Consider the following 57,671-nt stretch of genomic DNA (forward strand, 5'->3'; position numbering starts at 1 on the left):
TGGTCTAAGGCTAGGGCAACCTGTGGTAGCAAAATTCGGCAAGTGGGTTGGCCTTACTCCCAAGCGTTTTGCCAGTATGAAAAGATGGTTTTTGCGGTTCGGAAACTGGGCGATTTTCATTGCTTATTTTATTCCAGGTCTGAGGCATGTATCGAGCTATATCTCTGGAATCAGTGCTATGTCTTTCAAAAAATATATACTCATAACGACTGCAGGAGCGCTAACCTGGTCACTTCTTTTTGTTTCCATCGGCTTTTTTATGGGGGCTAAGCTTTCCTTTTTATAGCCATTGAAGTTTAACATTATTAATCGCAATTGAATGGAGCAAGATCAATGAATGTATTCAAGCGATTCTACGCAAATAGTACTACCAGACGCTTTTTTATTCTCGCACTTATCGGGTTGCTGCTGTACATGGTTCGAGGGATGCTTAATCTGGTGTTGCTGACGTTTCTGATTGCTTTTGTCATGAACAGCTTTCAGATTGTGCTCAGTAAACGAATTGGTAAATTCATGAAGGTTAACAGTAAGGTGATTATTGTCATTTTATACCTTGCTTTAATCGCATTGATTGTACTGGCCCTTGCAAGATATCTTCCTAAAGTATTGGAGCAGATTAAGCAATTAGCTATCTTCCTCACCAATCTCAAATCAGAGGATCTTCCGCAGAACAAGATTACATTATATTTGTATGATATTCTCAGGGACCTTAACTATCAGTCCTATATCAAAAGAGGCATCGATTATGTGCTGCAGGTTAGCAACTGGGGTGCAACTTTCGTTCTATCAACCATTTTAAGCTTTGTGTTTATTCTGGAGAAGAACCGGGTCGTCAGTTTCACTTCTAGGATGAGAGAGAGCAGGATTGCCTGGTTTTATATAGATCTGGAGTATTTCAGCCGAAAATTCATCGTTTCCTTTGGAAAAGTAATTGAAGCGCAAATTCTCATTGCCATGTTCAATACCTGTCTTACTGTTATTGGCTTGTGGCTGCTTAACTTCCCGTATTTATTTGCCCTAGCGATTTTGATTTTTCTGCTCAGTCTCATTCCGGTGGTTGGTTTTTTGATTTCGCTCATTCCGCTTTTAATAATTGGTTACAACATCGGCGGTCTGATAACAGTTACATATGTGCTGGCGATTATTGCGGTGTTGCATTTTATCGAAGGCTATTTCTTGAATCCTAAGTTGATGTCCACAAAAATGAATTTGCCGATGTTTTTCACCTTTAGCGTGTTGTTGTTCTCTGAGCATTATATGGGTGTCTGGGGACTTATTCTTGGTATTCCTATCTTTGTATTTATGTTGGATATCCTTGAGATTACCCACGAAGATTCGTTCAAAAGAGCGAAGCCCTAAGCTGAATACTAAAAAACCCAAGTTATAAGCTGTTTTCGGTACTTTTCCGGAGACAGCTTATTTGTCATGCACATTGCACAAAAAAAATTGCTAATGGGCTTTTTTTGTGAATAACGTTTTATATTGTGTCCTGCTGTCATAAGTTAGCTAAGGGAGTAATGTTCAGAGTCTTTAAAGAAGGAACAGGAACAAAGGAGGTACAAAAAAGATGGAATCACAGCTGCGGAGGTATACCCCCTTTAGGGGCCCGTTTGATCCTTGCCCACCGGTGCCGTTCAAGACGTATGTAGTTCCACCCAATCAATTTATCACCTTTCAGCCGCCCGATTTGCCACAGTTTAGTTTGCAGGAGGCTCTGAAGTATGGAACGCTCTGGCCAGCACTATTTAGTCCGTATGAATCCAAGTGCAAAGGAGGAGGAAAATAGACTATGGAGGCAAATCCTTGCGACCAACGTTATTATGAATTGCTTGAACAGTTGCAGACCCTTGATTTTGCCTTAGTGGAGTTGAACTTATATCTAAATACGCATCCTGACGATCTGAGAAGTATTGAACAATTTAATCAGCTTACGCTGGAACGAACTAAGCTAGCGAATCATTTTCAGGAGTTATATGGTCCGCTGCAGAATTTTGGCCGCGCTTATTCTAAATGTCCATGGGAATGGAATCAACCCCCTTGGCCTTGGCAGGTGTAAGAGGAGTATAACCGTAAGGAACTATTTTTCTAGAGGAGGGAAGTTCCCGAATGTGGATATACGAAAAAAAACTGCAATATCCGGTACGGGTGGGTAAATGTGATGTCCGGATGGCGCGTTATTTGAGTGAGCAATACGGAGGCGCAGATGGCGAGCTCGCCGCTGCACTACGCTATATGAATCAAAGATACACGATTCCAGATAAAGTTATTGGCGTGTTGAACGATATTTCTACTGAGGAATTCGCTCACCTTGAGATGATTGCCACGATGATCTACAAGCTGACGAAGGATGCTTCGGTATGTGAATTAGAGGAAGCGGGATTAGGGCCACATTTTGTAGCGCATGATCATGCCCTGTTCTACACGGATGCTAGTGGAGTTCCATTCACCGCAGCCTATATTCAAGCTAAGGGAGATCCGCTGGCAGACCTTTATGAAGACATTGCGGCTGAGGAAAAAGCCCGGGCTACATATCAGTGGCTGATTGACATGACGGATGACGTGGATCTGCAGGATAGCCTTAAGTTCCTGCGGGAGCGGGAGATTGTGCATGCATTACGGTTTAAGGAAGCGGTGCAGATTATTATTGATGATCGGAATCAGAAGCGGGTGTTCTAAGGATTTCTGTGAAAAAGACATTTAAAGCCGTTCTCTTTTAAAAGAGAACGGCTTTTTTACGTTAAAAAATATGGAGGCTCCGCAGGAATTGATAGAAGAAATACCCGCCAAAGCCGATTAATACAACACCTGCGCTGATAGTCACCCATTTAATAGCCGTCCGGTTCATTGCTTTTCGTGTGGTGGATACAATCGTCATCAGGCCAATATCATGGAGCAGGATACCAATCAGGATACCTAATCCCACTAGCAAAAAGCTGCCCGTATTAGTACGGTCAAAGGAGTCGGACAATACGGTACCAAAGACACTAACCCAAAATACCAGGTTTCCTGGTGAGATCGCCACTAGCAAACCATTTTTGTAAGAAGAGAACAGCGATTTGGACGTCTTCTCTCCTCCAAGGGAAATATCATGATCTGCATTCTTGATGCTGTCATATCCAACGTAGCATAGGAAGAAAGCTCCAACTAACCACATGATTACTTGTATGATAGGCATGGAAAGAATAGAGGCTAGACCCAGGTATAAGCCTAGAATTAGGAAGAGGTCGATAGTCATTCCCCCGAGGCCAACAATCCAACCATGCATAAAGCCATTTTTTAAGCCTTGTTTGGTCATTTCAATGGTAATGGTACCTACAGGTAGAGCGATGGAAAAGCCGAGCAAAACGTATGTAAGAAATAAAGTCATTAAAATTTAAAGCCCCCTTTATCAAATTAAACGAAAGTATATTTTACACCATGAAGTAATAGGGGGCAATTCTTTTGAGTGAATTTATCTATTACAAATTTGCTCTAAAATTTTCGACCGCTCTAATAGAGACGGTCTTTTTTATTTATTTGAGGATCGCCAGAGATGAATATTAATGGTCTCGATTTTCTTTACTGATGAATTATTGCTCGAAAATTAAAGGGTGACATGAGATGAAAAATGTGATTTAGTTAGGTGAAAGTTAGTATATAAGCGATTATTTGAAAAAAAGAGCCTCATTAGCTTCGGCTAACAAGGCTCTTGATACTGTCACGAGTTTGGATTCCATTATTTAATTGTTATCTTTATCGGTTTGTTTGATCAGTTCATAAGCGATATACCCGATCATTCCCAAGAACAACCCTGTGCCTGCAATAATGTAAACGATCGTAAATATTTTTCCGAGTGCTGTCTGGGGAACAAATGTTGGATGACCTAATGTACTAAGCGTTGCAACGCAGAAATAAATAGCATCCAGGACTGACAAACCTTCCTGTTTGACATAAAAAATGGTTCCGGACAACAGCGTCATCAAAACTAATAAGAATAATGCTTGGAAATTTTTACGTTTGAGCGCTTTCCATAAGCCCGAGAATAAACGTTTTAAAGTTAGTAAAAATGATAACATGCAGCTCCACCCTTCATTTATATTAGAGCATACATAACAAATTAACGTCAAATTTAAAATAGATTTGCAGGAAGAAACTGAGGAGGCTGTGGGGAACTTAAATTTCTAACATTCAGAGATGGAACTGGTCACACTCCATTCAAAACTAGTCTAAGCTATGTTATTATTACCTTATACTTTCCTATAAATAACAAATTATAGAGTTTGGAGGTTTATGAATGAGAAGTAAGCGTAACTTGATAATGCTGTTATTGTTTGCTTTGACGATTATACTTTCAGGATGTAATGATAAAAAAGCTGCGATATTATCCCTGGATGAAATACGAGATCTAGCTCAGCAAGGCGAGGCGTTGTCGTGGAAGGATTTTGAAGGTCATCCCTTTGAAGACGTTGGTTCAGGTTTGTACATCCGTAAATATGAAATTAATGAAAACTACCATGTGCTGGTGGGTGGCGGAAGTGTTGATGCAGCTCCTCTGTATATAAATCTTGTCAAAAGAAACGGAGAAAAGATCGATATCCGTTATGATGACATCGATCATTTTATCCTCAATTAAATGAGGGGTTTTTAGGCTATTCAAATCTTATTCCGTTAGATAATTCATCCAGACTCTCCCAGTCGAGTACAACAATTTCTTGCTTAACTTTATATAAAATTTCCATGTCGGTGAGCCGCTGAATGACACGGTTTAAATGGCGGGGAGTAGTCCCAATCAAAGAGGCTATATCTGGGATATAGGGTGTCTGAATTTCTTTTCCAAACTCACGTTGGAGTTGAATGGTCAATAAATAACTTGCAAACCTTTCTTCTACAGAGCCCAGCAAGTTCGTTCGGGATGCGGATGTGCAGGTTAGAAGCTTGTAGGAGAGATGTTTCAGCAACAAGTCTTTAAACCTGTGGTTATCCATTAGGTCAGACTCAACCTTTTGTTTCGGGATAAATAAGAGGCTGGTTTGTTGTACCGCTTCAACTTGGGATTGGATCACAACTTCCTGCACGTATTCAATATCCCCGAATAATGACAAGGGTGAGCAGAAACGTAATAACAAGGATTTTCCCGTCCCCACACTAGAAGAAACCTTGGTACGCCCCTCCACTTGAAAATAAATTCCGTCCAGCTCATCCCCCTCACGCAAAATGATTTCATCCTGCTCATAGACAATTAACTGGATTAAAGCATGTGTTGACGTTGTGAATACTTGGTCTAGATTAAATTGTGTAATGTAATGTGATATCAGATTTGGATCGTGAATAGATTTCATCGTTTACTCCTTTTTGGACATCGGTCCTTTCCATTATATCTGAACTCGTTAATATAGAGAAAAAGGGGAGGTTATTAACTGTGAAATTTATTTTTGATTTAGATGGGACGATTTGTTTTAGCGGCAAACCTTTGAGTGGATTTATTGTACAAGCCTTGGATTCTCTAATTGAAAAAGGACATGAGGTTATTTTTGCGTCAGCCCGGCCTATTCGTGATTTATTGCCTGTGTTGCCTGCTCATATGCATCATTTTTCTATGGTTGGCGGGAATGGCGCGTTTATTGCAAAGGGTGGGGAGGTTATTTCGACGATACATTTTGACCCACAGACTGCGGATAACATCCTGAATTTGATTGAAGAATTTGATGCAACTTATTTGATTGATAGTCATTGGGACTATGCATATTCGGGTTCTGCGAACCATCCCATCCGGAGAAATGTAGATCCAGAACAACGCGCCAAAAATGTAACTCCATCAGAGCTGGATGAGATTGTGAAGGTAGTTATTTTGAGCAGTCTGAACGGGGAACAACTTATACATAAGCTGCAAAATCTGCCGATTGTGATCTACCAGCATGGACAAGAAGATATTATGGACATAAGTCCACAAGGTGTGAACAAATGGACAGGACTAAAGAGATTAGGCATAGAACCGCAGCAATTTATTGCTTTTGGTAACGATGCTAATGATATAGAAATGTTTAGACATTCCGCACATTCGGTTTGTGTTGGCGATCATATAACCTTGGGAGAAGTTGCAACGGAAAAGGTTAGTAGCGGTGAAGAGCAGATTGTTAGAAAAATAATGGAGCTGGTGGTAGGTCTGCGATAATTGTTGGGATGGTGATCACCAGCTCAGAGGTCATTGTTGTGGACTGTATAGTCGCTATTTCGGGATTTAGCTTCATTAGGCGGAGTGTTCGGACTCAGGAGGCGTTATCTAGTCAGAAGACAGCGGTTTTTGCACAAAAACAACTCAATAACGACTCTGGGGTCCGAATAACCTCATTTCTGTCTATTTCGAAGCCAATAAGGTCATTTGAGTCCGATGGTAGGAGATTGGTCGCTATTTGCAACAAAAAACCTGCCATAAAATCAGCAGGTTTTTTGCATGGATGAGCAGAAATAAGTGCGATAACTATTCTAGATAAGTTCTTGGCGGCGATTTAAATAACGATATAAAACACAACCGGATATCGCGCATATAGCTGCACATAAGCCGATAAAACCATACCCAGCTTGAAGTCCACGTAGCAAGCCAGTTTGTGTTTCTGCTCCGTAAAGCCGCTTCACACCTTCGATCACTGCACCTATGGCATAGTTGCCAATCACGCTACCGACTCCCATTAGTGTAACTGTAAAGGTGATGGCAGTGTCACTGCCATGCGGATACCTTTTTGCGATAAATGCCATAACGGTCGGATAAATCATAGCGATACCTATGCCTGCTGCTGCGAATAGAAACGCGAGCTGTTCCCCACCTAAAATAGCAGCAAACGTACATAAGGCAGAGAAGGCTGAAAAGATAATAAGCGATAGATTGAAACCAATCTTATCTGTAACCGGCCCCAGCAGGAGCCTTGCTAGCGAGAAGCAGAGAAAAAAGGTGGACAACATACCAGAAGCTGTAACTGTATCCCACAAGTATGCTTTTTCCAAAAAATTCACTAGCCATCCACCTACTGCAAGCTCTGACACTACACCGAAAGAAAGAATAAGCACCATCAGCCATAAAGCGGGATCGCGGACCAGTGTTTTTAATGGAATCCGGTCCTCTTGCGGAAGATCGTCACCCGGAAATGTACTGCGCAAGGCAGATAGAATAGGCAGTAAAGATAAGCTTAGCATAATCAGATACATTCCGCGCCAGTCGAGTGGATGGCCAAATATACTTACCGACATGAGTCCTGTTGCCAGCAGTGGAGCTAAGGTTGAACTAAATCCGTAGAAAAAATGGGATAAGTTCATCATCGTCCCGGTATTTTTTACGAAGATGCGTGCTCCCAAAATGGCAAGACCAATCTCCAGCATTCCGTTTCCGATGTACATCAGGAAATAAGAAGCTGAGAAGAAGGGATAGCTGTGGGAGATATAGATTAACACTCCTGAGAATATCATGGATGCAAAAGCAATGATACTGACAGCCTTGATCCCCCACTTCCGAACCAATACAGCTGTAAAGGAGCAGGCGATCAAATAACCTAATGCATTTAGGGATAAAAGGGTGCCGAGCTGTTTCTCGTCCAGATTAAAGTCGAATTGGATTCGCGGAATGGCAGGTCCTTTAATATTTTCCGATATGCCAAACACTATAAATCCTAAAAAGATGGTTGCCAATTGCATGGCGTAAATCTTGTTAAATCCCCCGAAGCGCTTTTTCAAATTGAGATCCTCCCAGAACGGGTTACTTTATTGCTCAATGTCTCTGTAATACTCTTCTTTAAGTTTTTCCCAGTGTTGCTTATCGTCGTCGGTGATTGCTCTTAATACCTTGCATGGGTTCCCCACCGCAATTACATTGTCAGGGATATCCTTAGTCACGACTGAACCTGCACCGATGATTACATTGTTGCCGATTTTTACCCCAGGATTGATAACCGCGTTTCCACCAACCCACACGTTGTTTCCAATGGTAATCGGTGTACCGAATTCAAGCATACTAATACGCACATCCGCATCTATGGGGTGACCAGCAGTATATACACCTACCCTAGGTCCAAAGAGAACATTGTTACCAATCGTTACTTTAGCTACATCAAGGATAATGCAGTCAAAATTAGCGTAGAAGTTATTGCCAACGGTAATATTACTGCCGTAATCACAACGGAAAGGAGGTTCAACATATAATGATTCTCCTGTAGACTCAAATAATTGCTTGAGTAGTTCTACTCTATATTCACCTTGTTCTTCCGTCGTATTGTTAAATAAACGAGTGAGCATTCTGGATCTTTTGTTATCCTTTGCTAATTCTTCACCGCCTGCCATATATAGCTTTCCTGCAATCATGTTTTCTTTGTTTGTTGCCATTCGTAGTTCCTCCTGAAGTGTATGTTAGTTTTATGTTTTACCGGCGCTTCTCAACCAGCTGCAACGAGTAGGTTAAGCTTTCCAGTGTGATCGCAATTAATCCGTTCATGTAATGATCATCAGGTTGATCCAGCACAATTAAGTGAGGCATATGCTCCTCTGGAATCACTTCCAGACAACGTTGATAAATCGGCCGCACATTTTCTTGTTTGACTTGCTCTCCTGTGAGAGCTATGGTCTCTGGATTAATAATTGCAATCAGGGACGATATAGTGTGAGCCGCCAAAGGGATGAAGGTATCCGTGTGGTCCAAGCTACTCAATTGCTGTTCACGCGAGATTCCAAACGGTAAAAAAGAGACTTCACCAGCAAATCTGGTATTACCTTTGTGGATATGCCCGTCGATCATCATCCCGGCGCCTGGAAAAGCTCCTTTGATAAAGGTCACCACGACAATGGTTTTATCCTCTTCATAATCCTGCTGTTTATAGAACCCGTAAACGGTCAGATTCATATCATTTTCAATCGTGACTTCAAGCTCGTATTTTTCTCTGAGTAGTGATTCTAAGGGAGCATTAATTAACTCTTTAATGTCACAGATATTAATGACACCTTGGTGAGCAAGGCCGGGAATCCCAATCCCTACTGCCTTGATGTTGTTATATTGTTGGATAAGCGTATCCAGCAGATGGTCGATGGCTTCAGTATCTATGTACTCTAATTCCATCCATCCATGATCCACACGATCACCAACTGAATTGGTCACCGCATAGGTTATGGATTTCTGGCCATCCTCAATTTTGGCATAGATACATGCAATATAGGAGAAATCAGCGTTATAGATAAATCGTCTGGCCGGTCGGCCTCCATTTGAAGCCTCCAATTCAGTCTCAATGACTTCACCAGTCTCCAGAAGTTCATTCAGGATATTTCCGCAGGTAGCAATACTTAATCCGGTGGCACTTGCAATCGTGGATTTGGTTCCTTCCTTCATCGATTTCAAGGCCTGCTTGATAAGCTCCTGATTTATCTTTTTAACACGAATAGAATTGTTTGCGATTTGGTTTATTTTATTCACCTCTAGACTTTTGAAAATGGTTATTAAAAGTATTATCAATACTATAACTTGGCTCTATATAATTGTCTAGCAATCGACAGTTTTTTATTATGGATTTTTTTGAACGGACATGTGGCTTTCAATCAACCTGCGGTGTCTAATTAAATGTAAGGTCAAGAGGAGGTCCACCATTTACGAAGATTTTCACAAAAAGACCACTTGTAATGAGTGTACACTATGGAAATTAATAGAATCAATGTTATATAATTCACTAAGATACAAGCTAAAAATGTTCACTCACAATTTGAACCGGGGACATAATCTAGGGAAAATTTATATTCGGCCAGCCAGAACCTTCTGGTTGGTCTTTTTAATGTGATGCGTCTACTTCGTAGGCGATTTCGTTATATTTAGTAGATTGGTAGATTGGTAGATTGGTAGATTGGTAGATTGGAGGGGAATTAAATCGGGGAGGACAAATGGGTCACAGAAGCGCAGCAGGGCAATGAGGCAGCGGTGGAATTATTAATTCGGCATACCTATAGTGATATTTATCGATTCATCAGATGGAAAATACATAATGACGAATTGGCCTGGGATCTTGCACAGACAGTGTATGAAAAAGCATGGGCCAAGCTTGACAGCTATCAAAATAAACAGGGGAGTTTCCGAGCTTGGTTGATGGCGATCGCGCAAAATGTCTGCATTGACTATTTTCGCAGCAAAGGTGCTCGGCAAGCAGAGTTGAATCAAAGCTTATCTGATGAAATCACAGTCGAAGGAGATTTTCTTGAAGGAATATTACTTCGTGAAGAGGTTAAGCAGGTATATGCCGCGATTTACTCACTGCCAGAGGAACAGAGGGATGCGCTCTTGTTAAGGTATAAATATGAATTTACGTTTGCAGAAATAGCTGCCGTAACTGATGAACCTGAATCTACTGTGAAGTCAAGGGTAAGCCGATCGCTGATTAAATTACGTGATTTACTAAGGTATTCCAAGCAAGAGGACATATCCCAACCCCTAAAGAAAGGAGCAGGAAAATGAGGGTTAAACGTAACCATCAAGATTACCTCAATCTGAATTTACAGGATGAGATGACAGCAGAGTCTGTAGAGGAGATCGTGAATTATATCAGGTGCATTCCTGAACCGCCACGCCTTGACGGTTTTGCAGAAGAAGCCATGAGCAGGTGGAGAAAATCCAAGCGGGCTTTACCTGCGCCAGTACCACCCGTTCCTTTATTTGCACGGCAACAGCTGAGGATTCTTTTTTCACAGGGATGGTGGAAAGAGGTTGTGCTTGGTGTGATCTTGTTTGTAGTAGGATATTTGGTGCTGAGTGTTATGCAGATTGTTAGCCCTATGTTCATTCTGTCCATCGTGGGTTGTATTCCTTTACTGGTGGTCGTCTCTCATACGGCTCGGAATACGCTCTGTGGAATGGGAGAACTCGCACGTAGTTTTAGAATCCCATTGCATCGGTATGTGCAAGCTCGGTTCCTTATGGCAGGGGTGATCTCACTACTGATTAACGTTAGTGTAACTGCTATGGTAACCCCGGTAGGGGGAACGGAGTTTATGCTGCGTATGACCCTGCTATGGTGCATCCCGATCCTAAACAATGCGGCGGTAGCGTTAGTATTATCCACGCTGATACGTAATTTTAGACAATTAACGACCGTACTCTTTATGTTGCCTCTCTTTTGGATGATTTTATTTTCCGGAGAATTTGCAGTGAGATGGACGATGTCGGTCGAGTTATTTTGGTTAATGGGACTGGGCGTTCTGTCGGCAGTGGTATTTAGCCTAGCCATGAGGTTTCAATCCAGAATATTGAGCAGGGGAGGGTTTCTGATTGGAGCTTAAACTATGTAATATTGTACATGATTTCGGCAAAAAGCGAATTTTAAATACGATCAACCTTTCTATGTCACCTGGTGTGTATGGTCTTCTAGGACCTAACGGAACAGGAAAAACGACACTGATGCGTATTGTTGCAGATATTCTGTATCCGACTCGTGGAAATGTACTTTTAGATGGACAAAACAAGGATGATATGGGGGATCAGTACCGGGCTCAGATAGGTTATTTACCGCAGGAACTGGGGATGTACAATCATTTTTCAGCTCGCGATTTCTTGTATTATGTTGCTGCCCTAAAGGGGTTGACCAAGAAGGAGGCGAGTGATCGTATAGAGGTTCTTGCTCAAATGGTTAATCTATCCGGAGAAATGGATAAAAAATGTGGTAAGTATTCCGGCGGGATGAAACGTAGACTCGGTATCGCTCAAGCATTGCTTAATAATCCGGGCATCCTCATTCTGGATGAGCCCACAGCAGGACTTGACCCCTCGGAACGCGTAAGATTTCGAAATTTAATTTCTGAAATATCAAATGAGCGCATCGTTATTTTGTCTACTCATATCGTTTCTGATGTTGATCATATAGCTAAACAGGTGCTACTGATGGGGCGAGGAGAGTTACTTCGTCAAGGAACAATTAAGGAGTTGACCAATGAATTGCAAGGAGAGGTTTGGGAGGCACATGTCCCCGGGCGGTTGCTGGCTCAAATCGAAGAGAATGGAACTGTAGTGAATGTGCAGCAGACAGATACTGGACTAGTGGTTCGGGTAGTCAGCAAGACTTTGCCAGTTGAGAATGCACTGATGGTGAATCCTTCATTAGAAGATGTATATATGCATTATTTTCGGAGGGGATGACACACATGAAACGTCTGGTGATGTTTGAATTACGTAAAATTATGATTCCCAGAGTCTGGATTTCTATAGCTGGAAGTATTGCATTAGCCACTTTTTGTTTTGTTAGTTTCTACCCATCCGGTACGGATAGTCTATTGGTTGTAAACAAGGAAAAGCCTGAAGCTATCGCCGCTCATCTAGGACCGATTCAACCAGATTTAGCTTTGAAATACGCACCTAGACTCAAAGAAGAATATGCTGAAGACAGCGCTTGGCCCAAAGAGGAGAAGATGAAACGAATTCTGGAGCAACACTATGCTGGTACAGCTTATATGGTAGATCAATTCAACAGAAATTTAACAGAGCTGAGAGAGCAGAAGGTTTTAATGGAGAGGCAAGAACCAGGATCTTATGCGCTAAGAGATGTTACTAAAAAGCTCTCCATGCTGGAGGAGGGAAAACCACGGGGGTTTTATGTAACTGAGGACTGGGACTTATTACATATATTTTTTTCGAGCTCGCCTGGCGTCGGGGATCTTTTGATCGGTCTTATTCTAGTATTTGCACTGGCCTCCCTGTTCTCCGGCGAGGAAAACTATAGAATGGATGCACTTATTCTATCTAGTAAATACGGAAGGTTGAAGATTGTTGCGGCAAAACTATTAGCTGGATTTATAGTTACGTTTAGCTGGGTTACTCTTTTTTACGGGATTTGCACATTGCTGGCCTGTTTACCGTTCGGCTTCGTGGGCTGGAATGCCCCGCTGAATAGTTACTTTTATTTTGATGAGACTCCATATGCCTTAACCCAGCTGCAGGGATTTGCCCTGAAATATGCTGTAACCTTGCTGGCTGCATGTGGTCTATTGTTATTGACGGCGCTGATATCCGCTTTGTGTCGGAGTAGCTTAAGCAGTCTTGGACTGGCAGCATTCGTAGTTATTCTTCCCCTTTTCTCTTTGCCTGGAATGTTGGGCAAAATAATCTCTTTTTTGCCGTCAGGTGTAATGGTTAGCAGATCCTTAATCGAAAAATATGTATCCTATAACATTTTTGGCATCCCTATATTACATCTACCCTTGTCAATCCTTTCGGTGATAATTATAGGTATAATTGCTATAATGCTTATCCCCAAAGCTTTCGAACGTCGATTAAAGGTCTAAGTAGTAGATACGTCCAGATCGTTCCCGCTATGAAGTGGGGCGATCTTTTTTTGTTCTTCTTGTGAAAAAGGAGAGCAGTATATTTACGAATTAGACATTTCACCCGATAGTTAAGACAAAGGGGAATCACGATAAACCTGGCAAAGAGAGCAGGAACCCCTTACCGATAAGAACGAAAGGGATTATTAAAATGAAGATAATGAAGCTATTGGTACTAGGTCTTATCTCAGGGACAATTGTGACATGCGGCAACGTGAGTTATAGAGTTCATGCTGACACGACAACGTACGAGAATACAGGGACATATGAAGAAGTGGACGAGGACGGTGAGGAGGATCCGGCATCTTCACTGTTCACTGACATTCAAGGTCACTGGTCAGAGCCTTGGGTGCGCTGGGCGTTGGGCAACCAATTGATGGTTGGTTATGATGATGGGAGCTTTCGACCGGATCAGCCGATTACGGAAGCGGAATTTTTGAAATTATTTTATCTTTCTTTCGGCTATCCAAAGGCTACTAGCATAGGCGAAGAATGGACAGCAGCACCGTATAGAATGGCTAAGTGGTGGAATCATCCAGTTACTGGACTACAATATCCAGTGGCAAGATCGGCTCCAATCACCAGAATGGCCGCTGCAAGGTTAGTTGCATCTGGTCTAGGGATGAATTACAACGACACGGATTCCGTGGTTTATTTGCTGGGTAACTCTCTACTTCCACTTCCCGGAGAGCCAACTTTAGTAGGTTTCAGAGGAAATCTCTCGCTTACAAGAGCAGAGGCTATACAATGGATGAGAATGCTCAAGCTTAAGGGAATATATACTGTGGATTCTCGTCCAGAAGGACGATCGGATCGGAGTCACTTACCGTCATTACCGGAACAGGGTACAGGTTTGAAGGATTTTATAGCGGTTCCGGTTACCGATCGTGATTTCGGAATAGCGGATAGTGGGCGTAATCTTTTTATAGATTTTGGGAGTTCAAGAATGTTAATAGAGGAACATTACGGGGATTCAACAGGTCAAGATGTATTCAATAATGAAATGTATAAAGAAGTATCTGTACATTATGATACCGAAGGTCGGCTGAACGCTTGGAAAATAGACAAAGATAATGAGCGCATTGATCCAATCCATATAGGTACATTGAACAATATTCGACCTGGGATAAGTACATTGGAAGATGTGCTAAAGGCATACGGTACATACGTTGCAGTGGATAACGAATACGGAATTATAGTGAGTTACTGGTTTGAGAACAAGGGTGGAGTGTATGAGCCCCGATTGTCACCTTTTGAAATGGATAATATGGAGGGTGGGTTCTATATAGGCTTCATTATTGACAAACAATCTCTGAAAGTTCAAACCATACTCATATCTACAGCTCAGCAGGCAATGAATCCTACGGATATATAGGAATTGTACTGGAACCTTATTCATTCTTTAAAATGTGACGGCATGTCTTTCTGAGGCAGCCGTCTTTTGTTTTATAATTTTTTTCACCTCATAAGCTAACATTCCGAGAACTTTATCGTTATACATACGAAGGGAGGTGCAGGATGAAGCCCGGGCAGCTACATCAGATACTTCAACCTAAAATGTTAGAAATTCAAAAATACTTGATTCGTCTCGGGGCACCTGCAGCCGACGCTGAAGATATCGTACAGGATTCGGTGTATAAGGCTCTTTTGTATATTGATTCCATTGATGAGAACAAATTCAGTGCATGGTTATATAAAGTAGCGATCAATCGCTACTATGATCTGTGCCGCCGCCGCAAGCGGATAGTCATTCCTATTGACTATGTAGATGTGCCGGATATGGAATTGCCAGAGGATCATGTGCTGTTAAAAGAGAAACGGGAAGACATCGAAAGAGTGTTGGATGAGCTTCTACCGCTCCATAAACAACTCATTATTATGAAGTATGAGCTGGAGCTGTCCTATCAGGAGATAGCTGAGCTTCTGGGAATTACGACAGATACAGTGAAATCGGCATTGTTTCGTGCCCGCAAGCAATTTCAAAAAAAGTATAGAGGTGAAGCGGAATGACAGCTCCATGGGAACAAAAGGATGATCAGAACCTTTCAAAAGTAATTAAGAAGGCAAAACGAAAAACAATGATTCGAAACACAATCATTTCTCTAGTGGTGACGGTTATAGTATTATTCGGCGGGATGCTGGGTAACGCCCATCTGACAAGCTGGTTGGCGATGCGTGGTTTGGATGAAGAGAGGATCATGATGAAGATTAGCAGTCCTAACCTTCAGGAGTTGAGAACTGAGCTTGATTTAGGTTTTCTATCGGGTAAAGTTGAACTGAGCACTTACAAAGTTGTTGAGGGTGTGCCCATCGTATGGGATACTAAAAAACTGTATTTCGATATGGGCAGCCGGTTTTCTCTGCTTAATAGGGGATACTCTAGTATAAATGTTCCTGACCCGGTAATGACACAGCAAAATTATGAATACTACCGAGGATATAACAGTCAAAATGGTCAGCGGGAAATGATGTTTTATGTGCCTGGAGTGAATTATAACGAAAAAGTGTTGAATGACCTGCCTTCACTCGAACAAATGGAACCTGGCAAGCTCGTAGAAATGGCTGTTTCTTTTGATAAAAGCTACACTCAGGTAGAGGTAGAGAAGATGCTGCCGGCGGGGTTGACACAGACTTGGTATTGGGTAGATACGTATGACAATAAAAAGAACCTTGAGTTTATTAGGAATGACAGCAGCCCGAATAAATATGCCTTACCGGAATCTGCTAGACAAGTATATGGCTACGGTGGGGAATGGGAAGGGTTATTTAAGCCGAAACCAGAGGATTTTTTACAATCCTTAACCTATGGGCTTCAGATGAAGGGCAAGCATTACGGAGAGTTTGAGCGAATCTCGAATTACTTGAAAAAGGATAAAGCGGCGCCGGACGCCAGTGATGTACAGCTATTGGGAGTTGTCGTTACTGGAACTGCGAAAGAGCTGCAAAGCCTCAAAGGAAAACCCTATGTAAATACGGCAGTTCTCGGCGCGATTGTGGATAAATATTAGATCAATATAGTAAAAATGCTGGAGGGGTTATTCTATATGTGGATTTTCTACGAAAAGAGACGACCTCTCCTTCATTTTCAAAAATGCAAGGGTCAAAAGAGCAGCGATTCATCCTCCTATTGGATCTTCGCTGCTCTGCGTTTTTGATTATCCGCGATCTGCTTCAGTAGTAGATTGAAGGCAAGGCAAAGCCTGCTGACCTCAAGTGGTAATTTGTCTATGACGTGATCGCAGAAATCGCTGGTATCTCCGGTTGTTTTCAGTTGTCCAAATACGCTTCCGACTCTATAATTAGGGGATTTCTCCCTATAATTCTTAGATATATGGTCATCTAACTTATAATTAGGGAAAACCTCCCTGTAATTTACCTGATTTGGTGAAAAATAAAGGAATCACCTCGATTTTTAGGGAGAAATCCCCTCATTATGCTCTTTTTTAGCGAATTTCGGCTATTTTTAGGGAGTATTTCCCCAATTACACTAAAGCGTACATCATACATCGCACACCGCACACCGCACATCGCACATCGCACACCGCACACCGCACACCGAACATATCCCATGGGTTAAAGTAAGAATCCATCCATTGTATAGCCTATTTATAAAAAAGAAGCTGCCCTATAAGTAGAATTCTCTACTTTTTGGACAGCTTCTTTTTTCATCGGTCACAATCTGCTCAAGCTAAGTCCATTTCGCGGACCACAGCTTCATTTCCTTCAAAATTTGATGTAAATCCTCACCTTTGGGAGTAAGCGAATATTCTACCGTAACAGGAACAGTCGGAAATACGTGACGTTCAAGCACACCATGCTCCTCCAGATGGCGCAACGTAGTGGTTAGTGCGCGGGGAGAAACATTAGTGATTTTTCGTTGCAGTGCCCCAAAACGCTGCGTGCCGTCGAATAGCTCTCTGAGGACAAGAAAGGCCCATTTTCCACCTAATACTTCAAGTGTTTTTTCAACATTACATTCAATAGTAACAGGGGTTTTGGGGATATAATTATTAGTAGATTTAGCTGTCTTCAAGGTATCTCCTCCTGTTTATGAAGCTACTATACTCTAGTATAGTAACTACACTAGAGATCATATAATAAACTAATTTTCACTTCTTTCTATTATATACAAACTATTCTAGAATGAATATGAGTGCTAAGCAACCTGCCAAAATCAAACACGGAACTATGGAGAGGAGCAGTTATTATGAAATATCGCAGATTAGGTGGAACCGGTTTAAAAGTCAGTGAGATTAGTTTGGGAAGCTGGCTGACATACGGAGGCTATGTGGAAAGAGATAATGCTGTTAATGCCATTGAAACCGCTTACGACTTAGGCGTGAATTTTTTTGATACTGCAAATGTTTATGAAAAAGGTGCTGCCGAGAAAGTACTAGGTGAGACTTTACGTAACTACTCTCGTGAGTCCTATGTATTAGCTACTAAAGTATACGGGGAAATGGGCTCGGGGCCTAACGACCGTGGACTATCCCGCAAACATATCACGGAACAGTGTCATGCTAGCTTGAAACGTCTCGGAGTAGAATACGTGGATATTATGTATTGCCACCGTTTTGATCCGGAAACTCCAATTGAAGAGACCTTACGTGCGCTAGATGATCTGGTTCGGCAAGGCAAGGTATATTATGTCGGTGTTAGTGAGTGGACGGCGGCGCAAATGACCGATGCGTTAGCTGTAGCAGACCGCTATTTGCTAGATCATATTGTTGTTAATCAGCCGATTTATAATATGTTTAACCGTTATATTGAGAAAGAGATTATTCCGCTTGGCGAGCGCCGTGGGATTGGACAGGTAGTATTTTCTCCACTGGCTCAAGGGCTGTTAACTGGAAAGTATAACACGGACATCCCTGAGGATAGCCGTGCTGCTAAGCTGGATCGATTAAAAGATTCGATTACAGAAGAAAAGATTGAAAAAGTCCGCCAATTGAGTGGGATCGCCACGGAGCTGAATATTTCTGTTGGGAATTTGGCTTTGGCTTGGATTTTGCGTCAACCTAATGTAGCTAGTGCGCTGGTGGGTGCCAGCCGTCCGCAGCAGGTCGAAGAGAATGTTAAGGCTTCAGGTATTGAGCTTTCGGAAGAGATTTTGAAGCAGATTGAGGAGATTCTGGAGTAGTTGTTAGCTTCATAAAAAAGGAGACACACTCATGGCGAAAGTAGTTGTTACAGGCGGCAGTGGGATGTTGGGCAGATGGGTGGTCCGGCATTTTGTAGAGCAAGGGTATGAGGTTGTGAATGTAGATACGCAAAAATCCGCAGATTCTTTGTGCCCAACGATGATTGCTGATTTGAATAATTTGGGTGAAGTATATGGTGTGCTTGCAGGCGCTGATGCAGTTGTACATTTGGCTGCGATCCCAGCTGCAAATATAAAGACAAGTGAGGTTACCTTTCAAAATAATGTAGTATCTACCTATAACATTTTGGAGGCTGCAGCGGGTCTCGGGATTCGGAAAGCAGTGATTGCTTCCAGTGAATCCTCTTACGGAATCTGTTTTGCGGTTAATCCTTTGGGGCCGAAGTATGTGCCTATGGATGAGGAGCATCCACAGTTACCTGAAGACAGCTACGGTCTGTCTAAGGTTGTGAATGAGCAAACCGCTGAGATGTTCTATCGCAGAAAGGGTATACAGGTCGTTTCCCTACGAATCGGAAATGTTATTGATCCATCGGCGTATGAACGTTTCCCTTCCTTCATTCATGATCCAGCGCAGCGCGATCGGATTCTATGGAGTTATATAGATACACGGGATGTAGCAACAGCTTGCCAATTGGCAATCGAAACGGATGGATTAGGAGCGGTTGCTCTTAATATATGTGCAGATGAGACCAGCATGGCTGTTCCTAGCAGAGAGCTAATGGCCGCACGTTATCCAGAGGTGACGGATTTCCGCCAGCCGCTGGAGGGTCACGAGTCGCTACTCAGTAATGAGAAGGCCAAAAAGCTGCTAAATTGGCAGCCGAAGCACGTATGGCGAGATTTTGTTAACCAGTAAATAACGAGCCGGATTCACTATAAGGAGCGTGCAAAATGAAGGTCTTATTTATCGGAGGTACGGGATTAATTAGTCAGGCTGTATCCCCGTTGGCTGTAGATCAAGGAATCGAGCTGTATTTGTTCAACAGAGGACAGCGGGATGAATTCGTTCCAGAAGGTGCAAAAGTAATTAAAGGAGACATTCGTAATCCGGCAGAAGCCGCATTAGTATTACGAGATTACGAATTTGATGTAGTGGTAGACTGGATTGCTTTTACACCGGAACATGTGCAGGCAGACATTGACCTGTTCACAGGTAAAACGAAGCAGTACATTTTTATCAGCTCAGCCTCTGCTTATCAGAAACCGCAGCGTAATTATGTAATCACAGAAGAGACACCGCTGGAGAATCCTTATTGGGAGTATTCGAGGAATAAAATTGCGTGTGAGCAGCTGTTGATGGAAGCTTACAAGGCGAACGGATTCCCGGTTACGATTGTTCGTCCTTCCCATACCTATGGAAATACAGCCATCCCTGCGGCACTCACAAGTGGCCAGCATCCTTGGTCACTGATCGATCGTATCCGCCGCGGCTTACCTTTAGTCATACATGGAGATGGAACCTCTTTGTGGACACTGACACATAATTCGGATTTTGCCAAAGGTTTCGTTGGATTGCTTGGACATCCGGAAGCGATAGGCGAGGCCATTCATATAACTTCCGACGAGGTATTAAATTGGAACCAGATCTATGCGGCCATCGGACAAGCGGCAGGTGTGGAACCTAAAGTGGTGCATATCTCCACAGACTTTATCACAGCCTTTTCCCCTCCAGGGACAGCGGATGGCTTGATCGGTGATCAAGCGGTAAGCAGTGTTTTTGATAATAGCAAAATCAAACGTTTCGTGCCTGACTTCCAGGCTACTGTGCCTTTCTCCGAAGGGATCAAGCAGTCGGTTGCTTGGTTCGAGGCTCATCCTGAGCAATGTACGGTCGATGCGGAATGGTCTGCGTTACTTGATAAGTTGATCGAGAGACATGGAATTGAGGCCAAACCTCTTTCATTCTACGCATAAGGTTTATACAGTTATATTTAAAGACGGTCTGTTCCTAAGGGAGCAGCCGTTTTTTTGGGTTTGTCTCGTTCAATGTAAGGTTATGGAATGAATCAGCAAATCATGAATATACTCTCACTACCTAAAATTCCGTTGAAAAAGGAGTCCTGGCCATGCCAACCCATCCCTTTGTCTCGCGTTTTTTCGTAAATTCAGATGCACGTCGTGAGAAGTTAATTTATGATCTGCCGGAATCATGGTGGAGCCGTCCCTTTGAATATGAGTGGTGTATTAACTTTATTTCTCCGCATGGTGTTGTGCTGGATGCAGCCTGTGGGATTCCTCATCCCTTGAAGTTTTATTTGGCAGGGGTTTGTGCAGAGGTCTATGCCTGCGATATGGACAGTAGGGTTATTTACCCAAAAGCTATCCAAGAATGTATTGAGAGTGAGATTGGGGAAAAAGCGGCGAAGCAGGTTATCGCTAGAAGAACAAACAACCTGCATTTCGCTCAAGCTAATCTGACGGATCTGCCTTATGAGGATGAGAGCTTTGACACTGTTTTTTGCATATCGGTATTGGAGCATTTGAGCTTTGAGGATACGGTGGGTACTTTACGGGAATTTCACCGGACGTTGAACGAAGAAGGATTATTGGTATTGACATTTGATTATCCAACGGTAAATCTGAGTCTTATGAATGACCTGCTGCTACAAACTGGATTTCAGTATTGGGGGGAGACAGATTTTGAATTGCCTGCGGATGCTGTGCATACGGATGCATGGGGTGGATTAAATTGTTTTAGAGCCGTTCTGAAAAAAGCAAAGGAATAACAGGTCTTTCTACTCTTAATTTAGTAACCTCTTTCCAGTATGCTAGGATCATGCTAACAAAAGATGAGAGGAGGCTGTATTTTTTGAGATTAGGATCGAAGGTTTTACGTAGAATAGCACTCATTACACTTTTGTTATCACTAATAGTTCCTGTGACATCTGCTTCCAGTGCAGCTTCACTATCTTCAGATCCTATAAAGCTTGCTTTTGCGGGTGATATCCTTTTGGACGGTTTTGTTGGCGATCAGATTGCTAAATATGGGGTGAACTTTCCGTTTGTAAAGGTCGCACCTACGCTGCAAAAGGCTGACATCGCCTTCGCCAATCTGGAGACGCCTGTGTCTATCCGAGGGAAAGCGGCAGAGAAAACCTTTGCCTTCAGATCCAAACCAGCAACGTTAGGCGGCCTAACCTATGCCGGGATTGATGGAGTGTCCTTGGCGAATAATCATATTTTGGATTATGGAAAAGACGCTATGCTCGACACGCTGATCCATTTGGATCGAAACAAGATTGGCCATACAGGCGCTGGCAAAGATGAAGACGAAGCGTTCAAGCCTTATACTAAGACGGTAAAAGGGAAAAAGATCGCCATCCTTGGTGTTAGCCGTGTGCTTTCAAATCCTTCATGGTATGCCGGCAAAAACAAACCGGGAGCCGCTTCAGCTTACACCTCGCAGCCTATGCTTAGCGCCATTCAGAAGATGTCCAAGGAGAATGATTACACGATCGTATATATTCACTGGAATGAAGAGTTTAAGGATTTCCCTGAAAAGTACGCTCGCACACTAGCTAAACAGATGATTGATAGCGGGGCGGATTTAATCCTTGGCGCACACAGTCACTGCCTTATGGGCATCGAATACTATAAGCACAAGCCCATTTATTATTCACTTGGGAATTTTGTGTTTAATCGCTCCACACGTGGTGGGGAAAAAACACTTAATTCTATGCTTTTGAACGTTGAGATTAAGGACTCCAAGATGACCAGCAAGATTACCCCTGTCAAAATCATTGGCGGACAGCCCAATTTTATGGATGATTCCTACAATAGGAAAACGATTAAGCTCCTGAACACCCTATCTTTTAATGCCAACATAGATGCTAACGGCAGGGTCACAGAGAAAGAGCTTTAATAAATACAAACTCTGATTAGCTATTCACGGATCGCGCTCGATCTCGTTTGAATGCGAAATGTGTGGAGTACTTATGGAGTATGTATGATGTGGCATGAAGTATGTATGGAGTACGTATGGAGTATGTATGGAGTATGTATGGAGTATGTATGGAGTATGTATGGAGCACGTATGATGTGGCGTATGAAGTACCAATGGAGTGCCTATAAAGTATCACCGTTGTGTTTGTGAAATAACTGTATTCTATACACCTATTTTATATGTAAAACGGACCATTCTGCTTTTAAGTGTATTCTATGCAACTAAATACTAGAGAATCGACCTAGAGGGCAATAAATCAGCAGAATAGTTGTACGAAATACAGCTATATCCATCAGCCGAGCGAGTTGCAGAATTATAGTTGTACAAAATACAGTTAAACTACTAGTTAGTATTGGAATGTCTGCATCAAAAGCAGACTGCAGCAGTATGTAGAGTATTGGAACGTTTGCAAAAAGGGGGAGATCCATATGGATCTCCCCCTTTTTATGCAGAAGCTAAGTTTGGAATCAGATAATCAGCCCTTCACCGCCCCCGCAACAACACCCTTAACGATATACTTTTGCAAGAAGATGAATACTACGATTGATGGCAGCACCGCCATGACCATAGCTGTCATCGCATATTGCCAATCTGAGGTATATTGGCCCACGAAGGTGTAGGCAGCCAGTGTCAACGTTTTGGTATCTGGGGAGCCGTTGACCATGAGCAGCGGGAGCAGGAAGTCATTCCAGATCCACATTACGTCGATAATGACAATGGTTGTTGTGACCGATTTCAGCAGTGGGAAGATGACACTGAAGAACAGGCGGAAGCCGGATGCTCCATCAATCGTGGCACTCTCATCAATTTCAACCGGAATACCCTTGACGAATCCATGGTAGATAAACACGGCGAGTGGAGCACCGAAACCCCAATATAACAACCCAAGTCCCCAAGTACTCTCAGAGAGATTTAAGGTTTTAGCGGTTTGCAGAACGGTCAGCATGATCGATTGGAACGGAATCAGCATCGGCATAATGCAGAGGAAATAAATCACCCCGCTCAGTCTGGATTTCGTCCGTGCCAGCTTGTAGGCTGCTATGGATGAAATGAACACAATACCCAGAAGACCTACACCGGTAATGACAAAGTTGTTCAGGAACAGCTTCGGATAGTTGATAAACTTCCACACGTAGGAATAGTTGCCGAAGACCAGATGTTTCGGCAGGGCGATGACATCCGTCATGACTTCGCTAAAGCTTTTTAACGAGTTGATAATCGTCAGAAATAGCGGATATAGAAACAGAAGAGAGAGGATGACCATAACAACCTCTAGAATAATTCGGCCTGCTTTGCGGTTTGTATTCATTATGCCTCAACCTCTCTTCGTTTGAAGAATGCTAACTGGAGAATGGTTACCACCAAGACGGCTAGGAACAGGATAAGCGCTTTCGCTGTACCGTATCCATACAGATTGTTCTGGAAGGTATCCCGGTAGATATCGTAAGCGATACTGTAGGTAGTTCCGCCAGGTCCACCCCCGGTTAATGACAAGATGACATCGAACACCTTGATCGAATTGGTCAGTGCCATGAACACAGAAATCGTAATGGATGGAGCGAGCAGTGGCAGTGTAATACTGAAGAATTTTCTCATGGGCCCAGCGCCGTCAACTGTGGCTGCTTCTTTGAGATCCTCAGGTACAGATTGCAGACCAGCAATATAAATGACCAGATAAAAACCAATCGACTGCCAGATGGAGACGGCCAGTATGGAGACGAAAGCAAGTCCCGGCGTCCCTAGCCAGCTTAGACCAAATATGGACCAGCCTGTACTTTCTCCGAGTGAGTTGAAACCTTGCATAAAAATAAATTTCCAGATAAAACCGACAATGACAAGACTGAGGATATAAGGAATAAAGAAAGCGGCTCTCAGCCAAGGTGTGCTCTTCAGCTTCATGTCCAGAACCAGTGCGAGCAGAATGGCCAGCACGTTAACGAGAACGATGTACAGAATCGCATACTTTATGGTGAACCAGGCTGAATTGGCGAAGTTGGTGTCGCCCATAAAGATTTGTTTGAAATTATCAAGTCCGACAAACTTAGGGTGTTTCGAAATTCCGTTCCATTTGGTCATCGAATAGCGGATAGTCATGGCAAACGGAATGTAGAATGCTACAGCGATACAGATGAGGACTGGGAGAGTGAATAATCCGAATTCTGTTTTCTCGCGCCATCTTTTGCCGAGTGATTTTAACATGGATGCACCTCTTCTTGATTTGTTGGGTGGTAATATCGACTAGGCTTGCCACACATAACCATTCCGGTTAGTCTATATTGTGTATTATAGAGCAGTACCCTATACTCAAAAATGGATTTAAGAGTACAGTTAGGGGTAAAAAGGTGAACTGAAATATTTATAATTAAGCCTGTAAATCGTGGAGGAGGTTGCCGGTCATTATTAAAAAGTGGATCATAAAGCGGTTTGAACCCGTGCTGGAGCTTGTCTCACGCAGGTTGGCGAACAAGCTTATTTTGCTGTTTACAATCATCATTGTTTTGGTGGTGACCTCACTGACATTCATTTCATACGGCATGCTGCGAAAAGAATCGGTGGATAACAGCATCGCCAGTACGAGCAACAATCTGTTGCTTGTCGGCCGGAATCTGGAGAGTTATTTGGACGGCATCGAGCAATTATCCCTGCCGCAAATATCGTATGACGAGATCACCTATGCGATTTTGCATGAATCGGAGGATTATGCCTCGAAGATGTATGTGGAGGACTACTTGAAGAACCTGTACTTCTCCCGCAATGATCTGGAAGCTATCTACCTGTATGTCATCAAGGAGCACAAGTATTATTATGTCACCAAAGAGAACTACAATATTACCGTGCGGGTCGCCGAGCATCCGTCGATTGAGAATCTTTCCTGGTATAAAAAAGCGCTGGCCAGCCCGTTTAACCGTTCTTACCAGTCTTTTGTAAAAAACCAAACCTCGATGATCAATAGCTCCGACTACCCTATAAATAAGGATAAAAGCTTCATGGGCTACCATCGATTGCTGCGCTCTATAGTCTCCAGGGAACCGCAGGCGGTGCTCTCCCTTTATTTCAACTCCTCGGTTACGGACGAGATTATGAAGGATATTCCCTTCAGTAAAGGGCAGCACCTAATGTACGTCAGTCCCGATAATGAACCTTTTGTGGTGGATGACCCCGGGTTTTATCAACAGAGTGAACAAGCGGGACTGCTTAAGGAGCTGACACCAGCCTCAGGAGGACGCGTGACGTGGTCGGATAAAGAAGAGAAGTATCTAGTGATTTATGACATCAGCAAAAAAGAAGGCTGGAAGCTGATTAAGCCGATTCCCTACAAAGAAATTTATGAAGCGGCCACAACAACACGCAAATTGAACTATTTCATAGGACTGTTATTTTTAATCGTTTCGGTCATCTTGGTCAGCTTTATTTCGAACAAAATAACGAGCCCGCTAAAGAATCTGTCGCTGCAGATGAAGCGGTTCAGTACAGGCAGCTTTGACGCTGAAGCACAGGTTGAAGGAAAGGATGAAATTGCCTATCTGTCTCGCCACTTCAATAAGATGGTGGAAAAGACGAATGAGCTGATCAATGAACGGTACAAAATGAAAATTGTCGAGAAAAATGCTGTACTCAAAGCACTGGAAGCTGAGATCAATCCGCATTTCTTATATAATGCCCTGCAAGCCATTTCCACCAAGGCGCTGAAAAACAACAATGATGATATTGTTGATATGGTCGATAATCTTGCTATGACGCTGAGATACTGCATTAGCGGTAAAGATGTGGTCCATGCCAGAGAGGAATTAAAGCATATTGAACGTTATTTAGCGCTGCAGAAGGCCCGTTTCGGAAACAGAATGCAGGTGGCCTACCAGTGGGAAGACCCTTTGCTGGAGCTGGAAATTCCGAAGCTGTCCATTCAGACCTTGGTAGAAAATTGCATCAAACATGCGCTGGAAAAAGTATCCACAACGATCACAATTACCATTGAAGCGCATGTGACGCCTAGCCATACTGTTATTTCAGTGACGGATGATGGGCCGGGGTTTAGCGGGGAGCGGCTGGAGCAAGTGAGAAGTTCTCTTCAAATCCAGTGGGAAGATCAGGGTGGAGAGAACGCTGCTGAAAGTGACACGGAAAGCATCGGACTGAAAAATTTGAACACGCGGCTGAAGCTTTTGTATGGTGAGGCTGCGGGTTTGGCCATTACCAGTGATGCTGGCGGAACAAAGATGGACATGCGGTTACCGCGGGGAGGGATTAACCATGTATAAAGTACTGATTATAGATGATGAGGAACCGTTGCGTGAGGCGATCAACATCCTGGGAGACTGGAAAGGACTAGGTGTCGATCAGGTACTGGAGGCTACGGATGGAAGTATGGGCCTAGCCATGCTGCGGGAGCAAAAGATCGATCTCGTATTGGTCGACATGAAGATGCCGGAGCTGAACGGAAGTGAGCTGCTGCAGATCGTGGAGAAGGAGTTCCCGGAACTGCTGACGATTGTAATCAGCGGCTACAATGATTTTGAATATACCCGCCAGGCTATCCGTTCTAAGGTAGTTGATTATTTATTAAAGCCGGTCAACCGGGGGGATTTGAATGCGGCCTTACGTAAAGCTATCGATGTGCTGGAGGCTAAACGCAAGAAAGAAAGCGAGTTCATCAACAGGAACATTACGCTCAACATGTCTCTGCCGAAGCTAAAGGAGAAAATCTATCTGTCGATCATTGAGCGGAGCTTCAAAAATCAGTCCAACGAGGCTTTTCTGCCGTTGATCGGCGCCGATACAGCTGGGAATTATTTTGCTGCGGGTGTACTGCGGGTGCTCAATTTGGAACAAGTGCGTCGTAATCGCTTCCATGAGGACCGGGATTTGCTGCATTTTGCCGTCACAAATGTGATTAATGAGAATAGCGATGAGCATTTTCAGGCTTTCAGCTTCGCCAGCCATAAGGGAGAACGCGAGTTTATCGCCATCTTCACGATGAAAGGCGGCTATGAGGAGGACGCAACTTTCCGCTCTTTACATCATATGAAGAAGTTAGTCTCGACGCTGAAAGAGCTATTCGGAATTGTTGTTGCCGGAGGAATCGGACAGCCCTATGGTGACATCATGGCGCTTGCTCAATCCTATGAGACTGCCAAAGCCTCTCTCGACGGGATTGACCTCCTGACGCTGAAGGGAGCGATTGTCACAAATAGCAGCAACGATACTTCCCAGGGGAAAGATAATCCTTCCTTGACAGGGCGCATGCCCTTGATTCGCAACGCACTGGAGAGCGGGAATATCAATCATGCCAAAAGTATTTTAAGCGAATTCACGAAGAAATGGGAGGCTTCCGGACGTTTTAATCTGGGCGAGGCTGACCGGCAGATAGAGGAGTTTATTATTTTGCTGAACGATATTGCCACGGAGCTGGATGCGATCCCCGAACGTATTCGCGGCGGTAAAGATAAAGGATTGCGTGGGCTAGGCATCGGGAGCGATTTTGCTTCCTTTGGCGAATTTGAGCGGGTGCTGAGCGGAATTCTAGATTGCTATGGCAATGAAATCAGCAAAAGCCTTGCTGGCAATCGCCCCAGCGTACTGGAAAATATTAAAGCATACATTGATAATCACTATTTTGAGAATATTAAAATATCGATGTTCACGGATAAATATTTCCTGAGCAGAGAATACTTGATGAAACTTTTTAAAGGGCAATATGGTTATGGCATACATGAGTATGTACAAAAGGTAAGAATGGACAAGGCAAAGGAGCTGCTATCCACCCCCGACTTGAAAATCCAAGACATTTCCGAGATGTTGGGGTACAAGGACAAAAATTATTTCAGCAAGGCGTTCCGGAATTATTATGACTGTTCACCTTCTGAATATCGGGTTCTGCTATTGAACGGGGAGGAGTGAAGCGGTTACATGAACACACTTTTTTACCCTAATAAGTTCACTTATGTACATTCTTATCCTTTTTCTTTTTCTTTAGAATTGTCTCAAGACCACTAGATGCATGAGGAAAAGGGGGCAACATCATGTTAAAAAGATTTATGGCTTTATCTGCGAGTCTGCTGCTCGTCGGCGGATTACTGGCGGGCTGCGGCGGAAACAACAATGCCGCTAACAATAGCGGAACAGGGAATACTCCTGCCACAGATTCTGGCAAGCCGGTCACGATTAATATGTTCACCGCATCACCCGAGTACACTGATGCTTTTAACGCTTATATTGCCGAGTACAAGAAAGTTAAACCGAATGTGACGATTAATCTGGAGATTATGCAGGCTGACTACAATACGGTGCTCAAATCGAAGATTGCTGCGGGAAGTACGCCTGACGTATTCCAGACCACAGCGGGCGGAGATATTGATACTTTTGCGGAGTATAGTGCTGACCTAACTAATGAGCCACTGGCTGCGGCGATGACCGATGCAGTGCGTTCTAACATGAGTTCTTCGGACGGTAAAGTGCTCGGTCTTCCGGTAAAAGGAAATCTATTCGTCCTGATGTACAATAAGAAACTGTTGGCTGACGCTGGGATTACAGAAGTTCCTAAGACAACAGCCCAAATGGACGATGCGATTACTAAGCTTGAAGCTAAAGGCATTACTCCTTTTGCCAACGCCTATAAAGAGTGGTGGGTATGGAAACATATCTTCCAACACTTCGTAGATGCGGCAGCCCAAGATGCAGGTACGGATGCTAAGACACTAGTAAATGATTTTATTGCCGGAAAAACCACGATCAAGGATCACCCGGTGCTGTACAATAACTTCTTCAGCTTCGTTGATACTACTGTTAAACATGGCACAGACAAACCGCTTGAACGGGACAGCAATGCTGAAGTCAGCGACTTTGCATCCGGCAAAACAGCGTTCATGACGGGTAAAGGCGCATGGGATGAAGAAGCCATTAAGAAAATCACACCGGACTTCGACCTGGGCATTATGGGTTACCCAGTCAGCGACAAGGCTGAACAGTCCCAGATTATTACTGGTGCGGATCAAGCCCTGCGTATCAATAAGGATTCTGCTGTAGCTGGTGAGACTATTGAATTCTTCAACTGGCTGTATACTTCTGAATACGGTAAGAACTGGTTCTCTACAGTAGCTAAGGTTATTCCTCCAATTAAGGATGCTCCTATGCCTGACCTGCAAATGCCAAAAGAAATGGAAGAAATCCTCAAAACAGAGAAATCCGGCGACCTGTCCGTGAACTATTCTCTGGATACCTTCCACCAAAAATTTGGTGAGCTCATGCAGGCTTACATCGGCGGCAGCAAAACTAAGGATCAAGCCATCGATGAAATTCAAAAAGCTTGGATTCAATTCGGATCGGCAGAATAACTAGGTTCAGATCAGGGGGCGGGCTCCAAGGTAAGATTCACTTACTGGAGAACCGTCCCTTTTTTATATGTTATATAATCATAAGAAGATACTGAGACAAAGTCAGGAGGTACATTATTGTGAATAGCAAAATGATTGAAATCATTGAAAATGGACTATATCTTACGATTGAAGTTACGGAAGATCAGGATGTTCGGCTATTGCATTTTGGAGCGGCACCTTTGGAAGTAGTCATAGCGGATAAGAACAAGCAAGGCTTCCGGCTGCTGGAGCTGCAATTATCGGGTGAAGACCGCGCCGAATATCACGGGCGCACACACCGAGCATCCTATCCGGGTCTTCGGATGGTATATGCGGGGCACAGCGATACAGTGAATGTGCTCGGACGTAAACTGGAGTTTAGCTTGGCTGATCCGATTTCGGGAATCCAGGCAGTGCAGCATTTTCAGTTCTACAAGGGTGTGCAAATCGTTCGAAGCTGGACAGTGCTAAAGAATGCTGGAGAAGCTGAGGTGGCAGTGGAATACATCTCCTCCTTTGCTCTTACAGGTGTAGACAAAGAGGGGGGCGGGGAGCGCAATGATAAGATTGAAGTAACCCTTGCTCACAGCGGATGGCAGAGTGAACTTCAGTGGCGTACCTACCGCCTGCCTGAGCTTGGGATGTATCATTTGGCAGACCGTGGCTCCAAACGAATTGCCGCAAGCAATACAGGCTCTTGGTCAGCAGCGGAACTTCTGCCGATGGCAGTTTTGCATAATAAGGAGAGCGGGACAAGCTTGTTCTGGCAGATTGAGCATAACGGCTCTTGGCATTGGGAGCTGACGGATCAATACGATCAGCTTACCCTGCTGGTCAGCGGACCTACAGAACATGATAACCATTGGTGGCTGAAGCTAGCTCCCGGTGAAGAGTTTACTTCAGTACCAGCAGCTGTAGGTGCAGTGCGGGGAGGATTTCAGGGCGCGGCAGAACAGCTTACGGTATATCGCCGGATGATCCGCAGACCTAATGAGGATAATGAGCTGCTGCGGATTATTTTTAATGACTATATGAATTGCCTATGGGGAAGCCCAACGACTGAGAAGCTACTGCCTTTAATTGATGCTGCCGCAGAAGTAGGTTGTGAATATTTCTGTATTGATGCTGGCTGGTATGCACCCGGAGAGTGGTGGGATGGCGTAGGCCAGTGGGAGCCTTCCAGCGAACGGTTTCCGGAAGGGATTAAATATGTGCTCGACTATATCCGCAGTAAAGGGATGATTCCCGGACTATGGCTTGAGCTGGAGGTTATGGGCATCAACAGCCCGAAGCTTGCGGAGACTGATGACAGCTGGTTTTTCATGCGGCATGGTAAAAGGGTTAAGGACCGTAGCCGCTATCAGCTAGATTACCGCAACCCGAAAGTCATTGATCATGCAAACGGTGTTATTGCGCGTCTGGTTGAGCAGTACGGTGTAGGATACATTAAAATGGATTACAACATCAATGCAGGCATTGGGACAGAAACGGATGCGGACAGCTTCGGAGATGGGCTGCTACAGCATAACCGCGCTTATCTGGCTTGGTTGGACAGCATCTTTGTTCGTTATCCGAACCTTGTAATCGAGAACTGTTCCAGCGGGGGAATGCGCATGGATTATGCGATGCTCAGCCGACACAGCATCCAGTCTACTAGCGACCAGGAGGATTATGTACAGTATGCGGCCATTGCCGCAGGTTCTCCGGCAGCGCTGACACCGGAGCAGTCCGCAGTTTGGTCTTATCCGCTGCGCGAGGGGGACGATGAGGAAGTCATCTTCAATATGGTTAATGCGTTGTTGCTTCGTGTACACCAGAGCGGTCATTTGGCGGAGCTTGAACCTCACCGCAGAAGTCTAGTTAAAGAAGCGCTGGATTATTACAAAACCATTCGCAGTGATATCCCACACGCCACGCCCTTCTGGCCACTCGGCCTGCCGGACAGTGAGGGCGAATGGGTCAGCCTTGGCCTGCGGCGCGGCGAACGACGGTATGTCGCGGTATGGCGGATTGCCGGAGAAGCTGCGAATGTCCAATTGCCGATGGTAGAGCTGAAGGGACTTGAACCAGCGATCGCCTGTGCCTATCCTCAGCAGCATAGCTCAACCTGGAAATGGGATAAATCGGCAGGGGTTTTGACGGTGGCGCTCCCACCAGGAAAAACAGCGAGATTGTTTGAGATTACTTCGTAAAGCTTGCGGCGGGCCTGCTCTCCTAGTATCTAATACTTGGGAGCGGGCTTCTTTGTATTTCAATTGGAGAAAACACTGTAAATACAAATTCAGGAATCCGATATATTAAATGGATGCTTCAACCGCCTAGATCGAACTAATACAATTTGCCGCATTCTACAGGAAAAAAGAAGAAGGGAGTTGGTTTAAGTTGTTGAATGTAGCTTCACTCAGTAGCCTGAATCGTGTGGAAACAACAAAAGTAAGCCCAAAAAATCAGAATTCAGAGATTTCTTTTCAAGATGTCTTATCGACAACCCATGCAGAAGCGGTTTTGACACATTTGGAAGAAAAATTCGACATTAAGATCAACGTGCAAGCTATACCCAAGAGCAAAGAAGCGGTAAAGGGTGTTTACTCCAATTGTGCAGGCAAAGGAAATGTAACCATTGCTCCAAATATACTGAATCAGTCGGCAACAGATCCACAACTGCAAAACAAAGTAGAAGCGATCATACAGGATCATTTTACTTCCAGTGCGAATGATAAACCCGGTGATGTCAGTGGTGTCGTTATACATCCGGATGGAACAGCTACATTTTGGGTGATTGGTGATTACTTGACACCTGCCGAGCGGGAAAAGATTCAAAAAGAAGTAGAGGCAGACAAAAAGAAGCGTGCAGACCAATTGGACTCGTTAAATAAAGTAAGCAGTAATGATCCCATATCACAATTTGGGTTACCCACAGAAATATCCAGTGGCAGCGAAGAAGAAGATAGCATGAATTTAAATAGTATCCGTCAAGCTAGTCTAGATTCAATGCTGCGAAAAAAAAACCTGTTAATTAAATGATTAAGAACTTTTTATCATAATTACCGCCTGGGTCAATGCGTTGGTGACCTCTTAGGCGGTTTTATTTTTTTTCACCAAAAGTCCACATTTAAGTTTGACTTACTAAACATCTGGGTAAATGACGGAGTAGCGTTCTTGCTAGTTTTCGACAATTTCCTACTTACTGTGATTGCGGATAAGCGGAGTGACAAGATTTACAAATAGATTAACGAAGGTATTTTAGGGTAGAATTGTCATCAAGTAGGGTTACATTCTGGGTGAATTTCGACATTCCAGAGAAGCCCCTATTTTTTTGTGTTCTGACATGGCTTCAAATCTTGGTGCTCAACAGATATCATACATTGTCGAAATTTTGTCGAATAATATCATATAATGTAGAAAAATAATTGACAGGAAATGAATAGAACTTTAGAATTAGGTAGTAGCGTAATCATTACTATCATATAGAAGCGTACATAGCTTTTAGCAAGAATGATTATAAATGTGACTTCAAGGGAGGATGTACGATGATGAAAGCAACAGGCATAGTAAGAAAAGTGGATGAATTGGGACGTATCGTAATTCCTATTGAACTGCGTAGAACAATGGGAATCGACATAAAAGACCCGCTCGAGATTTTTGTAGACGCTGAAAAGATTATCCTTAGAAAATATGAGCCAACTTGTATCTTCTCCGGAAGCTCAGAAAACCTGATCAATTTCAAAGGTAAAATGGTAAGCAAAGATGTTCTTGATGAACTTATTGCAAGCTTTGATAGAGCATAATCCATATACCACATATGATTTCAAAAAAAAGAACCAGTATTACAAGCACAAGATGTGCATGTAATACTGGTTCTTTTTTTATGGTGTACTTTCGAAAGCGGGTTTTATTTAGACTCTAGCACACTTTGGATTTTTTTGATAAAAGCATCATATTGTACGAGGCCTAGCTCCATGCACAACTTCTGGTAGGAAGATAACTTGTAATCTAGCTGGTTCAACTTCTGTTCCAGATCGTCGTACATTGCCTGCTTTTCTATCAATGCTTGCCGAAGCAGATTATCTATGTTCTCTTTGTCCGTCTTTTCCCCAAAATACAGGTGCATAAAAAAGTCAGAACGCAGAACATCTTTTTCGGCTGGTGATTGTAGATAAGCGTGGAACTGATCCAAGCCGGCAGAGGTAATGGTGAATACATTTTTGTCGGGTTTGCCTTCCTGTCGCACAGATTCTTTAGTGATCAGATTCAGCTTTTCCATCTTGCTTAGGGTAGGATAGATCGTGCCATAGCTGGCATCGAAGAAAAATGAGAAGTATTCCTCGAAATGTCGTTTTATCTCGTAACCAGAATGAGGTTTTTCGCTTAAAATCCCCAGAATAACATCTTGTATGTTCATAAATCATTGCCGCTCCTTTCTTTCACTTCCTACCATATCACAACTGCATATCGCTCTCAATTTGAAATGGCATAGCCGGAGTGGCAAACTGTATAATTACGCATTTACTGGCACGGGCTCTTGTTCTCGTGAGATCCGAGTTTCTTTACGGAGGAAAGTGACAAGTACGCTTAATACAGCAATTGTTGCCCCAATACAGAGTAAATAGAACATATCCTTCCATACCCCGTTACCCCCGATAACCAGGTCGAGCATACCATTAACTGCATAGTAAGCGGGCGAAAAGGGACCGATCCAGTTATAAAAAGGTGAAAGCACATCGCGTGGAATAGTTGCTCCGGACGCTAACATTTGCATGGAGAGAAGCGCAATATTTAGCCAGCCGCCAGCATCCCCGAGGAGCAGCAGACTAAACTGAGCAAGGATCATACAGGAGAGAATTACCGTGAACTCGAACAGCCACATAAGCAGAAAGCCACGATTAGAGTGGATACCGAGTGAGTTAACCATGATAGTTCCCACTAGTGAGATAAGCACAGCCGTTCCACCCATTATGACAAATCGGGCTGCAAAGCGATTCCATTTACTGAATTGTCCAGACAAGTTGGAGGAAGCTTTATGGAGATTCATCGCGAGTAACATAGCACCGGTAAATGAGGCGGTAACGATCATTAAGGGTACCATAGTTTGTGCAAAATTAGTTGTAGGGTTAATGATTTCGACGTTGGCGGAAATGCGGCTGCTTGCAGCACTTTTGATGATCTCCGCTTGTGCCTGCGGCAGATTCATAGCATCCAAGGTGTGGCTTAGTGCTGAATTACTGCTTTGAGTGTTCATTGCAGCCGTGACTTTAAGTGCTACCGACTGCATCACATTGCTGACCATCTGCGGATTAGATTCATTTAAGAAGTAGTGGAGTTCAGTCTTTGCAGATGGATTACTGATCTGTCCAGTGAACCCTTGGGGAATATTGATAATCATGCGGATTTCTCTATGCTCAAGTGCTTCTTTTGCATTTTCTAGTTGGAGATCCTGTCTGGTTACGAACTGAAGTGATCCTGCAATCCCATCGACTATAGGCTGGGCATTTGTACCATCCTCATTAACAATAGCAATGGGCAGCTGATCTACCCGATCCGTTACATGATCGTACCCTGTAATCCAAATTAAGCTGAAAAAAACTTGGAACAACAGTGCAGTTATAATTCCAATGATGGTAGCAGGCTGCTTGAGGAAGCGCATGATTAATTGATTTGACATGGTTATTTCTCCTTTATATTTCAAGTTGTAATATTACAGATTGAAATATAGCATAACGAAATATAAACTGCAACAGAAAAAGTTAAGAGCATGGACATTACAAAGCGATTTCATATATCATAGGGCTTGTACTGGAAATATCGCACAGATGAATGTCTTACCTGAAGCAGAACAGAATGGGGAGGAACAACAGATGAGTAACGAAGTACATGGAACGGAACAAAACGTGGTTCATGCGAAACTGAACAAGCCAGAAGCGATTGTATTTGATATGGATGGAACATTGTTCCAGACTGAAAGTCTTTTATTGCCTGCATATCATAAAATGTTCGATATTTTGCGGGAAGAGGGACTATACGTAGGACCTACACCACCAGAAGAACGTATTCTAGGCTGCTTAGGGATGTTGCTGGCAGACATTTGGAAGAATGTTATGCCTGAAGCAGATGAAGCCGTGCACCGCCGGGCGGATGAATTGCTCCTGCAGCTGGAGATTGAAGGGCTTGAAGCCGGAGGCACACTACTGTATCCACAGGTGGTTGAGACACTGACAGCGCTTAAAGAGCGCGGAGTGAAGCTGTTTGTGGCTAGCAACGGGCTGGAGGATTACATTCATAGCATCGTTGTGGTGCATGAGCTTAAGGCGTTGTTCGAAGGCTTGTATAGTGCGGGAGGTCAAGGCACTGCGACTAAGACCGAGCTGCTACGTATTCTTTTGGATAATCATGGTATCAGCAGTGCCTGGATGGTTGGGGATCGTTCTTCTGATGTTCAGGCAGGTAAAGGAAATGGCCAGACCGTAATCGGCTGCGCCTATGCAGGCTTCGGACGTCAGGATGAGCTGAAGGGCTCTGATGTCATTATTACCTCCTTCGACGAATTGGTTGACTTATACGATAACGCAGCGATTAGTGAATAAGAACTTACGATGGGGAGTTTGCTTAGCTTACAAGCAAGCGCTTGATCACATAAGAGACAACCTTCTTGAAGAAGGTTGTCTTTTTATTGAAGTCAAAAAGATGGTGCTTCAGTTGAAAGAAATCGGTATCGTCGTCAGGCAGCAAAGATATATACATAAATAAAGGGAGTAATCCGATAAAACATGTTTTTAGTTATAGGTATAGTCTTTTCTATTGGTGGAGGACAGGCAATTCTTTATGTACTACTGGTTATTGGCTTATATCTTATCTTATTAATACAATTTATTCTGACTTTATATTATTTAATCAAAGTAAGAAATGAAATTTAAATAACATAAAGGGTTCTAAATGTTTTGCGTGCCTAATATGTAAACCCTTTATGTTAAACTATCGTTCTCTGTGGGTTAAATTACCAATCGGATTCATTTACTTTAAAAGAAGTGATTCAATAAATGGCTCTATGTCAAAGGGTTCAGTCGTTGTTTCGTATCTACCGTATACATGACCGTTTCTATCGATTAAAAACTTTGAAAAATTCCACTTAACCCCATCTCCGGCATATATGTCCGGATACTTTTCCTGCAGAAAATCCTGCATCCATTTACCGCCTGATGTCTCAGTATCGAATCCTTGAAATGGTGCTTGCTGTGTTAGATATTGAAATAAAGGATGGGCAGACGGTCCCCTAACCTCAGCTTTCTCAAATAATGGAAACTTAACTCCAAAGTTGCTCTCACAATATTTATGTACTTCCGAGTTGCTTTCTGGCTCTTTCTCGTTGAATTGGTTACAAGGAAAACCAAGTATTTCAAACCCTTGCTCATGGTGAATTTCGTAAATTTTTTGGAGATCAGGTAATTGGCGAGAATAGCTGCACCTACTGGCAGTGTTCAGAATAAGCAGAACTTTCCCGCGATAAATGGACAATTCAACAGGCTCATCATGAATTGACTTTGCTTGAAAATCATAAATAGACATCAGACCATCCCTCCACGTTATTATTATAAATCACATAATAGCGCTATTGGCGTTTATTGGTCTAATATATAATAAGAATAATGTTTATAGTATTAAACTATAACGAGTATATCTCCAGTATAAAATGCCGCTTAAATTTTTATTTTTGCGCTTTTAACCAATGAGCAGTTTCCCTCTTATCCTTCAAGTTACTTTGAAAATAATTCTAAGAGTATCAGCAACGAAAATTCCCCAAACGTAATCATTTTGATTGAATTATCCTGCTCGCCGTCGTATTGATTCAAGGTTGGCCATTATACCGCTTTCATCACGGTGTTCGAAGGCCAAAAGAAGCGTGCTCCTTAATGGAGACACGCTTCTTGAGCTGTATGATAATTGCCGCGGCGGTGCTTACTGCTGCTTAGCGTACCATTCGGAAAATTGTTTCTGGTATTCAGCGATATATTTGTCTATTCCCGCTGCTTTTAGTCTGTCTAGCGCTTTGGGAAAGGCGGTGTCATAATCACTGAAGCCGCTGCCGATCGGAGCGAGGTATTCAGTGAATACACCGTTCAGCTTCGTTTCTTCATTCTTGACGGGTGTATTGTCAAAGTTGAAGCCGGCACCTTTGGAAATGATGGCTCCATCGTCCCAAGCTTTATATTCTGCAATAAACTCGTCCGGTACCGTGTTGTCGAAACGCATGAAGTTTTTGTTCATCAGCAGCCAGTCAGGAATCAGCGAATCAGTGGTTATTTTGGTCAAACGCCCTTTTTCATCCAGCGTATAGTCAGTTCCTTCTATCCCGTAGGCGAACAAGTCGTACAGCTCCTGGTTTTTTTGCAGCAGATTGAAGAACATAATATAACGTTCAGGGTCTTTAGCTGCGGTGGAGACAAAAAAGGCGGTGCTGTAAGTGCCGCGGCTGATTTTTGGACGGCCGCTGCCGAGGAAATAGTTGACCAGTTTGGCATCAGGCACTGCTTGTGAGATGGTTGCCGCACCTTCGAATGGGCGTGCTGCTGTTCCGGCCCAGAACATCGCTTTTCCGGAGTTCCAGTCAGACTGCAGCTGTGGGACATTGGTGGCGGCATATTTTGGAATGATTCCTTTTTCATACCAGCCGTGCATAAGGTTCGCATAACTCTTGAACTCTTCGGTTTCAAACCAGCTAATAATTTGATCATCCTTCACAGACTCATCCAGGGCAATAAAATCATTTTGCCAATAGAGGTTTTTGTCCGTGTAATCATATTGTAGGAGTCTGCGTGCATCGGTGTTAGCGTACCCGATCAGTTCGGGATGAATGGCATGGACCTTATCATAGAACTGCTCTAGTTCTCCCAGTGAAGTGACCTGTGTCATGCCGGCTTCTTCAAGCAAATCCTGTCTAACTAGCGCACTGTAGAATTCCGCAGAATTCGGTTTGTTGCCGACGGGGATCGCATACTGCTTGCCTTCCAGCTGAAAGGCTTTGAAGGAGGCCTCGTCCACATTTTTACTCAAATCAGCGGCTGCATCGGCATACGGAGTGAGGTCGGCATAAAGCCCCTTTGCCACAGATTTTACCATGTAATTGGCATCTGTATAAGTTGCGAAGTCTTCTCCCGTAGACAGCATTAAATCAGTTTTACCGCCGCCATATTCGGTCCAAGGAAGAAACTGAAATTCAACCTCAGCATTGATTTCTTTCTTAATAGTGTCGTAGAACGATGTCTTCGCTAGTTCCTTCATCCGGTTGGACTCATCCCCGTACAGCACAATTTTCAATTTGGCAGGAGCCAAGGCGCTGCCGTCTTTACTACCGCTATCCGTAGAGGAAGAGGTACCTTCATTTCCAGTTCCAGAACTAGGGGGAGCGCTTTCATTGTTGCCCTGAGCACAGCCACTTACCAAGAACACCGCAGCGAGGAGCAAACTTAACCAACCTTTTTTCTTTTTCATGATGAACCCTCCTGAAATAGAATCATAATGTTTGAGGCATCTATTGCAAAGGCCGTGCTCCCTTAAGTCCCATTGTACATCAAGAAGTAGGGGAGCATAAACCCGGTGCAACCGAACATAATATGGCATCCTTGCTGGAAATTAGCCTTTGACTGAACCTACGATAATGCCTTTGACAAAAAAGCGCTGGAGAAAAGGATATAATATGGCGATTGGCAAAACGGTCAGACAGGTCATTGCCATTTTGGCTGTCTCCAGTGGCGGTGCGATGATAGCTCCACCAACTTGAGCAGCATTGCCGGAAGCCAGGAACTGAATGTTCGCCATCATGTTGTACATCAAATATTGGATCGTATAGAGATCCTGATCGGATACCAGCATTAGTGGCAAATAGAAGTCATTCCAGAATTGCAGTGCGTAAAAGAGCGAGATGGTGACCAGTCCGACACGGCCCAGCGGAATCATAATGCTGAAGAAGATCCGCAGATGTCCGGCACCATCGATTTGCGCAGATTCCACGATTTCATGCGGGATGCTGCGGAAATAGTTAGCCATGAGAAACATCAGAAAGACGCTTAGCACATAAGGGATGAACAGGCCGATGAGCGTATCGCCCAAATGATAATATTTGGTGCTAAGCAGATACCATGGCAGCGTTCCTCCGCTGAACAGCATTGTAAAATAGGCGAAGAAGGCGAAGAAATTTTTGAGCCGGAAGCTTTTAACGGAAATGACATAAGCGTAAGCGGTGGTCACCAATACGGCCGACACGGTACCCAGCACCGTAACGATCACCGACATGGAATACGCCCGCAGAATCTGCTGTGTCTTCGAGCCAAACAGGAATTCATAGGTTTCAAAGGTAAAGCCTCTGGGCCAGAACGAATAGCCTTCCGCGGCGATTCTGGATTCGGTAGATAATGAGCCGGATACTGCCAGAATAAACGGCGCTAGACAGATTACGGAAAATACGGCAATACAGATGTAAAAGAAAATGAGCAGGCCTTTGTTTTCGGTAGTTTGCATCTTATCAGTCTCCTAAAATAGTTTGCTGTCTTTGTCATACCAGCCGGCTAATTTGTTGGCCACCAGCACCAGAATGAAACCAAAGACGGATTGATAGAGCGTGATGGCTGAAGCAAAGCCGAATTCTCCGGAACGGATGGCTGTGCGGTATACATACACATCGATAATGTCGGTAGTCGGCAGAAGCAACGGATTCAGGAACGTTACCCCCATAATCATACTGAGATCGCCTTTCAGCATGCCCCCGATGCCCAGCAGCGTCATCAGAATGATCGACGGAATCAGCATGGGCACCGTAATTTTGGTGATAATCTGCCATCTGGAGGCACCATCGATTCTTGCAGCTTCATAATAGGAAGTGTCGATGCCTTGCAGCACCGCATAATAGATGATGGCGCCGTAACCAGCGCTTTTCCAGATATTCGCTAGCACGAGAATGATTACGAATAGCCAAGGGCTGGAATACCAGTCAACCTGGGAGAAGCCGAATGTCTGGAGCAACTGGTTCATAATGCCTTTGTCGTAATCCAGCAGGGAGAACAGAATGGCTCCGATAATAATCCAGGAAATAAAATACGGGAAAAACATGACGCTCTGCGTGATTTTGATAAACCATTTGCTGCGCAGCTCATTTAGAATAATGGCGATGGCCACTGAAAAAAACGTGCCGGTTAGCATATACAGCGCATTTAACATCACCGTGTTACGTGTAGCCCTAAGAGAATCTTCCATACTAGAGAAGAAAAACTCGAAATTAGAGAAGCCGGCCCACGGGCTGCCGAAGATTCCGTCGTTGAAGTTGTAATTTTTAAAGACGAGAATCAGACCACTCATCGGCAGATAAGCAAAAAGAATTAGAATGATGATTCCCGGAAGAGCGAGCAAATAAAGCGAGCTGTCCTTCCTTAGGGATTTACGGAAGCTCTTGGCTTTGGCCGTCCTGATTCCCGGACTTGGCATTCCTTGTGTCTCCGATGTAGCTTCTTGCATCATTAACAGTCCACTCCTTTATACTAGCGTTGTCATTTCCGTCCCTTGTTTTAGGAGAACGCTTTACATGAAAATCATAAATCCACCCGGAATGTAAACGCTATCATAATAAACGGAAAAAAGTTAAAAAAAGCGGAAAAGGGCAGCTTAAAAAAACGAAAAAGACAGAACTTTTTTGTTTTTAGGGTGCTCAAAAGCCTGATTTAAAGGGGGATTTCATAGTATAGGCCGGCGCGAGGGTTATTCATTGAAAGTCAAAAAGGGGATGTCTCCGGCTATGAAAATGCTGCCGGGACATCCCCTTTGTTCCTTACTTTTAGCGGGTCAATCAGTAAGATTCTGTTTCTGCAAAATATGATTCATTCTCCATTTAGAAGGTGTAACCCCATAACGCTTTTTGAACTGGGTTGTAAAATAGGTGCTGCTGTTGTAGCCCACTTTCTCGGCAATTTCCCGGATATCCAAGTCAAGCTCAGTGACTAATAACATCTGCGCCTGCTCCAGACGCAGCAGGTTAACGAAATCGGGAAAGCTGCAGTTTACTTCGTCGGCAATAAGTCTACTGAGATAAGCGGGACTTAGCGATAGCTTGTCAGCAAGGGCATTAAGGGAGAGCCTGGAGTCATCATAATGATCTCTGATATAACAAATGGCTTCACCAGCAATGCTCTTGGTCTGTACAGCGCTCATGCTGGCAATACGCTCGTGGGCGGTATAACAGCTGTCTACAATCCAATTCCATAGCTTGTCATAGCTTTGGATCTGCCAGATATGCTGGTAATTATCTAGAAAGCCGGAATGCTGGACGTCTGCATTAAGCTCAGCCGTGCGACTGAGTTCAAAGACCAGTCTCGATAAAGCGATGGTGGCAGGCTCGACGCGGTAACTGCAGGCTACTGCCAGCAATCTCTCCACTGCCTGCGGAATATGGTTCGAGAGTTCCGTCTGCTTAACGGCTTGCAGTACCGGTTCAAGGGCACTGTCGGGCATTGGGCTGCTGTTCAGGTGGATCGTATCATCGGCAAAGATGATGTTCTGCTGCACATGAAATTTAATATATTGCAGACTGTCCGCAGCCTCATTGTATTTAGCCCTCAGTAGGTTTAAATCATCCGTCAGCCCGCTGATTCCGAAGGCGCAGCAGGCTCCGGAAAGCTGTAGCTGAGCGGCGATTTCTTCCCATTTGCCGCGGTACAAAGCGTAATCGCCGAAGCTGCCGCTGTGAAGCTCGCTCAGAATAAGTACAGCAGTGCCTTGATGCGGGCGGAAGGATTGAATGGCTGCAAGTTCACAGAAGGCATGTTCAATCTGTTGTATGTTTTCCTCAAAAGTATGCCGGAAGTCGGAGTCTTCAGGTTGTTCGGGCTCCAGAGCGGTCAGCACGCATACACAATATGCTCCCCCAGAAGCGGCTATGCTCATCAGGGGTGTCCCGCTGTTCTCTGGTGTTCTCTGCGGGGAAAGCAGCCACCGCATCAAGGCGCTATCATCGCTTTCTTTTTTTAGCTGCTCCAGCTTAACGCCAATCTGTTCGAGCTCCTGGCTTACGGTATCGAAATCGCCACCGGTTTTCAGCGCTTCTTCATTGCCAGATAGATGAGCGATATTGCCGAAGAGCCGGCCGATTGGCTTATACATCCGCCGCGAGATCAGGTTGGCGGTTATAGATGCGGCGGCAATCAAGGCCAAGCACAGGCCAGTCATCAGATTACGGGCATTGGAGATATCACGGATGCTATCCTTGTAGGAAGTCTCCGACACAAACCACAGCTTGTCCGCTGCAGAATATACATAGGTAATCAGCTGTGGCTCTTCACCTCCCTTATAGACAAAAGAGCCTCTTTCTGAGGTGGAGGACACCACCTGCTTTAACATGCCCTCTTCCAGAGGGGTGTCAGATAATGCACTGTGCATGAGCACAGATGCTTTTCCGTCAAGCACAGCGTAACGGGTGGCTTCGCCTTCTTTTTGCGTAAACAGATTATTCTGCAGCTTTCCCAAATTGACGGTCAGTGCTACCGCACCATTATATTCGCTATCCGCAAACGCCCGATCATTATAAAACACGGTGAGCAGGGTAATGGGGGTACCGTTATTCAAGGTTGCCTCCCACAGAAACGGTGATTCAACAATGATGTTATCCCGCATTCTCGAGAATAGCTCCAGCTTGGATTCAGGGCTTAGCGGAAGGTTTTCGAACATGGCAACAGGCTCATCCACTCCCATGATGTAGGCGTTCTCCATATATTGGTTCACAACCAATGCTCCGCGGATTTGGCTTAAGGCACTGTACAACTGGTCGCTCCAGCTGGTATCGCCATTCATCATGAGCGCGTTGATGTTTGGATTCCTATAGAAGTCCATAGCGTAGTTCTGGACGATCTCTTCATAGTTTGTAAAAACGGTTTCAGTATTCACCAGTACATTTTGGTTCGCCTTGTTGACATTATCTATCGTAATATTCCGGTACCAATAAAAGATCACTACAGCCAGTACTAGAATACAGCAAACTGAAATCGCGGTTAGGCTCATAAAAAAGCGGGAGTACAATTTCTTTCTTTTTCCCAAGCTGCTCACCCCTTCAGGTAAATCCTATTACACCCATTCTAGAGGGAAAGGCCATTCGCTGACAAGGAGTGAAATATGGGCAATATAGCATGAAAGTATAAAAATGAAGAAATAGAACATAGAAAATACAAGAAAGTTAAACTTATACGAACTATAATTGGTGGTGCTTACATTTGAATTGTTTTGAGGAGGATTACTTTTAATGAGAACATTCCGCAATCCAGTGCTGCCGGGATTTTATCCTGACCCTTCCGCTATCCGTGTTGGTGAAGATTATTATCTTGTGACTTCAAGCTTTGAATTTTTCCCAGGCGTTCCTATCTTCCACAGCAAGGATCTGGTCAATTGGCGACAGCTTGGCCATGTACTGGACCGCCCGTCCCAGCTCAATCTGGATCACTCGATTCCCTCCATGGGTATTTGGGCACCGACGCTCCGCTATCATGAGGGAGTTTTCTATATGATTACCACTTTTATTGACAATGACAAGAACCAGCATAATTTTTATGTAACAACAACCGATCCGGCCGGAGACTGGTCTGACCCTGTATGGCTGGAGGATGCACCCGGTATTGACTCCTCTTTGTTCTTCGATGAAGACGGCAAGGTGTATTATACCGGCAACCGTGTTCCGCCGGAAGGGCAGGATTATCCGAAGCATATGGATATCTGGCTGCAGGAGATTGATCTCAGCCAAGGGAAGCTAATCGGTCCGAAGCATAGTATTTGGCAAGGCGCACTCAAGGTAGCTCATGCGCAAGAGGGACCGCATATTTATAAGATCGGCGCTTGGTATTACGTGCTGATTGCCGAGGGCGGAACCGGGCATACTCATGCGATTACGATTGCCAGAAGCAAGAGTGTGACCGGTCCTTATGAGGGCCATAAAGCCAATCCGATTCTGACGCATCGCCATCTTGGCAGAGCGTATCCTATTGTTAATGTGGGTCATGGAGAGCTAGTGGAGACTCAGCATGGTGACTGGTGGATGTTCTGCTTGGCTTCACGAACCAGCGGTGGTTATTACCGCAATCTGGGACGTGAAACCTTCCTGACACCGGTAATCTGGGAGAATGAATGGCCTGTGGTCAATCCTGGCAAAGGAGTGCTGGAATTTGAGACGGAGGCTCCGGATTTGCCAGAGACAAAATGGCCGGAATTGCCTGCGCGCGATGAGTTTATAGGTAATGAGCTGGCACCGATCTGGAATTTCCTGCGGACACCGCGGGGTGAATTCTGGAGTCTTACCGACAAGTCTGGAGTTCTGCGGCTTCGCCTGAAGCCAGAACGGCTCTCGGAGATTGCCAATCCATCTTATATCGGTAGACGCCAGCAGCATTTGAGCTTCAGAGCGGCGACTGACATGACGTTTAGTCCCGCTGCAGAAGGGGAAGTAGCTGGTCTTGTTCTCCTCCAAAATGCGGATCACCACTTCCGTTATGAACTGGGGCTAGAGGCAGGCGAACGTGTATTACAGCTGATTCATCGGATGGGTGGCAGCGAGCAGCTGCTGGCGTCAGTGCCATATCTACAGGATCAGGTACAACTTAAGGTGGAAGCCAGAGGACAAGAGTATAGCTTCTATTACAGAGCTTCTGAAGCCGCCAAGTGGACAGCCTTCTGTGAACGGACGGATGGCAGAGTGCTCAGCACCGATCTGGCCGGAGGATTCACAGGAGCATACCTCGGGATGTACACAAGCTCTCAAGGTGCAAAGAGCGAAAGCTATGCCGATTTCGACTGGTTTAGCTATGAAGGACTTGAGTATTAGGAGGAGGTGAAATTCAATGAGCAGCAATCTTGTAACTAACACGTATCCGATTCCCGAGCTTCCCCAGATTCCCGAACGGACTTTTGCAATCACGGATTATGGGGCAGAAGAGGGGGGATTAACGCTATGTACCTCTGCTATTCAGGCTGCACTGGATGCCTGCGCTTCGGCGGGAGGCGGAAAGGTTGTTATTCCCGCTGGCATCTGGCGCACAGGACCCCTTACTTTACGTAGTCGAATTAATCTGTATGTAGACAAGGGAGCGTTGGTGCAGTTTGACCCTGATCATACCTTGTATCCGTTACTTTCTTCCCATTATGAGGGGAATGCCGGCTGGCGCTGTCAGGCTCCGCTCGATGGAGAAGGTTTAAGCGATGTGGCAATAACCGGTGAGGGAATATTCGACGGCAGTGGCGAAGGCTGGCGCCCAGTGAAGCGGTTTAAGATGACCGAGAAGCAATGGGAGCGTTTGATCGAATCTGGAGGAGTGCTTGATCCGCAGGGCGAAGTATGGTGGCCTTCCCGGGAAGCCATGGAAGGTGAGGACTTCTGCCGGAAGCTGTGGGACAAGGGAGAAACTAGTATGGAGGCTTATCTGCCTGCTCGTACGTATCTTCGTCCGACGTTGCTTAGCCTGCGCAATTGCCGGCGGGTGCTGCTGGAAGGGCCGACCTTCCAGAATTCACCTGCTTGGTGTCTTCATCCCATTGGTTGCGAGCAGATTACCGTACGAAATGTTCAGGTACGTAATCCTTGGTATTCGCAGAACGGGGATGGCCTTGATTTGGAATCCTGCACGCATGCTCTAGTTGAGTACAGCAGCTTTGATGTGGGTGATGACGCCATCTGTCTCAAGTCAGGCAAGGATGAGGAAGGCCGTAAGTGGGGAATGCCCTGCCAGTATATTACCATCCGGAATTGCACGGTATATCACGGACATGGAGGCGTTGTGATCGGCAGCGAGATGTCCGGAGGTGTACATGCAGTTCGAGTTAGTGACTGCCTGTTCATCGGCACGGACATCGGCCTGCGGTTCAAAAGCACCCGGGGAAGAGGCGGTGTGGTGGAGGATATTGTAATGGAGAATATCAACATGACCGGCATCATCCACGAGGCTGTATCCTTTCATATGTTCTATGCAGGGGTTGAAGGATCGGAAGGGTATGACGAGCAGTTATTTTCGGTTACAGAGGAAACTCCGCAATTTCGGAAGATTACCCTGAAGAATATTGTGTGCCATGGTGCGGCAACCGCTCTACTGGTTAACGGGCTGCCGGAGATGCCGCTTGCTGATCTAACCATCGAAAAATTCCACGCAGTGAGTGATCGGGGAATTGTGCTGCGGCATGCCACGGGGCTCACGTTGGATCGTATCCGGTTGCAGACTTCGCAAATGCCGAAGATAACAGCGCATAGATGCAGCCACGTCACGCTCACTCATTCCGAAGATTTGACGATTACAGATAGATAAAAAATTCTATGGATGATGGAAATCCGTCTTGAACTTCCGTGGGTGTGACCTTGCTTCTTTTCGGTATTGGAGCGGGGTCAGACCGGTTGATTTTTTGAATGTTTTATTGAAATGGGAAAGATGTTCAAATCCGACAGCGGAGGCGATCTCCTGGATTTTGCCTGTAGATCCGACAAGCAGCCGTTCGGCTTCCCTTACGCGGACATGAACGATGTATTCCCGAAAGTGAAAACCCGTCAATCGGTGAAATACCCGGCTCAAGTATGAAGGACTAATGTAAAAATTACTCGCAGTCTCTTCCAGAGTAAGGGCCTCACGGTAGTGATCACGGATATAGGTGGCTACATCCGTTACTAGATGATGGAGCGGATGTTTCGTCCCTCCAGCTTGTGAGATACTCTCTGAACGCTGGAGGAGAATCATCAGCTCGGAGAATAAAGCGATTACGCTGGTTTCGTAATACGGGCGCTGCAACCGGCATTCTTCCAGCATCCGGTTCATTAGGATTTCCGCTTCGTCCTGCTCGCGCAGGGTCAGCTTGAACAAGCGGTACCCGCGGTCATGAAACCAGATGGCTTCATTCTGCAGGGATGGCGGTAGAAGAGCAGGATCATAGTTGATCAGAATCCGCTCGAACTCGGCTACTTCCGAGCTTGCTGTGGAATGAAGCTCCCGGCCGGAGATAAGAATAAGCTCACCCTTATGAACCGTAATGACTCGGTCGTCCACAAAGTATACCCGCTCCCCTTGTATCAGATAGTACAGCTCGGCTAAGTCATGGCTGTGGGGACGTGGCATAGCAGTGATGCCTTTACGTTTCATATGCTGGATGCTGTAGCGGTCTTCTTCAATATGATATTTGTGATTGGGGCTAGTCAGGCTAGTCATAATTCTCCTCTTCTCTTACGAAGCGTTACGGTTATTATAGAATAAACTCAGGTTGATAGGAAAGGAGCCGCAGATGTTAATTACAGTCTCTAAGAGTGTCGACGAAGGATTCAGTAGTCTACAGGCAGCGTTGGATTCAATTCCACAGGAACACAAGGAAGAAGTGACGATTCGTATTAAACCCGGCATTTACGAGGAAAAAATTACAGTGAAACAGGGAACGCCTCCGGTTCTGCTACTGGGGGAAGACACGAATTCCACCATCATTACCTGGTCAGACAACGCGCACACTTTAGGTCCGGACGGAGAACCGATTGGCACGTTCAAATCCGGTACCCTGAATGTATTCGCTGAGCATTTCACCGCTGAAAATCTGACCATTCGAAATGCATCAGGTCCCGGCACTGGCCAGGCGGTGGCTGCTTTTGTTGATGCTGGTCATGCTGTATTCCGGCGTGTACGCCTGCTGGGTGATCAGGATACTTTGTATACAGGGCAAGGAAAGCAATATTATAACGAATGTTACATTGAAGGCGATGTGGATTATATTTTTGGCGCGGCTACGGCTTTGTTTGAACGTTGCCGGCTGCATAACAAACGTTCCAGAGGATATATAACAGCCGCATCAACGCCTGAAGGCGCACCGTTTGGTTATGTATTCCTCGATTGTGAAATTACTGGCGGTCAAGGTGTAAGTGAAGTGTATCTTGGCCGACCTTGGCGCCCTTATGCACATGTGGCTTTTATCCGCACGGTCATAGACAGTTCGATTATCGGCGAAGGCTGGCATAATTGGGGGCAGCCGGACAGGGAGGAAACTAGCCGCTATGAAGAATATGGCAGCAGTGGACCGGGAGCCAATCCCGAAGCCAGAGCTGCATGGTCGCGGCAGCTGATTCCACAGGAAGCTGCGGAGTATAGGGTGCTGACCGTGCTTGATGGCTGGCATCCTGAAGGATATTAAGGAAGGAGCACTTCGGATGGAGCCTCTGGAACAATACATGAAAGAACTAGCTGGTTCAGCACAACGTAACTCGGCTTTCAGCAAAGACATACCCTTTCAGCAATGGCGTGATGAGCTTAGCGCAGCATTTACGAAGCGGTTAGGTGGCTTTCCAGAAATAGCTGAGGAGCTGCAACCGGTTCTGCTGGAACGAACCGTCTGCTCCGGGTATACCCGTGAACGTATAGAGATAACTACCTATGAAGGGTTGCGCATGCCGCTGTATCTTTTGATCCCGGATCAGCCGTTCTCTACCCCTGTTCCTGCCGTTCTTGCCATTCATGGACATGGCTATGGAAGCCGGGAGATCGTAGGCTTGAACCCGGACGGATCGGATCGGCAGGGAGATCCCGGGCTGCACAAAGACTTCGCTGTTTCACTGGTAAAACAGGGCTTTGTAGTGGCAGCCCCAGAGCTGCTCGGCTTTGGGGACAGACGATTGGAAGAAGACCTAACAAGCGGGGAGCCTGGACGTAATTCCTGCTTCCGCCTGTCATCCGCATTGTTGATGGTTGGGAAGACGATGGCCGGCTACCGTATCTACGAAACCATGCGGGCACTGGATTATTTGCAGACAAGAAAAGAAGTTAAGGATGAACGAATTGGAATTATGGGTATTTCCGGCGGGGGACTGGTGGCTGGCTTCACAGCTGCACTTGACGAACGAATCGCTTGTGCGGTCGTAAGCGGGTATGCCAATACTTTCGCAGACAGTATTCTGACACGCAATCATTGCCTTGATAATTATATTCCAGGGATTTTGCTGGAAGCGGAGATGCCTGACCTACTGGGCCTCATTGCCCCTCGTGGCCTGTTCCTCGAATCGGGAGATACCGATCATCTGTTTGGCCCACGCGGAACAAAATTAGCTTTAACCCAGTTGCAGACGATTTACAGGTCGGCGAATCATATCGGACAGGTAGAAGCGGACTTCTTCACCGGAGGTCATGAGATTCATGGTGAACCAGCCTTTGCCTGGCTGCGCAAGCAGCTCACCTGAGCATAAGATTAGACTTCATATGGATGACAAACGAAGGAGGAATAAGGATGTCTATAACTGAAGCAACAACCGTTCGCTTGTCCAGTAAAATCGCGAGTACGATTCTTGGAGGGTGCAACAAGCAGGGAGAGCATGAATATGTGCTGGAAAGATGGGCTTATGTTCCGGGCATGCTGCTGATGGCAATGGCCCGGGCGGGTGTTCAGCTCGACCAGCCTGAGTATGTCTCCTTTATGGAGCGGCATATGGACACATTTATTGGAGAGGATGGTTCCATCCGTACCTACAGGCTGGAAGAATACAATCTGGACCAGATTAACGAGGGGAAAAACCTGTTCTTGCTATACCAGAAAACCGGAGAAGAACGGTATGCTGAAGCAGCCCATTTGCTGGCCGCACAGCTTATTGGACATCCCCGCACCTCCGAAGGGGGATTCTGGCATAAGAAGGTATACCCTTTCCAGATGTGGCTGGACGGGCTGTACATGGCATCGCCATTCCTAGCGGAATACGGCAAGGTTTTTCAACGACCTGAACTGATTGACGAAGCGGCGCATCAGCTGCTGCTGGTTGAGCGGCGGACCCGTGATCCACGGACCGGTCTGCTCTATCATGGCTGGGATGAATCCAAAGAGCAGGAATGGGCTGACTCGTCTACCGGATTGTCCTCTCATTTTTGGAGCCGGGCGATGGGTTGGTATGCGATGGCTGTGGTTGATTGCCTGGAGCATTTTCCGCTCACTCATCCGCAGCGGGGGACGATCATTGGCATTTTCCAGCGGATGTGCGGCGCGCTTCTGGAGGTTCAAGACAAGGAGACTGGCCTCTGGTACCAGGTGTTAGATCAAGCGGGGAGAAAAGGCAATTATCTTGAAGCTTCCGGCTCGTGCATGTTTGTTTATGCGATGGCTAAGGGACTAAGATTAGGTTATCTGGAATCCTCTTTTATAGAGGCGATGTTGCAAGGGTATGAAGGCATTTTGACGCATTTGACTGAAGAGGATGAACAAGGTGTGCACTTGCACCAGATCTGTCATGGAGCGGGTCTGAGCAAAGACCGTAATGGCTCATACGATTACTATATCTCTGAGGACGTATTGTCGGATGTGCCTATGGGCGTCGCTCCATTGTTATTAGCATCACTTGAGGTGGAACGGTACCAAGCTGAAAAATAACAGAAGCCCAATCATTCCCTCTGAAATGGAATGATTGGGCCTTTTTTTGCTGCCAGATATATATTTATTAGCGTTTCAGCAGATCCTCGCGGATAGGTGTGAAGACATCGAGCAGCGCAGAGTCTGCTTCCAATGCGGTTACACCGTGCTTTGCATCTGGCGGTATGGCAATACTTTGCCCCGCGGTTACCTTATGCTTCTCGCCGTCAATACGAAATTCAAAGCTTCCACGCAGACAGTAGCTCATCTGCTCGTGAGGATGGCTATGCTCATAGCCCTCGGCTCCCTTTTCGAAATGAACCTCCATCATCATCAGACTGGCTGCAGCGTTCAAGATACAGCGTTTAACTCCCGGTTCTGCTGGTTCCCATACTCCAAGATTGCTCATGTTCTAATCTTCCTCCTTGTATATAGTTATCGGGGCATGGCGATGTGAATTCTGCCTGCCTCAATTCTTAATTGGGTTGCTTCAGGTTGCCCGGATGTTGACTCAGATTCTCCGAGCAGCCTAAGCGGTCCGAGACCCGGAACAGTAACAAGGTGTTCTTCCTTGGTGCCGTTGATGGCGGCGATAAACCATTTTCCATCCGTACGGGATATCCTGTACAAGCGTACTCCTTCGACAGCCTCTTCATAATCAAGCTGTTCAAGCTGTAGTGAAGAAGCATCTTCTGTCCGGGGATGAAGCAGAATGACGTAATCGCTTGTACCACCATAAACACGAAAATGTTGCTGCTCTGCCAGCGGATAATTCCCGGCTACAGCGCCTTCTCCCATTGTAATCACTGGAAGTTCTGGTTCGGCGATATAAGCGCTTAGGTGCTTGCCGTTCAGGCAAGCTGCATCAATGGATTGCTCCATTATACTTGCATCAGTACTGAGTGTATGCAGATTCCAGACGCTGTTCGATGCTCCCTCGATTCGATCCCATATCAAGTAGACGTTAAAGCCTGCTTTAATAAACAAGAAATTCCGCTCATATTCCCTGGCGTTAGCCTCTGGAATAAGACTGCTGGCATGATCTAACTCTTCTGAAAAGCGCACTTCCTTGCATGTGCTTTGCAGTGGGCCATTGGCAAAATTTCCGAATGAATCGGTAAATTGAACAACATTATGAGCTGCGCTGGACACATACCAATGCCGATCTCCGTTATAGTAACCTCCCGTTCCAGAATCAAGGGTTACTGGAACACCATCTGCCCAGATGGAGAAGTGCCCTTCATCATGATGAGCGTGATAAGTCAGCGGAGACGCCTCGTAGATTGCATAATGCTGAAGGTTCTGTTCTCCGTTGCGGAAGATGACATAACCGATATCGGGATAATGTACGGAGTCGAGTGCAGGCCTTTGTTCTGTTAAGTCGGGCTGTGGATATAACAGCGCGACCAGAGGCAGAGGAAATGCGCCACTATCCTCAATCGGTTCTCCGCCGTGCTTCCACGTCCAGAGCATTTCCCCGGCAAGCTGGGGGTCTTCGTCCATATAGAATGGGGCCGCATATCCAAGCAGGCGAAACCATTTTTCCTGCACATTGGCATCGCCGACCGCTGGTGTAAGCAGGACGGGGGAGCCAGAAGAGCCGCCTTGAATAATATCTGGTGCAGTCACTGTTCCGATTAGGAAATGGTACATGCCCTTTACCTTCTCATGCTTGAAATAATCAATGCCCTTCAAACGCTTTAATAGGAGGAAGAAGAGAAAATAGCGATGCAATACTGCGCCATGGTAGCGAATATTTTCTGGCCATGCGCCGTCTGAATCCACCACTTCTGCCAGCTGCCAGTTGATGACTGAGAGGGCATGATCAAGATATGCCTCACTTTGTTTTTCATTGGGAAAGAGGAGGGCATATACACCCAGTCCGGTTGCCCGGTCGGCATTCCAATTACTGCGTTTTCCCCCCTTTTCATCTGGGAAGGTCTCCAGATCAAACCGGTAGTAGTGGGTATCCATCATCATGTCTGCGATATAGCGGAAATGAGCGAGAAGTTCGGTTTCTTCTCCAGTGAGGAATACACTGCTGCCAGCAATCTGATCGTAGATTACCGAAGCAGCAGCGAGCCCCCTCCCGATATGCACCGCGCCGTAAGTATCATCGTCATGCCAGCCGTCTCTACGGAAAATATCCATGCCTACCCGCATATCGGCAAGCATGTACTGGAGCTTTTGCTTGGCTCGAACCGCAAATTTACTTTCACCCGTGGTCATATACATATTGGCGTCCGCTCCCGTAGCCTCCAGCAGGAAGGCCCAATTGGTAAGTGTCGGCCGATTAAAAAGCGGGGAGAGCAGCTCAGTTCCCAATGGCTGCCCCGCAGCATTTAGAAAATGGACCCCGATGCAGATTCCTTCGCCTAGAGGAGCTTCCAGACTGAGCACCGTCTGCACGCTGTAATGATCACCTTCGTATACAGGTATGGTCTCTCCATAATGAAGGATTGTCAATCCTTTCACTTCCTCATTACTGATGCAGATACATTGCAAATCGTCTGCCAGACTAGCGCCAGATGGGGTTACACCAGATGGCTGGAGACCCTGCTGCCATCTGGCCAATTTCTCTAGATATACTGTGCTTCCGTTTTCTCGGTCTTGACTCCACCCCAGCATCCCAGATTCTAGACCGCCATTCGCTAGTTCAACCGGCAAGCCAAGCTGCGAATGAGTCAGACGCAAGCCCCCGATGCGCGCCGTGCCCTTTCCCCGAATCTGTACAGAAAGCTTGAGGAAGGCCGTTCTGGGAGGGGTTTTAAAAACAAAGGGTTCTACCCGGAACACCCCGAGTTTATGGAGGGGCGCAGCAGCTTCTCGGCTGGCAAATTGTTCAGACAGCTGTTGTTGTCTTTCGTACTCTTGCCGGACCTTGGGAAGCTGTTCGATTCTAAGGCGTATGCCCTCCAGCTCTCCTTCGGTATAACATCCGAAGGGGCGTGTACCGCCACCATATGCTGAAATCATCGGTAGTTCTAACCTCCTTGTAAAGTAGTCATGGTTCGTGGGTGAGCTTTCTCTTAATTAGTATAAACGTGGCTTTACGAAGGACGGGATAGATAAACAAATGAAGGAAAGGGGACAAAGCAACTGAAAAAGTGAAATTCTCCCCCAAGCGCAGTCGCTTTCTCCCTAACCGTTACGAACGGATAGAATTATCATTAAGGACATAAGCTTAGTCCAATGGACAGGAGGAACAATAAATGAATTTATCAAAACGTCAAATTAACGCCTGGACCTTCGTTGCTCCCAGTTTGATTCTGACGCTGGTTTTTGGAGTATATCCGATCTTTTGGGCTCTGAAGTACATGTTCTATGATTACCAGGGTTTCGGCGAACCCTTGTTTATCGGGCTGGAGAATTTCGAGCGCTTATTAAGGGATCAGGAATTCTGGAAGTCAGTGGTCAACACCTTTATCTACGCTGGAGGCAAGCTGCTCATCACCTTGCCATTATCATTTTTACTGGCGGTTGTCCTCAATCGTGCTTTGAAAGGGCGGCAGCTGCTAAGAGCGATTTACTTTATGCCGACCGTAATCAGTGCTTCGGTTATGGCCATCGTATTCTACGTTATCTTTAATTCATACAATGGGATGGTTAACCAGCTATTGGTCGGCTCTGGAATTATTTCCGCTCCGATAGATTGGCTAGGGCCGAAATATGCCTTACTAACAGCTATTATGATTGCGATATGGGGGGCTATCGGTAACTATATGCTGCTCTTTATCGCTGGTTTACAGAACATTCCTGAGGATCTCTATGAGGCGGCATCTATAGATGGAGCTGGACCTTTCAGAAAAATGTGGAACATCACCGTTCCCATGCTCGGACCTGTATTGCAAATGATCATTATGCTCGCTATTACCGCCTCCCTAAAAGGCTACGAGAGTATTATGGTGCTTACCGAAGGCGGTCCTTATGGCAAGACGGAAGTTATGTACCTGTACCTGTATAAGCTGTTCTTCCCTGTATCCAGTGGGGGTACAAGCATTCAGCAATTTGGCTACGGTAGTGCGGTTGGTTTTGCCACAGCAGTTATTGTAGGTCTGATTACCTTAGTCTACTTTTATGTATCTAAAAAGCTAAATGATATCTATTAAAAGAGAGGAGAATGAACAGTGAGTACATTACATGCGGAGACGAAGAACACTTCGGTCCAGCCTGTCCGGTCCTTCAAGACCCGAGCGGTGCTGTCCCGGACCTTGCTGTGGATTTTTCTACTTATAGTGGCGGCTTTTGCGTTGTTTCCGATTATTCTGGCTTTTTTTGGATCCCTTAAGACCAATCTGGAGTTGACGACAGGAACCACCTTGCTGCCTAAGTCATGGCAGATTGGAAACTACGCGCAGGCTTGGAATTCGGCTAACTTTGCCCGCTTTACATGGAACAGTGTGTTTATCAGTATCTTTACCACCTTAGGCACTCTATTCATTGGAACGATGGCCGCATATGCGGTAGCGAGAGTCGATTTTTACGGGAAACGTATATATGTTGTAATTCAGTCCTGCACGCTGTTTATCTCGATCGGTGCTGTGGTGCTTCGGCCGCAATTTGACCTTATGGTAGCGCTTAATCTACAGAAATCGTTATGGGGTGTCATTATTATTCTGATTAGTGCGCATGCCACGGCATTTTTTATGTTGATTGGTTTTGTACGAGCGATTCCGAAGGATCTGGATGAGGCTGCTTTTATTGACGGCTGTAATTTCTATAGCGTATACTTTCGAGTTATCTTACCGCTTCTGACACCCGCCCTTGGAGTCACGGCGCTCTGGACCTTCCGCGGAGCATGGAACGAATATATTCTGCCGCTGGTTTTTACCATGACACAGCCAAAATTACAGACACTCACCGTAGGATTGGCGGGGCTAAAATATGGTATCGGCGATGCGGCGCAACCTCAATTGATGCTCGCGGGTGCATGTCTGTCCATGTTGCCAATGATTGTTGTCTATATTTTCGCTAATAAATCGTTCATGCAGATGACAGCTGGCTCTGTAAAGGGCTAAATTCGGGGCGGGCTTCGGACAGTTATTCAAGAAGGATGTGAATACATGCTGAAGGCCTGGGTTTATCGTACCTCTTTGAAGAAAAGAATATGGCTATCTTTTACCGCACTGACGGTATTCTGTATTTCTGTCACCGGTTTATTGGCTTACTCCATCGCTTCTCGGGCGATGGAGCGTAACTCTGTCGAGTTAAATCAAAATGTGCTGAATCAGTCAATCAATGTCCTGGACCAGAAGTTAAAGCAAATCATTGTGGCTTCCTCCACGATGATGTTGAGCGAAGCTTATCAGCAGACCATCCGGGATATTAAAGCTCATAATATGGAACGTTTTTTTGCCAATTTTTCTATGCTGCAAGCGCCCTTCACGCAGGTAGAGTTGACGGAAAACTCCATTGAATCTATCTTGATCAGTACGCCGGACGGGGATTTCTACTCTACCAGCAATCAGCGCAGAACCTTGACCCCATTTCTAGAATCTTCGCTGTATCAACGGATTAAGGAGAAACCTGAAACCAATTGGGTAGAGAGTCATCGGGACGAGCTATTTGCCGGGAAACACCATGTTATTTCCCTAGTCTTGCAGCCGCTTACAGACAATTATGTCCCTGATCTATTTTTGATCGTTAATGTAAAAGAGGACATTCTTGAAGATACTGTAAGTGGAGGCGGGAGTCTTGGCTCCGCACGTTTTTTACTGATCAATAAAGAGGGAACAAGCGTCTTCGGAGACGGGAGACGTCCGGAATGGTCTCGGGACTCTGTGTTTTTGGACAAACTGAGGGAAGCAGACCGGGGTAATTTTGAATATTCTGCTGGGGATGGGCCAATGCTGCTCAGCTATGCCAGTTCAGGGTACGCAAAAGACTGGGTGTTGGTCAGCTACCTGTCCAAAAAGGAACTGCTGCAACCTGTTCGGAGTATTCAATGGCTGGTGTTGATGATCATGGCGGCATGTATCGTCATCGCGCTTTTCCTTGCAAGGTATCTGTCCGCTTTGCTACTGGGACCGCTGCTGAAACTGCAACGGACGATGTCTCGTGTTGAGCAAGAGGATCTCAGTGCACGCTTCCAGAGTCCTTTCCAGGATGAGATTGGGGAGGCGGGACGCAAATTTAACCAGATGTTGGACCGGATTGGTGAGTTGATTGCTGAAGTCAAGGATACAGAAAAAGAAAAGAGAAAAGCGGAGATCAAGGCGCTTCAGGCGCAGATCGAGCCTCATTTTTTATATAACACATTAAACACGATTTTCTGGAAATGTGAGATGGATGAATATGAAGATGTGAAACAGATGGTCATTTCGCTGTCTGCACTGTTTCAGCTGGGACTGAACAACGGGCAGGAAATTACGACCTTAGGCAAGGAACTGGAACATGTCCGCCAGTATCTAAACCTTCAGCAGCAATGTTATGAAGGGTTGTTTGACTATACAATTGATGCCGGAGTGGAACTGCTGGAGCTTCCTGTGTTGAAAATTATTATTCAGCCCTTGGTGGAGAACTCAATCCTGCACGGCCTTAAGGAATTAAGGGG

General features: G+C 45.2%; 53 protein-coding genes (2 of these 53 cut by a window edge). 34 read left to right on the forward strand and 19 right to left on the reverse strand.

The annotated features are described in order from the left end of the window. The 5 genes from MHI32_RS08950 to MHI32_RS08970 all read left to right on the forward strand — a co-directional run. Positions 1-286 carry the 3' portion of a DedA family protein gene (locus tag MHI32_RS08950; protein WP_340012183.1) on the forward strand. The gene continues 209 nt to the left of window position 1, outside the view, so only the last 286 of its 495 coding nucleotides appear in the window; the start codon falls outside the window, past its left edge; the stop codon is at positions 284-286. 47 nt (positions 287-333) lie between these two features. Then, the gene (locus MHI32_RS08955; protein ID WP_340012184.1) at positions 334-1,359 is read left to right on the forward strand and encodes an AI-2E family transporter; all 1,026 of its coding nucleotides are present in this window, start codon (positions 334-336) and stop codon (positions 1,357-1,359) included. Positions 1,360-1,567: 208 nt separating this feature from the next. Continuing rightward, positions 1,568-1,786 carry a spore coat associated protein CotJA gene (locus tag MHI32_RS08960; RefSeq protein ID WP_036684070.1) on the forward strand — a complete coding sequence of 73 codons (219 nt, stop codon included), beginning with the start codon at positions 1,568-1,570 and terminating at the stop codon, positions 1,784-1,786. A gap of 3 nt (positions 1,787-1,789) precedes the next feature. Beyond that, entirely contained in the window at positions 1,790-2,056 is a 267-nt protein-coding gene (locus MHI32_RS08965; protein WP_036684069.1) for a spore coat protein CotJB, read from the forward strand. 50 nt (positions 2,057-2,106) lie between these two features. Continuing rightward, a complete protein-coding gene (locus MHI32_RS08970; protein ID WP_036684067.1) occupies positions 2,107-2,676 on the forward strand; it encodes a manganese catalase family protein in 570 nt (189 codons plus the stop codon). Between the two features lie 61 nt (positions 2,677-2,737). Here the strand turns inward: MHI32_RS08970 and MHI32_RS08975 are convergent, their stop codons facing one another. Together MHI32_RS08975 and MHI32_RS08980 are read right to left on the reverse strand one after the other, a co-directional pair. Then, complete coding sequence (locus MHI32_RS08975) at positions 2,738-3,367, reverse strand: LysE family transporter (RefSeq protein ID WP_076279386.1); 630 nt, start codon at positions 3,365-3,367, stop codon at positions 2,738-2,740. Positions 3,368-3,719: 352 nt separating this feature from the next. Continuing rightward, positions 3,720-4,055: a potassium channel family protein gene (locus MHI32_RS08980; protein ID WP_076124810.1), complete on the reverse strand. Its 336-nt coding sequence runs from the start codon at positions 4,053-4,055 to the stop codon at positions 3,720-3,722. A 218-nt stretch (positions 4,056-4,273) separates the two neighbouring features. On the opposite strand from MHI32_RS08980, the gene MHI32_RS08985 reads away from it, so the two are divergent. Then, a complete protein-coding gene (locus tag MHI32_RS08985; protein ID WP_340012185.1) occupies positions 4,274-4,612 on the forward strand; it encodes a hypothetical protein in 339 nt (112 codons plus the stop codon). A 16-nt stretch (positions 4,613-4,628) separates the two neighbouring features. Here MHI32_RS08985 and MHI32_RS08990 read toward each other — a convergent pair whose 3' ends face one another. Then, positions 4,629-5,318, reverse strand: coding sequence for a Crp/Fnr family transcriptional regulator (locus MHI32_RS08990; RefSeq protein ID WP_340012186.1), 690 nt, complete (start codon positions 5,316-5,318; stop codon positions 4,629-4,631). An 80-nt stretch (positions 5,319-5,398) separates the two neighbouring features. Here MHI32_RS08990 and MHI32_RS08995 point away from each other — a divergent pair, with 80 nt between their 5' ends. Next, a complete protein-coding gene (locus tag MHI32_RS08995; RefSeq protein ID WP_076191092.1) occupies positions 5,399-6,151 on the forward strand; it encodes an HAD-IIB family hydrolase in 753 nt (250 codons plus the stop codon). Between the two features lie 311 nt (positions 6,152-6,462). Here MHI32_RS08995 and MHI32_RS09000 read toward each other — a convergent pair whose 3' ends face one another. The 3 genes from MHI32_RS09000 to MHI32_RS09010 form a co-directional block, all read right to left on the reverse strand. After that, positions 6,463-7,662 carry an MFS transporter gene (locus MHI32_RS09000; RefSeq protein ID WP_076104606.1) on the reverse strand — a complete coding sequence of 400 codons (1,200 nt, stop codon included), beginning with the start codon at positions 7,660-7,662 and terminating at the stop codon, positions 6,463-6,465. Between the two features lie 66 nt (positions 7,663-7,728). Then, positions 7,729-8,346 carry a sugar O-acetyltransferase gene (locus MHI32_RS09005; RefSeq protein ID WP_076187110.1) on the reverse strand — a complete coding sequence of 206 codons (618 nt, stop codon included), beginning with the start codon at positions 8,344-8,346 and terminating at the stop codon, positions 7,729-7,731. 37 nt (positions 8,347-8,383) lie between these two features. Continuing rightward, positions 8,384-9,292, reverse strand: coding sequence for an ROK family protein (locus MHI32_RS09010; protein ID WP_076125133.1), 909 nt, complete (start codon positions 9,290-9,292; stop codon positions 8,384-8,386). A 627-nt stretch (positions 9,293-9,919) separates the two neighbouring features. Here MHI32_RS09010 and MHI32_RS09015 point away from each other — a divergent pair. From MHI32_RS09015 to MHI32_RS09045, 7 genes are all read left to right on the forward strand, one after another. Beyond that, on the forward strand, positions 9,920-10,450 hold the full coding sequence (locus MHI32_RS09015) for an RNA polymerase sigma factor (RefSeq protein ID WP_076191094.1): 531 nt from the start codon (positions 9,920-9,922) through the stop codon (positions 10,448-10,450). Then, positions 10,447-11,271: a hypothetical protein gene (locus MHI32_RS09020; protein WP_076278560.1), complete on the forward strand. Its 825-nt coding sequence runs from the start codon at positions 10,447-10,449 to the stop codon at positions 11,269-11,271. Before MHI32_RS09015 ends, MHI32_RS09020 begins: the two co-directional genes overlap by 4 nt. Further along, entirely contained in the window at positions 11,261-12,124 is an 864-nt protein-coding gene (locus MHI32_RS09025) for an ABC transporter ATP-binding protein (protein WP_076187118.1), read from the forward strand. Before MHI32_RS09020 ends, MHI32_RS09025 begins: the two co-directional genes overlap by 11 nt. A gap of 5 nt (positions 12,125-12,129) precedes the next feature. Then, positions 12,130-13,266, forward strand: coding sequence for an ABC transporter permease subunit (locus MHI32_RS09030; protein WP_076191098.1), 1,137 nt, complete (start codon positions 12,130-12,132; stop codon positions 13,264-13,266). Between the two features lie 190 nt (positions 13,267-13,456). Next, entirely contained in the window at positions 13,457-14,680 is a 1,224-nt protein-coding gene (locus tag MHI32_RS09035) for an S-layer homology domain-containing protein (RefSeq protein WP_340012189.1), read from the forward strand. A 143-nt stretch (positions 14,681-14,823) separates the two neighbouring features. Next, positions 14,824-15,315: an RNA polymerase sigma factor gene (locus MHI32_RS09040; RefSeq protein WP_076309815.1), complete on the forward strand. Its 492-nt coding sequence runs from the start codon at positions 14,824-14,826 to the stop codon at positions 15,313-15,315. Next, a complete protein-coding gene (locus MHI32_RS09045; RefSeq protein ID WP_076309816.1) occupies positions 15,312-16,313 on the forward strand; it encodes an anti sigma factor C-terminal domain-containing protein in 1,002 nt (333 codons plus the stop codon). Before MHI32_RS09040 ends, MHI32_RS09045 begins: the two co-directional genes overlap by 4 nt. A gap of 680 nt (positions 16,314-16,993) precedes the next feature. Here MHI32_RS09045 and MHI32_RS09050 read toward each other — a convergent pair. Further along, a complete protein-coding gene (locus MHI32_RS09050; RefSeq protein WP_036684053.1) occupies positions 16,994-17,338 on the reverse strand; it encodes a helix-turn-helix domain-containing protein in 345 nt (114 codons plus the stop codon). A 174-nt stretch (positions 17,339-17,512) separates the two neighbouring features. Here MHI32_RS09050 and MHI32_RS09055 point away from each other — a divergent pair, with 174 nt between their 5' ends. From MHI32_RS09055 to MHI32_RS09075, 5 genes are all read left to right on the forward strand, one after another. Beyond that, on the forward strand, positions 17,513-18,445 hold the full coding sequence (locus MHI32_RS09055; protein ID WP_038569620.1) for an aldo/keto reductase family protein: 933 nt from the start codon (positions 17,513-17,515) through the stop codon (positions 18,443-18,445). A 31-nt stretch (positions 18,446-18,476) separates the two neighbouring features. Then, entirely contained in the window at positions 18,477-19,325 is an 849-nt protein-coding gene (locus MHI32_RS09060; protein ID WP_076187126.1) for an NAD(P)-dependent oxidoreductase, read from the forward strand. A 35-nt stretch (positions 19,326-19,360) separates the two neighbouring features. Beyond that, the gene (locus MHI32_RS09065) at positions 19,361-20,383 is read left to right on the forward strand and encodes an SDR family oxidoreductase (protein WP_076191108.1); all 1,023 of its coding nucleotides are present in this window, start codon (positions 19,361-19,363) and stop codon (positions 20,381-20,383) included. A gap of 152 nt (positions 20,384-20,535) precedes the next feature. Next, positions 20,536-21,195 (forward strand): class I SAM-dependent methyltransferase, encoded by a 660-nt coding sequence (locus tag MHI32_RS09070; protein ID WP_076187130.1) that lies wholly within the window; start codon positions 20,536-20,538, stop codon positions 21,193-21,195. 83 nt (positions 21,196-21,278) lie between these two features. Next, the gene (locus MHI32_RS09075) at positions 21,279-22,331 is read left to right on the forward strand and encodes a CapA family protein (RefSeq protein ID WP_254848712.1); all 1,053 of its coding nucleotides are present in this window, start codon (positions 21,279-21,281) and stop codon (positions 22,329-22,331) included. Between the two features lie 556 nt (positions 22,332-22,887). Here MHI32_RS09075 and MHI32_RS09080 read toward each other — a convergent pair. Both MHI32_RS09080 and MHI32_RS09085 read right to left on the reverse strand, forming a co-directional pair. Next, positions 22,888-23,721, reverse strand: a complete 834-nt coding sequence (locus tag MHI32_RS09080) for a carbohydrate ABC transporter permease (RefSeq protein ID WP_036684045.1) — start codon at positions 23,719-23,721, stop codon at positions 22,888-22,890. Then, positions 23,721-24,611: a sugar ABC transporter permease gene (locus tag MHI32_RS09085; protein ID WP_036684044.1), complete on the reverse strand. Its 891-nt coding sequence runs from the start codon at positions 24,609-24,611 to the stop codon at positions 23,721-23,723. Before MHI32_RS09085 ends, MHI32_RS09080 begins: the two co-directional genes overlap by 1 nt. A 197-nt stretch (positions 24,612-24,808) precedes the next feature. Here MHI32_RS09085 and MHI32_RS09090 point away from each other — a divergent pair, with 197 nt between their 5' ends. The 6 genes from MHI32_RS09090 (at position 24,809) to MHI32_RS09115 (ending at position 33,552) form a co-directional block, all read left to right on the forward strand. Then, positions 24,809-26,671 (forward strand): sensor histidine kinase, encoded by a 1,863-nt coding sequence (locus tag MHI32_RS09090; RefSeq protein WP_076191409.1) that lies wholly within the window; start codon positions 24,809-24,811, stop codon positions 26,669-26,671. Next, positions 26,664-28,310, forward strand: coding sequence for a response regulator (locus MHI32_RS09095; RefSeq protein WP_076124842.1), 1,647 nt, complete (start codon positions 26,664-26,666; stop codon positions 28,308-28,310). Before MHI32_RS09090 ends, MHI32_RS09095 begins: the two co-directional genes overlap by 8 nt. Before the next feature lie 122 nt (positions 28,311-28,432). Further along, on the forward strand, positions 28,433-29,743 hold the full coding sequence (locus MHI32_RS09100) for an extracellular solute-binding protein (RefSeq protein WP_076179646.1): 1,311 nt from the start codon (positions 28,433-28,435) through the stop codon (positions 29,741-29,743). A gap of 131 nt (positions 29,744-29,874) precedes the next feature. Further along, positions 29,875-31,956: a glycoside hydrolase family 36 protein gene (locus MHI32_RS09105; protein WP_340012705.1), complete on the forward strand. Its 2,082-nt coding sequence runs from the start codon at positions 29,875-29,877 to the stop codon at positions 31,954-31,956. 190 nt (positions 31,957-32,146) lie between these two features. Then, entirely contained in the window at positions 32,147-32,788 is a 642-nt protein-coding gene (locus tag MHI32_RS09110) for a DUF6033 family protein (protein ID WP_076278566.1), read from the forward strand. A gap of 506 nt (positions 32,789-33,294) precedes the next feature. Further along, the gene (locus MHI32_RS09115) at positions 33,295-33,552 is read left to right on the forward strand and encodes an AbrB/MazE/SpoVT family DNA-binding domain-containing protein (protein ID WP_036684015.1); all 258 of its coding nucleotides are present in this window, start codon (positions 33,295-33,297) and stop codon (positions 33,550-33,552) included. A 104-nt stretch (positions 33,553-33,656) separates the two neighbouring features. Here the strand turns inward: MHI32_RS09115 and MHI32_RS09120 are convergent, their stop codons facing one another. Then, positions 33,657-34,166, reverse strand: a complete 510-nt coding sequence (locus MHI32_RS09120; protein ID WP_036684013.1) for a PadR family transcriptional regulator — start codon at positions 34,164-34,166, stop codon at positions 33,657-33,659. Between the two features lie 96 nt (positions 34,167-34,262). After that, positions 34,263-35,426, reverse strand: coding sequence for an ABC transporter permease (locus MHI32_RS09125; protein WP_076124849.1), 1,164 nt, complete (start codon positions 35,424-35,426; stop codon positions 34,263-34,265). Between the two features lie 193 nt (positions 35,427-35,619). Between MHI32_RS09125 and MHI32_RS09130 the strand changes: the two genes are divergently transcribed. Then, entirely contained in the window at positions 35,620-36,345 is a 726-nt protein-coding gene (locus MHI32_RS09130; protein ID WP_076184256.1) for an HAD hydrolase-like protein, read from the forward strand. A 427-nt stretch (positions 36,346-36,772) separates the two neighbouring features. Here the strand turns inward: MHI32_RS09130 and MHI32_RS09135 are convergent, their stop codons facing one another. The 5 genes from MHI32_RS09135 to MHI32_RS09155 form a co-directional block, all read right to left on the reverse strand. After that, a complete protein-coding gene (locus MHI32_RS09135) occupies positions 36,773-37,324 on the reverse strand; it encodes a glutathione peroxidase (RefSeq protein ID WP_076308246.1) in 552 nt (183 codons plus the stop codon). 390 nt (positions 37,325-37,714) lie between these two features. Beyond that, complete coding sequence (locus tag MHI32_RS09140; RefSeq protein WP_340012192.1) at positions 37,715-39,247, reverse strand: DUF3502 domain-containing protein; 1,533 nt, start codon at positions 39,245-39,247, stop codon at positions 37,715-37,717. Positions 39,248-39,388: 141 nt separating this feature from the next. Continuing rightward, complete coding sequence (locus MHI32_RS09145) at positions 39,389-40,273, reverse strand: carbohydrate ABC transporter permease (protein WP_340012193.1); 885 nt, start codon at positions 40,271-40,273, stop codon at positions 39,389-39,391. 12 nt (positions 40,274-40,285) lie between these two features. Further along, positions 40,286-41,266, reverse strand: a complete 981-nt coding sequence (locus tag MHI32_RS09150; protein ID WP_081383729.1) for an ABC transporter permease subunit — start codon at positions 41,264-41,266, stop codon at positions 40,286-40,288. Between the two features lie 321 nt (positions 41,267-41,587). Then, complete coding sequence (locus MHI32_RS09155) at positions 41,588-43,831, reverse strand: helix-turn-helix domain-containing protein (protein ID WP_340012194.1); 2,244 nt, start codon at positions 43,829-43,831, stop codon at positions 41,588-41,590. A gap of 202 nt (positions 43,832-44,033) precedes the next feature. Here MHI32_RS09155 and MHI32_RS09160 point away from each other — a divergent pair, with 202 nt between their 5' ends. Beyond that, positions 44,034-45,602, forward strand: coding sequence for a glycoside hydrolase family 43 protein (locus MHI32_RS09160; protein WP_340012195.1), 1,569 nt, complete (start codon positions 44,034-44,036; stop codon positions 45,600-45,602). A gap of 16 nt (positions 45,603-45,618) precedes the next feature. After that, positions 45,619-47,073: a glycoside hydrolase family 28 protein gene (locus tag MHI32_RS09165; protein WP_340012197.1), complete on the forward strand. Its 1,455-nt coding sequence runs from the start codon at positions 45,619-45,621 to the stop codon at positions 47,071-47,073. Between the two features lie 6 nt (positions 47,074-47,079). Here MHI32_RS09165 and MHI32_RS09170 read toward each other — a convergent pair whose 3' ends face one another. Next, a complete protein-coding gene (locus MHI32_RS09170) occupies positions 47,080-47,961 on the reverse strand; it encodes an AraC family transcriptional regulator (protein WP_076179655.1) in 882 nt (293 codons plus the stop codon). 73 nt (positions 47,962-48,034) lie between these two features. Here MHI32_RS09170 and MHI32_RS09175 point away from each other — a divergent pair, with 73 nt between their 5' ends. Genes MHI32_RS09175 through MHI32_RS09185 form a run of 3 tightly spaced genes read left to right on the forward strand, consistent with a single transcriptional unit; the run spans position 48,035 to position 51,139 of the window. Beyond that, the gene (locus MHI32_RS09175) at positions 48,035-48,925 is read left to right on the forward strand and encodes a pectinesterase family protein (RefSeq protein ID WP_076191130.1); all 891 of its coding nucleotides are present in this window, start codon (positions 48,035-48,037) and stop codon (positions 48,923-48,925) included. Continuing rightward, positions 48,900-49,964, forward strand: a complete 1,065-nt coding sequence (locus MHI32_RS09180) for an alpha/beta hydrolase family protein (protein WP_340012706.1) — start codon at positions 48,900-48,902, stop codon at positions 49,962-49,964. The genes MHI32_RS09175 and MHI32_RS09180 overlap by 26 nt, the downstream gene beginning before the upstream one ends. Before the next feature lie 47 nt (positions 49,965-50,011). Beyond that, complete coding sequence (locus MHI32_RS09185; RefSeq protein WP_076278570.1) at positions 50,012-51,139, forward strand: glycoside hydrolase family 88 protein; 1,128 nt, start codon at positions 50,012-50,014, stop codon at positions 51,137-51,139. Between the two features lie 67 nt (positions 51,140-51,206). On the opposite strand, the gene MHI32_RS09190 is transcribed toward MHI32_RS09185, so the two are convergent. Then, positions 51,207-51,527, reverse strand: coding sequence for a cupin domain-containing protein (locus MHI32_RS09190; protein WP_036683993.1), 321 nt, complete (start codon positions 51,525-51,527; stop codon positions 51,207-51,209). A gap of 26 nt (positions 51,528-51,553) precedes the next feature. Next, positions 51,554-54,094: a heparinase II/III family protein gene (locus MHI32_RS09195; RefSeq protein WP_340012199.1), complete on the reverse strand. Its 2,541-nt coding sequence runs from the start codon at positions 54,092-54,094 to the stop codon at positions 51,554-51,556. A gap of 236 nt (positions 54,095-54,330) precedes the next feature. Here MHI32_RS09195 and MHI32_RS09200 point away from each other — a divergent pair, with 236 nt between their 5' ends. The 3 genes from MHI32_RS09200 to MHI32_RS09210 form a co-directional block, all read left to right on the forward strand. Then, positions 54,331-55,227 (forward strand): sugar ABC transporter permease, encoded by an 897-nt coding sequence (locus MHI32_RS09200; RefSeq protein WP_038569654.1) that lies wholly within the window; start codon positions 54,331-54,333, stop codon positions 55,225-55,227. 87 nt (positions 55,228-55,314) lie between these two features. Further along, complete coding sequence (locus MHI32_RS09205) at positions 55,315-56,136, forward strand: carbohydrate ABC transporter permease (protein WP_254847647.1); 822 nt, start codon at positions 55,315-55,317, stop codon at positions 56,134-56,136. 45 nt (positions 56,137-56,181) lie between these two features. Then, a protein-coding gene (locus MHI32_RS09210) for a sensor histidine kinase (protein ID WP_248547628.1) crosses the window boundary here: on the forward strand, positions 56,182-57,671 show its 5' portion. The gene runs 280 nt beyond the window's last position; the window shows 1,490 of its 1,770 coding nt (coding positions 1-1,490); it begins with the start codon at positions 56,182-56,184; the stop codon falls past the right edge of the window.

The sequence above is a fragment of the Paenibacillus sp. FSL H7-0690 genome (genome assembly GCF_037980415.1).
GTDB classification, from domain to species: Bacteria; Bacillota; Bacilli; order Paenibacillales; family Paenibacillaceae; genus Paenibacillus_AQ; species Paenibacillus_AQ odorifer.

Coding starts and splice junctions, on each gene's coding strand:
- MHI32_RS08955 (WP_340012184.1), top strand. CDS start 334: ATGAATGTATTCAAGCGATTCTACGCAAATAGTACTACCAGACGCTTT.
- MHI32_RS08960 (WP_036684070.1), top strand. CDS start 1,568: ATGGAATCACAGCTGCGGAGGTATACCCCCTTTAGGGGCCCGTTTGAT.
- MHI32_RS08965 (WP_036684069.1), top strand. CDS start 1,790: ATGGAGGCAAATCCTTGCGACCAACGTTATTATGAATTGCTTGAACAG.
- MHI32_RS08970 (WP_036684067.1), top strand. CDS start 2,107: ATGTGGATATACGAAAAAAAACTGCAATATCCGGTACGGGTGGGTAAA.
- MHI32_RS08975 (WP_076279386.1), bottom strand. CDS start 3,367: ATGACTTTATTTCTTACATACGTTTTGCTCGGCTTTTCCATCGCTCTA.
- MHI32_RS08980 (WP_076124810.1), bottom strand. CDS start 4,055: ATGTTATCATTTTTACTAACTTTAAAACGTTTATTCTCGGGCTTATGG.
- MHI32_RS08985 (WP_340012185.1), top strand. CDS start 4,274: ATGAGAAGTAAGCGTAACTTGATAATGCTGTTATTGTTTGCTTTGACG.
- MHI32_RS08990 (WP_340012186.1), bottom strand. CDS start 5,318: ATGAAATCTATTCACGATCCAAATCTGATATCACATTACATTACACAA.
- MHI32_RS09000 (WP_076104606.1), bottom strand. CDS start 7,662: ATGCAATTGGCAACCATCTTTTTAGGATTTATAGTGTTTGGCATATCG.
- MHI32_RS09005 (WP_076187110.1), bottom strand. CDS start 8,346: ATGGCAACAAACAAAGAAAACATGATTGCAGGAAAGCTATATATGGCA.
- MHI32_RS09020 (WP_076278560.1), top strand. CDS start 10,447: ATGAGGGTTAAACGTAACCATCAAGATTACCTCAATCTGAATTTACAG.
- MHI32_RS09030 (WP_076191098.1), top strand. CDS start 12,130: ATGAAACGTCTGGTGATGTTTGAATTACGTAAAATTATGATTCCCAGA.
- MHI32_RS09035 (WP_340012189.1), top strand. CDS start 13,457: ATGAAGATAATGAAGCTATTGGTACTAGGTCTTATCTCAGGGACAATT.
- MHI32_RS09040 (WP_076309815.1), top strand. CDS start 14,824: ATGAAGCCCGGGCAGCTACATCAGATACTTCAACCTAAAATGTTAGAA.
- MHI32_RS09045 (WP_076309816.1), top strand. CDS start 15,312: ATGACAGCTCCATGGGAACAAAAGGATGATCAGAACCTTTCAAAAGTA.
- MHI32_RS09055 (WP_038569620.1), top strand. CDS start 17,513: ATGAAATATCGCAGATTAGGTGGAACCGGTTTAAAAGTCAGTGAGATT.
- MHI32_RS09060 (WP_076187126.1), top strand. CDS start 18,477: ATGGCGAAAGTAGTTGTTACAGGCGGCAGTGGGATGTTGGGCAGATGG.
- MHI32_RS09065 (WP_076191108.1), top strand. CDS start 19,361: ATGAAGGTCTTATTTATCGGAGGTACGGGATTAATTAGTCAGGCTGTA.
- MHI32_RS09070 (WP_076187130.1), top strand. CDS start 20,536: ATGCCAACCCATCCCTTTGTCTCGCGTTTTTTCGTAAATTCAGATGCA.
- MHI32_RS09080 (WP_036684045.1), bottom strand. CDS start 23,721: ATGAATACAAACCGCAAAGCAGGCCGAATTATTCTAGAGGTTGTTATG.
- MHI32_RS09085 (WP_036684044.1), bottom strand. CDS start 24,611: ATGTTAAAATCACTCGGCAAAAGATGGCGCGAGAAAACAGAATTCGGA.
- MHI32_RS09095 (WP_076124842.1), top strand. CDS start 26,664: ATGTATAAAGTACTGATTATAGATGATGAGGAACCGTTGCGTGAGGCG.
- MHI32_RS09100 (WP_076179646.1), top strand. CDS start 28,433: ATGTTAAAAAGATTTATGGCTTTATCTGCGAGTCTGCTGCTCGTCGGC.
- MHI32_RS09105 (WP_340012705.1), top strand. CDS start 29,875: ATGATTGAAATCATTGAAAATGGACTATATCTTACGATTGAAGTTACG.
- MHI32_RS09115 (WP_036684015.1), top strand. CDS start 33,295: ATGATGAAAGCAACAGGCATAGTAAGAAAAGTGGATGAATTGGGACGT.
- MHI32_RS09120 (WP_036684013.1), bottom strand. CDS start 34,166: ATGAACATACAAGATGTTATTCTGGGGATTTTAAGCGAAAAACCTCAT.
- MHI32_RS09125 (WP_076124849.1), bottom strand. CDS start 35,426: ATGTCAAATCAATTAATCATGCGCTTCCTCAAGCAGCCTGCTACCATC.
- MHI32_RS09130 (WP_076184256.1), top strand. CDS start 35,620: ATGAGTAACGAAGTACATGGAACGGAACAAAACGTGGTTCATGCGAAA.
- MHI32_RS09135 (WP_076308246.1), bottom strand. CDS start 37,324: ATGTCTATTTATGATTTTCAAGCAAAGTCAATTCATGATGAGCCTGTT.
- MHI32_RS09140 (WP_340012192.1), bottom strand. CDS start 39,247: ATGAAAAAGAAAAAAGGTTGGTTAAGTTTGCTCCTCGCTGCGGTGTTC.
- MHI32_RS09145 (WP_340012193.1), bottom strand. CDS start 40,273: ATGCAAACTACCGAAAACAAAGGCCTGCTCATTTTCTTTTACATCTGT.
- MHI32_RS09150 (WP_081383729.1), bottom strand. CDS start 41,266: ATGATGCAAGAAGCTACATCGGAGACACAAGGAATGCCAAGTCCGGGA.
- MHI32_RS09160 (WP_340012195.1), top strand. CDS start 44,034: ATGAGAACATTCCGCAATCCAGTGCTGCCGGGATTTTATCCTGACCCT.
- MHI32_RS09165 (WP_340012197.1), top strand. CDS start 45,619: ATGAGCAGCAATCTTGTAACTAACACGTATCCGATTCCCGAGCTTCCC.
- MHI32_RS09170 (WP_076179655.1), bottom strand. CDS start 47,961: ATGACTAGCCTGACTAGCCCCAATCACAAATATCATATTGAAGAAGAC.
- MHI32_RS09175 (WP_076191130.1), top strand. CDS start 48,035: ATGTTAATTACAGTCTCTAAGAGTGTCGACGAAGGATTCAGTAGTCTA.
- MHI32_RS09180 (WP_340012706.1), top strand. CDS start 48,900: ATGGCTGGCATCCTGAAGGATATTAAGGAAGGAGCACTTCGGATGGAG.
- MHI32_RS09185 (WP_076278570.1), top strand. CDS start 50,012: ATGTCTATAACTGAAGCAACAACCGTTCGCTTGTCCAGTAAAATCGCG.
- MHI32_RS09190 (WP_036683993.1), bottom strand. CDS start 51,527: ATGAGCAATCTTGGAGTATGGGAACCAGCAGAACCGGGAGTTAAACGC.
- MHI32_RS09195 (WP_340012199.1), bottom strand. CDS start 54,094: ATGATTTCAGCATATGGTGGCGGTACACGCCCCTTCGGATGTTATACC.
- MHI32_RS09200 (WP_038569654.1), top strand. CDS start 54,331: ATGAATTTATCAAAACGTCAAATTAACGCCTGGACCTTCGTTGCTCCC.